The sequence below is a fragment of the Pseudoalteromonas spongiae UST010723-006 genome, from assembly GCF_000238255.3.
Lineage (GTDB): Bacteria > Pseudomonadota > Gammaproteobacteria > Enterobacterales > Alteromonadaceae > Pseudoalteromonas > Pseudoalteromonas spongiae.
The window spans coordinates 2080483-2138153 of the sequence record NZ_CP011039.1 but is presented as its reverse complement, the minus strand read 5'-3'; the positions used below and the strand labels follow the sequence as shown (position 1 = coordinate 2138153).

The 57671-nt window shown below is 41.3% G+C and carries 41 protein-coding genes, 6 tRNA genes and 1 other RNA gene; 31 read left to right on the top strand and 17 right to left on the bottom strand.

Annotated elements, in window-relative coordinates; genetic code table 11:
- Nucleotides 1–7 precede the first annotated feature (7 nt).
- The 4 genes from PSPO_RS09935 (at nt 8) to PSPO_RS09920 (ending at nt 4007) form a co-directional block, all read left to right on the top strand.
- A tRNA-Arg gene (locus tag PSPO_RS09935) sits at nt 8–84 on the top strand.
- A 731-nt stretch (nt 85–815) separates the two neighbouring features.
- Nucleotides 816–1052: an OadG family protein gene (locus PSPO_RS09930; RefSeq protein ID WP_010559602.1), complete on the top strand. Its 237-nt coding sequence runs from the start codon at nt 816–818 to the stop codon at nt 1050–1052.
- A 17-nt stretch (nt 1053–1069) separates the two neighbouring features.
- Nucleotides 1070–2860: a sodium-extruding oxaloacetate decarboxylase subunit alpha gene (gene oadA, locus PSPO_RS09925; RefSeq protein WP_010559603.1), complete on the top strand. Its 1791-nt coding sequence runs from the start codon at nt 1070–1072 to the stop codon at nt 2858–2860.
- A gap of 16 nt (nt 2861–2876) precedes the next feature.
- Nucleotides 2877–4007, top strand: coding sequence for a sodium ion-translocating decarboxylase subunit beta (locus tag PSPO_RS09920; RefSeq protein WP_010559604.1), 1131 nt, complete (start codon nt 2877–2879; stop codon nt 4005–4007).
- Nucleotides 4008–4243: 236 nt separating this feature from the next.
- Here the strand turns inward: PSPO_RS09920 and PSPO_RS09910 are convergent, their stop codons facing one another.
- Together PSPO_RS09910 and PSPO_RS09905 are read right to left on the bottom strand one after the other, a co-directional pair.
- The gene (locus tag PSPO_RS09910) at nt 4244–6439 is read right to left on the bottom strand and encodes a DUF6351 family protein (protein WP_010559606.1); all 2196 of its coding nucleotides are present in this window, start codon (nt 6437–6439) and stop codon (nt 4244–4246) included.
- A gap of 80 nt (nt 6440–6519) precedes the next feature.
- Nucleotides 6520–7836: a peptidoglycan DD-metalloendopeptidase family protein gene (locus PSPO_RS09905; RefSeq protein ID WP_010559607.1), complete on the bottom strand. Its 1317-nt coding sequence runs from the start codon at nt 7834–7836 to the stop codon at nt 6520–6522.
- A gap of 186 nt (nt 7837–8022) precedes the next feature.
- On the opposite strand from PSPO_RS09905, the gene tyrS reads away from it, so the two are divergent.
- Nucleotides 8023–9222, top strand: a complete 1200-nt coding sequence (gene tyrS / locus PSPO_RS09900; RefSeq protein WP_010559608.1) for a tyrosine--tRNA ligase — start codon at nt 8023–8025, stop codon at nt 9220–9222.
- Between the two features lie 29 nt (nt 9223–9251).
- Nucleotides 9252–9758 carry a methylated-DNA--[protein]-cysteine S-methyltransferase gene (locus tag PSPO_RS09895; RefSeq protein ID WP_040641666.1) on the top strand — a complete coding sequence of 169 codons (507 nt, stop codon included), beginning with the start codon at nt 9252–9254 and terminating at the stop codon, nt 9756–9758.
- Here the strand turns inward: PSPO_RS09895 and PSPO_RS09890 are convergent.
- From PSPO_RS09890 to PSPO_RS09875, 4 genes are all read right to left on the bottom strand, one after another.
- On the bottom strand, nt 9755–10585 hold the full coding sequence (locus PSPO_RS09890; RefSeq protein ID WP_010559610.1) for a cobalamin-binding protein: 831 nt from the start codon (nt 10583–10585) through the stop codon (nt 9755–9757). The genes PSPO_RS09895 and PSPO_RS09890 overlap by 4 nt on opposite strands.
- A complete protein-coding gene (locus PSPO_RS09885) occupies nt 10563–11516 on the bottom strand; it encodes a cobalamin biosynthesis protein (protein ID WP_010559611.1) in 954 nt (317 codons plus the stop codon). The genes PSPO_RS09890 and PSPO_RS09885 overlap by 23 nt, the downstream gene beginning before the upstream one ends.
- Nucleotides 11517–12227, bottom strand: coding sequence for a 5'-methylthioadenosine/S-adenosylhomocysteine nucleosidase (gene mtnN / locus PSPO_RS09880; protein WP_010559612.1), 711 nt, complete (start codon nt 12225–12227; stop codon nt 11517–11519).
- Nucleotides 12228–12361: 134 nt separating this feature from the next.
- Nucleotides 12362–12955 (bottom strand): DUF2726 domain-containing protein, encoded by a 594-nt coding sequence (locus tag PSPO_RS09875; RefSeq protein ID WP_010559613.1) that lies wholly within the window; start codon nt 12953–12955, stop codon nt 12362–12364.
- A 283-nt stretch (nt 12956–13238) separates the two neighbouring features.
- Here PSPO_RS09875 and PSPO_RS09870 point away from each other — a divergent pair, with 283 nt between their 5' ends.
- Both PSPO_RS09870 and PSPO_RS09865 read left to right on the top strand, forming a co-directional pair.
- Nucleotides 13239–15047 (top strand): type 1 glutamine amidotransferase family protein, encoded by a 1809-nt coding sequence (locus PSPO_RS09870; protein WP_148665239.1) that lies wholly within the window; start codon nt 13239–13241, stop codon nt 15045–15047.
- Between the two features lie 41 nt (nt 15048–15088).
- The gene (locus tag PSPO_RS09865) at nt 15089–17413 is read left to right on the top strand and encodes an ATP-binding protein (RefSeq protein WP_010559615.1); all 2325 of its coding nucleotides are present in this window, start codon (nt 15089–15091) and stop codon (nt 17411–17413) included.
- A gap of 4 nt (nt 17414–17417) precedes the next feature.
- Here the strand turns inward: PSPO_RS09865 and arcA are convergent, their stop codons facing one another.
- From arcA to PSPO_RS09850, 3 genes are all read right to left on the bottom strand, one after another.
- The gene (gene arcA / locus PSPO_RS09860) at nt 17418–18131 is read right to left on the bottom strand and encodes a two-component system response regulator ArcA (protein WP_010559616.1); all 714 of its coding nucleotides are present in this window, start codon (nt 18129–18131) and stop codon (nt 17418–17420) included.
- Between the two features lie 421 nt (nt 18132–18552).
- Nucleotides 18553–19062 (bottom strand): YfiR family protein, encoded by a 510-nt coding sequence (locus tag PSPO_RS09855; RefSeq protein WP_010559617.1) that lies wholly within the window; start codon nt 19060–19062, stop codon nt 18553–18555.
- Entirely contained in the window at nt 19062–20711 is a 1650-nt protein-coding gene (locus PSPO_RS09850; protein ID WP_010559618.1) for an ATP-binding protein, read from the bottom strand. The genes PSPO_RS09855 and PSPO_RS09850 overlap by 1 nt, the downstream gene beginning before the upstream one ends.
- A gap of 134 nt (nt 20712–20845) precedes the next feature.
- On the opposite strand from PSPO_RS09850, the gene PSPO_RS09845 reads away from it, so the two are divergent.
- Nucleotides 20846–21304: a hypothetical protein gene (locus tag PSPO_RS09845; protein WP_021033010.1), complete on the top strand. Its 459-nt coding sequence runs from the start codon at nt 20846–20848 to the stop codon at nt 21302–21304.
- Here PSPO_RS09845 and PSPO_RS09840 read toward each other — a convergent pair.
- Nucleotides 21286–22308, bottom strand: coding sequence for a methyltransferase (locus PSPO_RS09840; RefSeq protein WP_010559620.1), 1023 nt, complete (start codon nt 22306–22308; stop codon nt 21286–21288). The genes PSPO_RS09845 and PSPO_RS09840 overlap by 19 nt on opposite strands.
- Before the next feature lie 4 nt (nt 22309–22312).
- Nucleotides 22313–23038: a tRNA (guanosine(46)-N7)-methyltransferase TrmB gene (gene trmB, locus PSPO_RS09835; protein WP_010559621.1), complete on the bottom strand. Its 726-nt coding sequence runs from the start codon at nt 23036–23038 to the stop codon at nt 22313–22315.
- A gap of 163 nt (nt 23039–23201) precedes the next feature.
- Between trmB and mutY the strand changes: the two genes are divergently transcribed.
- Both mutY and PSPO_RS09825 read left to right on the top strand, forming a co-directional pair.
- On the top strand, nt 23202–24260 hold the full coding sequence (gene mutY / locus PSPO_RS09830; protein WP_010559622.1) for an A/G-specific adenine glycosylase: 1059 nt from the start codon (nt 23202–23204) through the stop codon (nt 24258–24260).
- Between the two features lie 31 nt (nt 24261–24291).
- On the top strand, nt 24292–24564 hold the full coding sequence (locus PSPO_RS09825) for an oxidative damage protection protein (RefSeq protein ID WP_010559623.1): 273 nt from the start codon (nt 24292–24294) through the stop codon (nt 24562–24564).
- 354 nt (nt 24565–24918) lie between these two features.
- Here PSPO_RS09825 and PSPO_RS09820 read toward each other — a convergent pair whose 3' ends face one another.
- Nucleotides 24919–27669, bottom strand: coding sequence for a hybrid sensor histidine kinase/response regulator (locus PSPO_RS09820; RefSeq protein ID WP_010559624.1), 2751 nt, complete (start codon nt 27667–27669; stop codon nt 24919–24921).
- 412 nt (nt 27670–28081) lie between these two features.
- On the opposite strand from PSPO_RS09820, the gene PSPO_RS09815 reads away from it, so the two are divergent.
- From PSPO_RS09815 to PSPO_RS09775, 9 genes are all read left to right on the top strand, one after another.
- Nucleotides 28082–28157, top strand: a tRNA-Phe gene (locus PSPO_RS09815).
- 27 nt (nt 28158–28184) lie between these two features.
- Nucleotides 28185–28260: transfer RNA gene (locus PSPO_RS09810), tRNA-Thr, on the top strand.
- A gap of 57 nt (nt 28261–28317) precedes the next feature.
- Nucleotides 28318–28393: transfer RNA gene (locus PSPO_RS09805), tRNA-Phe, on the top strand.
- Nucleotides 28394–28420: 27 nt separating this feature from the next.
- A tRNA-Thr gene (locus PSPO_RS09800) sits at nt 28421–28496 on the top strand.
- 46 nt (nt 28497–28542) lie between these two features.
- Nucleotides 28543–28618: transfer RNA gene (locus tag PSPO_RS09795), tRNA-Phe, on the top strand.
- Between the two features lie 612 nt (nt 28619–29230).
- On the top strand, nt 29231–30646 hold the full coding sequence (locus PSPO_RS09790; RefSeq protein WP_010559625.1) for an efflux transporter outer membrane subunit: 1416 nt from the start codon (nt 29231–29233) through the stop codon (nt 30644–30646).
- Nucleotides 30636–31940: an efflux RND transporter periplasmic adaptor subunit gene (locus PSPO_RS09785; protein ID WP_010559626.1), complete on the top strand. Its 1305-nt coding sequence runs from the start codon at nt 30636–30638 to the stop codon at nt 31938–31940. Before PSPO_RS09790 ends, PSPO_RS09785 begins: the two co-directional genes overlap by 11 nt.
- On the top strand, nt 31937–35128 hold the full coding sequence (locus PSPO_RS09780; protein ID WP_096035290.1) for an efflux RND transporter permease subunit: 3192 nt from the start codon (nt 31937–31939) through the stop codon (nt 35126–35128). The genes PSPO_RS09785 and PSPO_RS09780 overlap by 4 nt, the downstream gene beginning before the upstream one ends.
- 438 nt (nt 35129–35566) lie before the next feature.
- Nucleotides 35567–38302: a TonB-dependent receptor plug domain-containing protein gene (locus PSPO_RS09775; RefSeq protein WP_010559628.1), complete on the top strand. Its 2736-nt coding sequence runs from the start codon at nt 35567–35569 to the stop codon at nt 38300–38302.
- 107 nt (nt 38303–38409) lie between these two features.
- On the opposite strand, the gene PSPO_RS09770 is transcribed toward PSPO_RS09775, so the two are convergent.
- Both PSPO_RS09770 and ssrS read right to left on the bottom strand, forming a co-directional pair.
- The gene (locus PSPO_RS09770) at nt 38410–43611 is read right to left on the bottom strand and encodes an ImpA family metalloprotease (protein ID WP_158523442.1); all 5202 of its coding nucleotides are present in this window, start codon (nt 43609–43611) and stop codon (nt 38410–38412) included.
- 144 nt (nt 43612–43755) lie between these two features.
- Nucleotides 43756–43938: non-coding RNA, 6S RNA (gene ssrS, locus PSPO_RS09765), on the bottom strand.
- Nucleotides 43939–44114: 176 nt separating this feature from the next.
- Here ssrS and PSPO_RS09760 point away from each other — a divergent pair.
- From PSPO_RS09760 to PSPO_RS09730, 7 genes are all read left to right on the top strand, one after another.
- A complete protein-coding gene (locus tag PSPO_RS09760; protein WP_010559630.1) occupies nt 44115–44675 on the top strand; it encodes a UPF0149 family protein in 561 nt (186 codons plus the stop codon).
- Nucleotides 44676–44690: 15 nt separating this feature from the next.
- A complete protein-coding gene (gene pepP, locus PSPO_RS09755; protein ID WP_010559631.1) occupies nt 44691–46010 on the top strand; it encodes a Xaa-Pro aminopeptidase in 1320 nt (439 codons plus the stop codon).
- A 16-nt stretch (nt 46011–46026) separates the two neighbouring features.
- Entirely contained in the window at nt 46027–47199 is a 1173-nt protein-coding gene (ubiH, locus tag PSPO_RS09750; protein ID WP_010559632.1) for a 2-octaprenyl-6-methoxyphenyl hydroxylase, read from the top strand.
- Nucleotides 47199–48365 carry an FAD-dependent monooxygenase gene (locus PSPO_RS09745; protein WP_010559633.1) on the top strand — a complete coding sequence of 389 codons (1167 nt, stop codon included), beginning with the start codon at nt 47199–47201 and terminating at the stop codon, nt 48363–48365. The genes ubiH and PSPO_RS09745 overlap by 1 nt, the downstream gene beginning before the upstream one ends.
- A 21-nt stretch (nt 48366–48386) precedes the next feature.
- On the top strand, nt 48387–49538 hold the full coding sequence (gene zapE / locus PSPO_RS09740; protein WP_010559634.1) for a cell division protein ZapE: 1152 nt from the start codon (nt 48387–48389) through the stop codon (nt 49536–49538).
- Nucleotides 49539–49659: 121 nt separating this feature from the next.
- Entirely contained in the window at nt 49660–49890 is a 231-nt protein-coding gene (locus PSPO_RS09735; protein ID WP_010559635.1) for a TIGR02647 family protein, read from the top strand.
- A gap of 76 nt (nt 49891–49966) precedes the next feature.
- Nucleotides 49967–50773, top strand: coding sequence for a DUF4124 domain-containing protein (locus PSPO_RS09730; RefSeq protein ID WP_010559636.1), 807 nt, complete (start codon nt 49967–49969; stop codon nt 50771–50773).
- 31 nt (nt 50774–50804) lie between these two features.
- Here PSPO_RS09730 and PSPO_RS21580 read toward each other — a convergent pair whose 3' ends face one another.
- The 3 genes from PSPO_RS21580 to speA form a co-directional block, all read right to left on the bottom strand.
- Nucleotides 50805–50978 carry a DUF6435 family protein gene (locus PSPO_RS21580; RefSeq protein WP_010559637.1) on the bottom strand — a complete coding sequence of 58 codons (174 nt, stop codon included), beginning with the start codon at nt 50976–50978 and terminating at the stop codon, nt 50805–50807.
- Between the two features lie 130 nt (nt 50979–51108).
- Nucleotides 51109–52038: an agmatinase gene (speB, locus tag PSPO_RS09725; protein ID WP_010559638.1), complete on the bottom strand. Its 930-nt coding sequence runs from the start codon at nt 52036–52038 to the stop codon at nt 51109–51111.
- 3 nt (nt 52039–52041) lie between these two features.
- On the bottom strand, nt 52042–53955 hold the full coding sequence (gene speA / locus PSPO_RS09720; RefSeq protein ID WP_010559639.1) for a biosynthetic arginine decarboxylase: 1914 nt from the start codon (nt 53953–53955) through the stop codon (nt 52042–52044).
- 221 nt (nt 53956–54176) lie between these two features.
- Here speA and PSPO_RS09715 point away from each other — a divergent pair, with 221 nt between their 5' ends.
- From PSPO_RS09715 to PSPO_RS09700, 4 genes are all read left to right on the top strand, one after another.
- Nucleotides 54177–54965, top strand: a complete 789-nt coding sequence (locus PSPO_RS09715) for an RMD1 family protein (RefSeq protein WP_010559640.1) — start codon at nt 54177–54179, stop codon at nt 54963–54965.
- 163 nt (nt 54966–55128) lie between these two features.
- Entirely contained in the window at nt 55129–56139 is a 1011-nt protein-coding gene (locus tag PSPO_RS09710) for a GlxA family transcriptional regulator (protein ID WP_010559641.1), read from the top strand.
- Complete coding sequence (locus PSPO_RS09705) at nt 56136–57383, top strand: S41 family peptidase (protein WP_010559642.1); 1248 nt, start codon at nt 56136–56138, stop codon at nt 57381–57383. The genes PSPO_RS09710 and PSPO_RS09705 overlap by 4 nt, the downstream gene beginning before the upstream one ends.
- Nucleotides 57383–57505 (top strand): DUF1272 domain-containing protein, encoded by a 123-nt coding sequence (locus PSPO_RS09700; RefSeq protein WP_010559643.1) that lies wholly within the window; start codon nt 57383–57385, stop codon nt 57503–57505. Before PSPO_RS09705 ends, PSPO_RS09700 begins: the two co-directional genes overlap by 1 nt.
- Nucleotides 57506–57671: the final 166 nt, after the last annotated feature.

Below are 57671 nucleotides of genomic sequence, written 5' to 3'. Positions count from 1 at the left end.
ATACTGCGGACGCGTAGCTCAGCTGGATAGAGTACCTGGCTACGAACCAGGCGGTCGGAGGTTCGAATCCTCCCGCGTCCGCCACTTCTTCTGAAGTGACATCAACCGACGAGAGTCGGTTTTTTTGTGCCTAAAATTTGCTAGACGCAAAACATCAGAGTCCTATTTAAACGCAAATACATACTTCGACGGCTTAGTTAGGCTCAGCTGGATAGAATACCATGCTACGAACCAGGCGGTCGGAGGTTCACTCTTTTAGTTAAATAAGTCCCGCGTCGACCATTTGCTTTAGGAAACAATTATCAATCTGGAGCAGTTGCCGATATGTGAAATTTAGTTATTCTCTTTCTCAAATCTCAAATCTCAAATCTCAGTTCAGCCACAAACGTATCTGGCTAAATTGCCTATTTTCAAACGCTTTTCATTGTTACTTTACGTTAACGTAAAGTGTACTTTGAATTTGAATAACCATTCTTATCGAATAGTATAAGTTAGAACATAAAAATTGGTCTTACCAATTTCATGTGTTATTTCTAGAATAACTCATTCCGAATAGATTGATTTGATTATAACGCTAGGTGTTTAATTTTTATTGCCTAGCTAGTTAAGCATGACTAATCATGGGGCAAAATAAGTCATGAAATAAGCTCATGTTTGTCATCTTTTTAGCCTATTGTTAATGGAGTGTTTAATAATGTATAGTGTTGTGAATTGGTTTTACCAATTGACAACTAGGTTTAAGTGATCAATATTGATTACCAATTTTGAATAGTTATTAAAAATATTTAACTAAAAATTCTTGATTGAGGTGGGGAATGGACGTATCAGGATTGCTGTTAGAGGCGGCTATTTTAATGTTAACAGGTATGGTGGTGGTATTTGTCTTTTTGACGATACTGATCTTTACCATCAAAGCAATGTCTAAAGTACTTGCGAATTTTCAAACGCCTGAGGTAACGCCAAACCCAGTTAAATTATCTGGGAATCAAGTACCAACAAGCCACGTAGCTGCGATTGCCGCGGCAGTTAAGCAATACCGCGAAAAGCAATAATAAGAAGGGGCCAAATCATGTCACAACTAAAATTAACAGAATTAGTACTGCGCGATGCACACCAGTCATTACTCGCGACCCGTTTACGCTTAGAAGATATGTTACCAATTGCTGAAAAGCTAGATAAAGTAGGTTATTGGTCAATGGAATCGTGGGGCGGGGCGACGTTTGACGCATGTATTCGTTATTTAGGTGAAGATCCTTGGCACCGCATTCGTGCGTTAAAAGCGGCAATGCCGAATACCAAACAGCAAATGTTGCTTCGTGGTCAAAACTTATTAGGTTACCGTCATTATGCTGATGACGTGGTAGAACGTTTTGTTGAACGAGCACATAAAAACGGTGTCGACGTTTTTCGTATTTTTGATGCAATGAATGATGTGCGTAATTTAGAAACTGCTATTAAGTCGGCGGTAAAAGTAGGGGCACATGCACAAGGTACAATCTCATACACAGTTAGCCCTGTGCACAATCTGCAAATGTGGCTTGATCAAGCAAAACAATTGGAAGATTTAGGCGTTCACTCTATTTGTATTAAAGATATGGCGGGTCTGCTTAATCCGTACGATGCAGAAAAATTAATTACCGGTTTAAAAGAGACCGTTGCTGTACCAATCGCAATGCAATGTCACGCAACTACCGGACTAAGCACCGCAACGTATCAAAAGGCGATTGATGCTGGTATTGATATGCTTGATACAGCAATCTCAAGTATGAGTATGACCTATGGTCACAGCGCTACTGAAACGATTGTATCAATCGTAGAGAATACTGACCGTGCAACCGGCCTTGATATGAACTTACTGGAAGAAATTGCTGCGTACTTTAGAGACGTACGTAAGAAATACGCTAAGTTCGAAGGCAGTCTAAAAGGCGTTGATGGCCGTATTTTGTTAGCGCAAGTGCCAGGTGGCATGTTAACAAATATGGAAAATCAGCTTAAAGAACAAGGCGCTGACGATAAATTAGACGATGTATTGTTGGAAATTCCTAAAGTGCGTGAAGATCTAGGCTTTTTACCGCTTGTTACACCTACATCGCAAATTGTTGGTACCCAAGCAGTGTTAAATGTTTTAACCGGTGAACGTTACAAGTCAATCACCAAAGAGACCGCTGGTGTGCTTAAAGGCGAATACGGTTCTACCCCTGCGCCCGTAAATAAAGAATTGCAAGAGCGTGTACTTGATGGTGCAGAGCCAATCACGTGTCGTCCTGCAGATCAAATTGAACCAGAACTCAGTAAATTAGAGCAAGAGCTTGATGAAATTGCACAAAAAGATAAATTAGATTTAGCCGATGATGTGATTGATGATGTATTAACGTATGCATTATTCCCGCAAATAGGTTTGAAATATCTTAAAAACAGAAATAATCCTGAGGCGTTTGAGCCAGCACCAAGTAATGAGCCACTGCCTACTGAGCAGGTACCCGCGCCAAAACCAAGTGGCAAAACAGAGCATTACAGCATCAGTGTTGATGGCAAAGTGTATGCAGTAAGTGTTGCCCCAAGCGGCGAACTTACCAATATTCAGCCAGCACCAAGTGCATCGAGTCAACACACAGATGTATTACCGCAATCAACCTCTGTTGATGCTGCCGAAACGCTAAATTCTCCGCTGTCTGGCAATATTTTTAAAGTGAATGCCAAACCTGGTCAACAAGTGGCGAAAGGCGACGTTGTGATCATTATGGAAGCGATGAAAATGGAAACTGAAGTTCGTGCAGCTAAAGATGGCACTATCGCAGAAATATTTGTATCTGAAGGGGATTCAGTTGCAACTGGCGAACCTTTATTGTCGCTAGCGTAAAGGTTGGGGAGTTGTAATGGAAAACTTAATAACCTTATGGCAAGCCACAGGTATTGCCAACTTAGAACTTCCTCAGCTGATTATGATGCTGGTTGGCGCACTGTTACTGTACCTTGCAATTGTGCGCAACTTTGAGCCATTGTTATTAGTGCCTATTGGTTTTGGGGCAATCTTAACCAACATTCCACTAGCTGGGTTATCAGAAGCCGGTGGATTGCTGTACTACGTGTATAAAATTGGTATTGATTCAGGGGTGTTCCCGCTGCTTATTTTTATGGGAGTAGGCGCGCTTACTGACTTTAGTGCATTGATTGCTAACCCTAAAATGTTGCTGTTAGGTGCAGCGGCACAATTTGGAATTTTTGCCACCTTATTTGGCGCGATTTTCTTAAACTACATTCCAGGTTTTGAATTTACGCTACAAGATGCATCGGCAATTGCCATTATTGGTGGTGCAGATGGTCCAACGGCTATCTTCTTAGCGTCTAAACTTGCCCCTGATCTATTGGGTGCAATTGCTGTTGCTGCGTATTCTTATATGGCGTTAGTGCCGATTATTCAGCCGCCAATTATGAAGTTGTTTACCACAGAAGAAGAACGCAATATTGAAATGCCACAGTTACGCCACGTTAGCAAAGCGGAAAAAGTGATATTTCCATTATTAGTGCTAGTGCTTATTGCCATGTTCTTGCCAGCAGCTGCACCACTTGTGGGTATGTTCTGCTTAGGTAATTTAATGCGTGAGTCAGGTGTGGTGGATCGTTTGAGTAAAACCGCGCAAAACGAGCTGATTAATATTACAACCATATTCCTTGGCTTGGCTGTTGGTTCAAAACTTGCGGCTGATCAGTTTTTAACAGTTGAAACCTTAGGTATCTTAGCACTTGGCGCGGTGGCGTTTGGTATTGGTACGGGTTCAGGTGTTCTGATGGCAAAGGCAATGAATAAATTTAGTAAAACACCTATCAATCCATTAGTTGGTGCGGCGGGCGTATCTGCAGTACCAATGGCTGCACGTGTTGTTAACAAAGTTGGTTTAGAAGCAAACCCACATAACTTTTTACTAATGCATGCAATGGGTCCAAATGTGGCAGGCGTATTAGGCAGTGCAGTTGCTGCCGGTATATTACTTGCCATGGTGGGATAAGTTTCATCGTAGAGCTCAACCAGCTCATTTTGCGGCCGTTAATTCGGCCGCTTTTTTATCTTCACTTTTCTCGGTACAATCACTCATAAAGCTAGACCGTAAAGGTCAACACGCGCTAATACATTGGACTGTTTTAATGAATGTTTTTATTTTGTTGATTGCGCTTTTCGTGGCGTTAATCGTGATTATTCCCCTAATTGAGAAATCAGGTGTACGCTTCTCAGATCAGCAAACGGCTAAGATCGCCCGTTGGATTTGGCCACTTGTGATGATTTCAATGGTGGTAAGTCTGATTTATCATTTAGTACGTTAAACGGATTACCTAAATCAGGTTTATCGTAATCACACACACCATCGGGAAAAGTGCGCTTTAGTTCAGCAAGGTAGGGCGTCATATCGATGGGCGCATACACTCCGTTTGCTACCGCTTTTTCTACAGCAATACGCTGACATTTAAAAATACTGCCAGAAAATGGCCCGCCGGCTTGAATTCGTGAATTAGTATAAATGGGAAAATGTTTTGTACATGCACCTGCTGGCTGATTATTCCAGTTTCCGTGCCAGACATTTTCACCTTGCGCGATTATCCCACCCGACTTATTAAAACAGCGATCGCTTGCATCATCAGGTGCTTGCTGAGTACTCAACCATTTATCAATAACAGAAAAAGCTTCATTGAGTGGTGTGTAGTGCTTATCAGCAATCCAAATACGGTGGTTTTTGAGATGCCCTTGTTGTTTTAAGATTCTAAGTCGCGTGGCAAATGACGTAGAGATATGGTGCATATCAAGCTGATCTTCGAGGTAGTGATGAATATCGATTGTAGGTATGCTGTTAAATCCCAAATACACTTGACCATAGCGATAAGCTTGTCTTACAGCAGCTAGGTTCGCCACCGTACGCTTGGCTGGTTTTTTTCCTGCAACATAGATATTGTGCCGGCTCCACTGTGTAAGCCAAATAGGGGTTTTTACAAATGGAAAAAACAGTAGTTGTTCAGGGCGCTGCTCTGTTTGTGCTTTCCACCCACCAATATGATAATTTAAATGCAAAAACTCAGTCGCTGATAAACTGCCTTGTTTAAGGCCATTTAAGCCATATTGAACCCCTTGGTTATCCCAAAGAGCGGGTGCACTTGTTGCAGCATTAGGTGCTTGTGTTATTAAGGCCAAATCTTGCCAATAACTCCAGTTAGTTTGGTGATTAACCGTTTGGCTAAATAAAGGCTTTAGAAAGCCTTGTGCGGGATTATTAACAAGGCTGCTTAGCCCAAAGTAGCCATGTACACACTCGCTATATATTTTAGGGCGATAAAACGCCTTACCTGTGAGAAATTGATTTATTGGCGTATAAAACCAAGATTTATGTTCAATCTCGGCATTGTTTAAACCTTCAATTGCACGTTTTTTGTCACTGTTATCCCAGTTAGCTAAATCACTTTTAAAGTGGTAATAGGTATTGAATAAGTCGCAATCAAGGGCATAAATCGTTTGTGACACCATATCTGGGTAGGAATAGAGCGGTATGGCTGCATCAATTAAACCAGGGCTATTTTGTGCAATTAAGTACTGTGCCAAACCGCCACCCGAGCCACCAATGCCAACGGTGTAAATGGGTTTGCCATAAAGTGCTTCAAATTGTTTTTTTACCCGCCATGCAGTGTCTTCGGCAAGCAGCATATTATAAGTGTAGCTGGTTTTGTTGGCGCTTGAGGTGATCACTGCATAGCCGTTATGTAGTTGGCTAAAGCGCCGCTGTAATAGTTTTTTGGGATTTACTTTGCCTTGGCGAAAGCCAATACCAACACCGCCAGCAAATTGATAAATAAGTTTTTTGTTCCAAAGAGAGCTTGTTCGCCAAGTGTTAAATTCCGTTTTTTTGATTGGCATTGCAATGGTATAAATATGCCGATTTATCGTGCCTTGCTCTAACCTGATGAGTTGCTGATTGCTATCGAATTGGTGTTTATCAAGGGATGAAGAATCGGTAATTTCTTCACTTTCGCCGTTTAAATTCACTACAAAGTAGCGCAATGTTGAGGGCACTAAACAGTCTTTGCTGTAGCCAATTACGGTGTTGCTTAAGCTGCCGTCTGAATTTTCTCTGAAAACCGCAGTGCCGAGCGCTTGTTGATTATCGACTAAGGGCTGTCCAAGCCCTGAGCGAACAGTATCACATGAGAATGGATAACGATTGTTACCGGCGTAAAGAGGCTTTATCGGACCAACATCACCGAGCGCAATGGGGTATTGAGTATTATCAGCCGGGCGCGGGGTTGTGCGAAGGTGATTAGTGACATTTATGCGATTAGATTGCTGTTCGGGAGCGGTATTTAGTACGCGAAACTGTGAATGGGGCACAGGCGTACACGTTAACAATAAAGAGCAAAAGGTGATCAGCATTAAGCGTTTAATAAGCACAAATAACAACATAACTACCTCCTGCATTAAGTATAGGCAGAAGATTTTTGCTCTGTTAGAACGAATAAGGCACCGTTAGGTGCCTTATTATTCTATTTTGCTAATGCGAGTTGTAACTCTCTGTTTTTCTGTAAACTTACAAGCATCTCTTGCGCGTATGGCCTGAAATTAGCAAGTTCAGATTTAGGCAGTGATTGTGCCTTTGGTAACTTAACTGTTCGTGGATTACGGTGTACACCGTTAACTAAAAACTCATAATGTAAGTGAGCGCCAGTAACGCGACCGGTTGCCCCAACAGTACCAATTAGTTCACCTTGTTTAACTTTTTCGCCGCGTTTTACCTTGCGTTTATGCAGGTGTAAGTACTTAGTCACATATTGTTGACCATGACGAATAAATACATAGTTACCATTATATTTATTGTAACCCGCTTTAATCACAGTACCGTTACCCGCAGCAACCACTGGTGTGCCAGTTTTCGCTGCGTAATCGATACCGCGATGCGCTTTAACACGGCCTGTAACAGGGTGCTTGCGACGTGGGTTGAAGTTCGAGCTTATATATCTAAAGTTAACAGGAGCTCGTAAAAATGCTTTACGTAAGCTACGGCCTTCAGGGGTATAGAAATTATCATCGGTATGACGCACCGCGGCATAGCTTTCGCCTTGGTTAACGAATTCAGCAGCAAGAATTTTACCGGTACCAATAAACTCACCATCAACGTAGTGGTTTTCATAGATCAGAGTGAAAGCATCGCCTTTACGAAGATCGTTGGCAAAGTCGATATCCCAACCAAAAATATTGGCAAAGCTAATAATTTGTTTTTCATTTAGACCAGCGCTAAGACCTGCGTTCCAAAAACTCGAATCAATCGTGCCCGACGCGTAATCAGTACGTTTTTCAATTGCTTTTTTGTCTAGGCTAGAGCTAATGGTTTGATCGTCATTAAGTTTAACGACCAAAGTTTCTGTACGGCTAATTTGATAGTTTAACTGAATTAATTCGTTGTTTTCGTTAGCTGCGAAAAATAGTGAGTCACCAGGGTGAATTTTAGTTAACTGTTTATTGAGTTTGTTGGCATTAACTATTTTATGAAGTGTGGAAGCCGAAAAACCTGCGCGTTTAAATATTTTAGCTAGGTTATCGCCTTTTTTAACTTTGAATTCTTTAAAATTAAGTGTTACTTCTGGCAACACCTCTTCTGCTTTGGCGGAAACAGCTTCTTGTTCTAACTTTTCTACTTCAATTGCTAATTCATAACGCTTGCCGATTTCTAGCGCATCATGATTTGTATGCCTTGATGCGCTCGCCTTCTCAGAGGGTAGCAGCACCAATGCGGAAATAAATGTAACTACCCCAGCGAGCAACAATTTATGTTTTTTCGGTAGTTTTTGTACTTGCAAAACCATAATGTGCCTTTTGCTACATTAATTAAATAAAAGTGAATAAAATCAGAATAACCTTATATCACCTGTAGCGCCAGTGTTTTGTGCATTTAAAGTGACCAAAATATAGGGTAGAATCAAGAAATTGTTATCTTAAAAATGAATTTTTTGCAAAAGTGCGGCAACGTGCTTTTTCGAATGGAGAAATACATGGCTGATATCCAAGCAGCGTTAGCAGAAATAAAGCGTGGCGCTGAAGAGATCCTGATTGAAGATGAGTTAGTTGAAAAATTAAAGTCAGGTAAAAAATTAAAAATTAAAGCAGGCTTCGATCCAACGGCACCGGATCTTCACTTAGGTCATACTGTGTTAATCAATAAAATGAAAACTTTCCAAGACTTAGGTCACGAAGTTATCTTTTTGATTGGTGATTTCACAGGCATGATTGGTGACCCTACAGGTAAAAATGTAACGCGTAAGCCACTTACTCGTGACGATGTACTTGCTAATGCTGAAACATACAAAGAGCAAGTATTTAAAATTTTAGACCCTGCGAAAACTACGGTTGCATTCAACTCACAGTGGATGGAGAACCTAGGTGCAGCAGGTATGATCAAACTAGCTGCGCGTCAAACGGTTGCGCGTATGTTAGAGCGTGACGATTTCAAAAAGCGTTATGCAGGCGGTCAGTCAATTGCTATTCACGAGTTCCTGTACCCATTGGTACAAGGTTGGGATTCAGTTGCATTAGAAGCAGATGTTGAACTCGGTGGCACCGATCAGCGTTTTAACTTGCTAATGGGTCGTGAGCTACAAAAAGACGAAGGTCAAAAACCACAAACCGTATTAATGATGCCTTTACTTGAAGGTACTGACGGCGTTCAAAAGATGTCTAAGTCATTAGGTAACTATATTGGTATTACTGATGAGCCAAATGATATGTTTGGTAAAGTAATGTCGATTTCAGATGATCTAATGTGGCGTTACTACGAGCTACTTAGCGCATTAAGCATTGAAGAAATTGATGCACTGAAAGAAAAGGTAGCAAATGGCACAAATCCACGTGATATCAAAATTGAATTCGCGAAAGAGATGATTGCACGCTTCCATTCAGAAGAAGCTGCTGAAGGTGCGCACCAAGATTTCATTAAACGTTTCCAAAAGAATGCGCTGCCGGATGATATTCCAGAAGTAACGATCACTGCAGATGGCGAATTAACCATTGCAAGCTTACTAAAAGAAGTAGGTCTAGTGGCAAGTACATCTGAAGCAATTCGCATGATCAAGCAAGGTGCGGTAAAGATTAACGCGAAAGAAAAAGTTTCAGACAGCAAAATGTTGATTGAAGCTGGCACAACGGAAGTTTACCAAGTTGGTAAACGTAAGTTCGCAAAAGTAACTGTTAATTAATGAGAGCCCACGAAAGTGGGCTTTTTTATATGTCTAAAATATTAACGACCGAATATTTAAGCCCTGTAGGCAAATTACTAATAGGCTCGATTGATGAGCAATTATGTTTGTGTGACTGGCAAGAGCGAAAAGCCCGCAGCACTGTTGATAGTCGTTTAGCGAAAGGATTAAGCGCAGAGTTTGTTTGTGCAAACAGTGATTTTAACCAGCAGGCTATAAATCAACTAGAAGCTTACTTTGCAGGTGATTTAAATCAGTTTTCAATTCCTTTAAAGCTGGTGGGTACTCACTTTCAAAAGTTAGTTTGGCAGGGGTTACAAGCAATTGGATATGGTCAAACGCAAAGCTACGGTGAATTGGCAACAAAGCTTAATATGCCAAGTGCCGTGCGAGCAGTTGCGAATGCCAATGGTGCTAACGCAATTTCGATTATTGTGCCATGCCACCGTATTATTGGCAGCAATGGCAAGCTAACGGGTTACGCCGGTGGTTTAGCCGCGAAAAAGCGATTACTCGAAATTGAGGGGGTTAGTTAGTTTTGAAAGGCGCTGACCTTTTCGCATAACTCATTTGCGGCAATAAGCACTCGATTGGTGTAGCGGTGTAAGTGATCTGGGTTGAGTTTTATTATTTGACCTTTTTTAACCGCTGGAATCGAATTCATATCACGCCAAATCTTTGCTTGTGTGTTGTCTTCATCCATCTCTGAAATCACAATAAATTCTGGCTGTTTTAACATGACCTGCTCTTTATTAACGGTTGGGTAATTAACCGAGCTGTCGGCAAATACATTGCTAAGGCCGCAGATGTCAAAAATTTGATTAACTAAAGTATGTTTATTGGCTGTCATAATCGGTGTATGCCAAAGTTGAAAAAATGCAGTGGCAGGCTTTTCTTTTTGATAGCGCGTTTTTAACTCGCTAATCTCACGTTTAAATTGTGATGTGTAGTCAATAGCTTTATTTTTGGCGTTTAATGTTTCGCCGAGCGCAAGCACTTCGTTTTCTATATCTTCTAAAGTATGTGGGTTGGAAATAAACACATTTAAACCCAGCTTTTTCATTTTCTCAATTTGGCCAAGTTTAGCGTTAGAGCGCCAAACCAGCACAAGTTCAGGGTTTAACTCAACTAACTTGGCTAGGTTAATACCATTAGCATCGGCAATTTCTGGGTGCTTTTTGGCATCTTCAGGAAAATCACTGTAACTGCTTACGGCGACAATATTTTCACCTAATCCTAGCGAGTATGTCCATTCAGTTAAATGGGGGGCAAGTGATGCAATGCGTTTAGGCGTCGCTGAAAGCGGTAAGCTTAACAATAAAGTTAAAACAAATATAAGCTTAGAGATGGTTAGTCGCGGCATAAATAATTTCCAAGAAAAGAATAAGGCAAAGCCAAAATGCACTGGCAAACATCAGTGCGTTTTTCGCTTGTTTAATTGCTTTTTGCTGTGGCAGTGTTTTAGGTCCGATGCGTGTTTTGCTGTAGCGCTTACCAGAGTAAAAAGCAGGGCCACCAAGTTGTACGTCAAGATATCCACTAAGACAAGCAAGCAAAAAACACGAGTTTTTCTGATAACCATTATCTACAAATAGCGCTAAGTAACGAAAACCTCGGGTTTTAGGTTTAAGCAGTAAAGGCAAGCAAAAAAGCCTAAGCGGTAAAAATTCTAAGTAATAAATAACGGCGTTGGTTGCGTTACTGAACTGGCTATCTGGTGGCGCAGTTTTAGAAAAAACATTGGCACAATGTAAAAATAGGCAATAAATAAGTGCCGCGTTAAAACCCAAGCAGTAATAAAGAACAAGCGGCAAAAAAAAGTGGCGAAAATAGCTTAAACTTTGGTGTTCAATGATTGCTTTTATTAATCCAGACTCTGATAAGTTGTTACTATCACGACGTAAAAACTGGCTTAAAATATCGCGTACCACGGGCTTTTGTTGTTGTGTTAATAGCCATGCTGCGCGTTTTAATTTAGCGTTAGTGTAAGGATTGTTAATCAGTAATAATAAGATTAACAACTCAAACGCAACGGGATATTGCGCAAAGCTTGTGATGCCAATCGCCAAGATTGCGATGCAGCCTACAATTAAACAGCTTAATAATAATGAAGAAAAGGATGCGTACACATTCGATGCGTTTGCATCATAAATACGCCCAGCCATTTTGCTTATCAGTAGGCGAAAAAACGGTGTAGGGTGATATTGCGAGGGGATAACTAACACTGAGCTAACCAGCGCAAGCAATATTGTTTGCCATGCGCTGGTTGAAAAAAAGGGCAGCTCAAATGCCACTTACAGAGAGACCTGCTTTAGATTTTTTAACAGTGCAATCACCATCTCTGATGAGTTTTCTGATGCTTTCACTAAATAAGACTCGAATGATTCTGGTGATTCTTTACCAGCAATATCTGACAGCGAGCGAATCACTACAAATGGTGTATTTAGCTGATGACATACTTGTGCAATTGCTGCACCTTCCATTTCAACCGCTAACATATTTGGAAATTGTTCGCGTGTTTTGTCAATGCGCACAGGATCACACATAAATGAATCACCGGTACAAATTTGGCCAACCATTGTTTTAATGCCTTTCGACATTTCAGCAATCGCTTTTTCAGCACTTTCTACAAGTGTTTTATGCGCAATAAACGCTGGTGGCATTTGTGGTACTTGACCCATTTCATAACCAAAAGCAGTAACATCAACATCGTGATGACGCACTTCACTTGAAATAACCACATCGCCAACGTTCAGGCTTTGCTCAAAACCACCTGCAGAACCAGTGTTGATAATGCAATCTGGTGCGAACAACTCAATCATTAGCGTAGTAGCGAGTGCCGAAGCCACTTTACCAATACCAGATTGAACTAAAATGACGTTTTGCTCAGCAAGTTGACCTTGGTAAAACGTGAAGCTACCGCGCTCCGTAATTTTAGTGTTTTCAATCGCAGCTTTTAAAATAGCTACTTCTGGCTCCATTGCGCCAATAATACCGATTTTCATAATGGTTACGCCTATTAATAGGGAATAAATAAAATATGGCGGAATTATAGCTAGGTTACTAATAAATTCACAGACAAAATAAAACCCGCAATGTGCGGGTTGTTAGCGGGTAAAGAACAACCCGCTCTAAAAAATTAAACTTGTGCCAGAGCCGTTGACTGCGACTTAACCTGTGACGGAGACAACACTGCCGTAGGTTTACTGGTTGCTTTTCGAATAGGTGGTTTAGAATTGGTTACTTGTTTACCCAATTTAAATAATATGGCCTGTCTTACTTCTTGTGGCTTGTAACCCGTTTTTACTTTTATGCGAATAAGCGGTACACCGGCAGATTCTAACGCGCCATTTACAAACCAGTCTTTTTTCGCCTTGTGACCATTTTTACTAGCATTATTGACTAAGTCGATTGCTGCAACAATCTTCAAGCTTTCTTTATCCAATAATACGTAATCAAGCTGTTTATTTTGCGCTTTAGCAAGTGCACTGCGACGTGATTTGTCATCGGTGCCCGGTTGAAAATCTAAAATATCAACCAACCTAACGCGACTTACAATTTTGTAGTCAGAGCCAATCGCTTTTTCCAGCAAATTTAAAAACGCCGTTTCTACCTGAGTAAATAACGATTTTTTTTGTGTAAACGGGTAAGGATTTCCCGAGTGGGTAAATTTTGACGCAACAAACGCCGCCATAACCACTAACACTAGAATTAATAACGAAACAAGTTCCATAGATACTCCAAATCAAAACTTTGACGCAAACTTTTTCATAATGAATTAAGCAATAAAAGTGCCAAAACTTTATTACTACATCGATTGGGTTTTATGGGAATTTTGTTGGCTTAACAGCGCAACTACTTGTTACTCGCGCAGATACTGGGTAAAATTCGAAATTCCGTTGTGCTCATTCGAATTTGGGGTTTGCCGACTCGCTCTGTTCGGTATCTAGATTGACGCAATAAAATAACAATAAATGGTGTTACTTATGCGCTTCGCTCGACTTTGCTTGTTTAAAATGACAAATAAAAACACGTTTAGTAAGAACGTACAAACTTTTGTTAGTTCAATAATCGCAACTTCTTTTGTTGCGTTCACTCCTGTGGCGGCTGTTTCGGCTAACACATTACTTATGCTCTCAGACGACCTTAAGGTTTGTTCCAGTGAAAATCAACGTTTCTGTACTAAAGAGGGAAAAGAATCGTTTTCCGATGATGTAAAACAAAAAGCCATTTTTGATATTACCGATGAAGCACTGTTACGGGTTTCTGAGTATGCGTGGACTGAACAAGAAGAATTAAAGAAACAAGTTGCTGATATTCTAAAAGCGGTAAAACCTAAATTTGAAAGCAAAACATTAACGGAGCGCCAGTTTGTAAGAGCGCTGCGTGGTGTGTCAATTGAAGTTGGCACAGAAACGGTTTCAGGTCGTGATATTTGGCAAAGTCTATACGAATTTGAAAAGCGTAATCTGTTCGATTTGTTAGAGCAAAAGCAAGCTGAAAGTCGCTCAAAACGCAAAAAAACCGAAGTTAACTGGGCGCAAAGCACAAATTTAGAGGCAACACTTGCTTACCAAAAGTTATTTGATTTAAGTGTTGAAATTTCAGGTCCTAAGCGCAAACCGCGTATTGCTGTAGTAACAGGCACAGATCGCGACCCATATGCACGCGTTGACTATTACCTAGGATTGTTTGAGCAAATTGGTTTTGAAGCAACTTGGTTGCCAATTGATGCAGCAATGCAAACGGCTATTACGGCAAAAGAATATGAAAAGTCGTCTTGCGATAGTCTAGAAGAATTCCAAATAAAGCGTTTAGCGAGCTTTCGCCGTGAAGTACTTTACCCAGATTTATATCGTCAGCAAGTTAGTGAATGTAAAAAGTCGTCGCCATTAATTGACACCATCAAGCGAATGGATGCGATTTATATTGCTGATGGTAGCCCATTATTAAGTTACCACGCGTTTTACACGCCAACCGGTGCTCCAAGTGAATCGCTTACAAAAATCATTGATATGTTTAATAAAAATGAAGTGTTAGTTGCGGTTGAAGGCGGCAGTGTAAATGCGATCACTAATGCTAGAAAACCACTTAGCATTTTGGCGGGCGCTGTTAATGAAATTAATACGATTGTGCCTATGTCTTTCGCATCTGGCCATGACGCTTGTAGCTTAGGTGCTGATTGTATTGCACTTGAAAGCGAACGTGACTTTACAGTTGTTGAATCACCAATTCTACCATTACTACCGTTTGGTATTGTTGATACTCAAGTATCGAAACGTGGTAAACAATTACGCGGCCTACATGCGGCGCTATTCAGTGATAATCAGCGTATATTTGGTTTAGATGATAAAACAGCTGTCGTTGTTACCAATCAAGACAATAACCTTGAGCTAGAAGTGATTGGCTCTGGCGGTATGTGGTTGTTTGAAGTAAACAGAGAAAATAATGAAGGTGGTGTACGCGAGTTTACAAGTCACTACTTCACACATGGTGATCATATTGCAATGCGCAGCGGTGGGGTTTCAGTGGAGTTCCCGAGTTGGAAGTATGCAACTCAGTTAAATGGGTCTCAGCCACAAGTAACTTCAGCACAAGCGCTATCACGTAACAACTTCTTTAAGTTGAACGAAATGATGTGTCAAACAGGTGCTAAGCAGGCACTTGGCAACGACCGAATTAATGAACAAGACGTTAGTTTATCAATTGCACAAAGCAGTTCAGCATTGGCACGCTTAGGCGTAGCTAAAGTACGTGGCGGCGAGTTTAGAGTATGTTCGCTTTCGCAAGTTGCAAATAAGCTGACGGTTTCACCAAACCTATAACTTTACGTGGTGAGCTATAACTTGAACTATAGTTACATATTATGAATAGCTCACTTTCAAGCTTTTGGGTAATCGCCCTTAACCGATTAATTGACCGCCTTGGCACAGGTAAAGCTGGGGCGGTCATTTTTGTTTTAATTCAACTGATTGCGTTAGCGGTAGCCTGCACTTATTACTATATCTCGTTAGGCGAAGTGCCTTGGTTAGAAGTTGTGGGCATGTTGGTATTTGCCGCAATTCTAGCGCCATTATTTATCATTTCTATTTTTGATATTAACCATCAATTGAGCGCCTCCAATCACTATATTGAAAGTGCTACCAAACAAGAAAAATTACTTAACCAAAGCCTAAAAGAAAACATTCGTCGTTTAAATAATGAAATTGACGACAGAAAATTGGCATTCCAAGCAAAGCGCCGAGCGATTGAAGAGTTGCGCCGGGAAATTGCTGAACGTAAACGTACACAACAAGAGCTTGATGAGCAAGAAGTACTGTTACGCTCAATTGTGGATTCATCTCCCGACTTATTTTATTACCGCGATAATTCAGGCCGCTTTGCTGGTTGCAATAGAATGTTTGAAGAGGTGATGGGGTTGTCGTCAGAACAACTTATTGGACGTCGCGCGGATGATATTTTTGGCAAAGGGTTAACACCATCGGTACTTAATACCGATAACGAAGTTCAGCAAAACCATGTTTCTGTCACGCTAGATGTAAGTTGCCAAGTTAATAAAGAACTACGCTGGTTTGAAATGCGTAAAGTACCGTTCTTTAATCCAAATAATGAATACATTGGCCTACTGGGTTTTGGTCGAGATATCACATCGCGTAAGCGCGCAGAGCAAGATCTCGAAACTGCATATAAAGACAAGGGTAAATTTATTGCAACCCTGAGCCACGAGTTACGTACACCGCTTAACGGTATTGTCGGTTTAACTCGTATGTTACTTGATACCGAGTTAAACGATGATCAGCGCAGCTGGTGTAACACAGTGTTTTCGAGTGCGGAAACCCTTGGCAATATATTCAACGACATAATCGACCTCGATAAGGTGGACCGAGAGCAATTAGACATTGCATGTGAGAGCGTCAATCTTGCTGATTTTCTCAATGACATCTTTAATTTTGGCGGCTTAATCGCGCAACAGAAAGATCTTGAATTTAAAGTACACCAAGACGGCGTGTTTGATGTACATGTGGAAATTGACCCGACCCGTTTACGCCAGGTATTGTGGAATCTTATTAATAATGCGGTGAAGTTTACGCAGCAAGGAACCGTCACTCTCGATTGTAAACGCGTCTATCGCGGTCAGACGTCTTATCTCGAAATTAGTGTGAGCGACACAGGTATTGGTATCGCCAAGGACGAATTAAGCCGAATCTTCGATTTATACTATAAAGTACCTGATTTATCAGGGGGCAATGCACTTGGCTCTGGAATTGGCTTAGCCGTGTCACGTGCACTTATTTTGGCTATGGAAGGCGATATTCACGTTGCTAGTAATGTGGGAAAGGGCAGTACCTTTAATATTGAAATTCCATTGGTATTAACCGAGCAGCCAGTGCAACAAGTTTATGATGGGCGTCCACTAAATATATTATTAGTAGAAGATGTGCCGCTTAACGCAGATATCGCAATTAACTTGCTAGAGCAGCGTGGTCACGATGTGATTTGGGCGGAAACAGGTGAAGATGCGCTTTCGTTTATTGAAACCGAAGATGATTTAGATTTAGTGCTGCTCGATATGCAGTTGCCCGACATTAATGGCGACCAAGTGGCGCGAATTGTACGTTCACGTGAAGAGTTTGACCATTTACCATTAGTTGCATTAACTGCAAACGTGCGCCGCGCTGAGGAAGATTTAGCAGGTGTTACTATGCAAGGGTCATTGGCTAAGCCGATTAATACGCGAAAGCTTGATGGAGTACTTGCAGAGTTATTCCCTCATTCAACCAAAGAGGTTGAAGTAGAAGATAAGAGTCACGATAAAAAGTCTACGCTGATTGCAACACAGGATAGTGAATTACTGGATATTGAAACATTAGAAGATTTTGTTGAGTCTATGGGCGCTCAGTCTTTCTTACGTGGTGTGCAGTTGTTTGAAAAGCTATGGCCAAATTACTTAAAAGAGCTGGAACAAGCCCTTGAGCATAAGCAGTACAGTGAATACAAGTCAGTTGCCCATAAACTAAAAGGTGCGGCAGGCTCAGTGGCTTTAAAAGTAGTGCAACAGCTCGCAAAGCGAATGGAAGATAATGCTGAAACTGCTGAGGATAGCCAATTAGCACAGTGGTTGATTGAGTTAGTTTCAGATATAGAAAAAGGGCTTAAAGCCCTTCATCAAGTATTGGATTTAGCTGATTAACTAATTAATCAATCTTACCAATAAAGCGGTAGCCTTCACCGTGAATTGTGCTGATAAGCTCTGGTGTGTTTGCTTCGCTTTCGAAATGCTTACGAATACGACGAATCGTTACATCTACTGTTCTGTCATTAGCGCGTAATTCACGACCTGTCATGTGCTTAATTAGCTGCTCACGGCTAAAGATACGACCAGGAGCGTCAAGCATTAAACGTAATGCGCGATATTCACCTTTAGGTAAGCGCTTAACATCACCTGTTGGTGAAGTTAAACAACGGCTATTTTCATCTAGTTCCCAGCCATTAAAGGTAAGAAGGCCAGAACTATTGCTTTCGATTTCGTCGCCATTTGAGTTAGTGCGCGTTAAAAGGTTACGTGCACGAATTGTCAACTCGCGTGGATTGAATGGTTTAGTTATGTAATCGTCTGCACCAATTTCTAGACCAAGAATACGATCTACGTCGTTGTCACGACCAGTTAAAAAGATAAGACCAATATTACGTTGCTGACGAATTTCGCGTGCTAAGATTAAGCCGTTTTTCCCTGGCAGATTGATGTCCATGATCACCAAGTTAATATCATCATTTTGTGAAATACGCTCGTGCATTTCTTCACCGTCAATGGCTTCTAGCACTTTGTAGCCTTCAGCTTCAAACAAGCTGACAAGATTTAACCTAGTTACGTCTTCATCTTCGACGATTAAAATCACAGGCGTTTGCATTCTTATTTAACCCTTATAGGTAAATTAAAATTATTTTCAGTAACTACTTACATTTTAGGATTATAGGGGCTAACACATTAGTAAACAAGTTTTCACGACTAGTGAAAGGGTACATTTATGACCTTAGGGAGGATTTTACAATAATTTGTCGAAGTTAAGGTTTATGATGCGGATTATTAGCGTATCGCTTGATAAATTATGCACGCTTTTGGGCATGACATAATCAAGCATTGCATCGCACTCAAATATAGACATTAGTATAGTGTTTGCTTTAACAAGCGCGTTGAACAGAATTCAAATACTGCGTTTTTGTGTTGATTTATCGCTTATAGTTTGACGTTAACACGTGCTTGACGAGCTTAACGCGCCGTTGAACGCGCCAATAGCTACAACATGCCTTGTTATCATAGACTCAGGTAATTTAGTAGGAGGCTACTTTTGCTAATGCTAATAAGCGCGCATTGAAACTAATAATGTTTTCGTCCAATTTAGTTTGGTTGATGTGTATCCGTATTTTATTCTGTTCCTGTACTAATGCCATAAGGGCGCCTGCGCTTAACGCTGACTTTTGTTCACCTATTGTAATTGTGTGGCTAGTGACTTTATCCAAATAGCTTCCGGTATTTTTGACGTCTTTTGATAAGTACAAATACGAGCACTGTTTTAGTTTATCTGAATTTAATGTATCAACAACCTGCAAGGAAAAGTTAAGTCTTTGACGTAGTACTTTTTGTTGCGCATTGATCAATTCACCAATTGGGCCCAACTGTTCGGCAAAACAAAAAGTTATTTCATAAGGTTTATGATTTGGCTCTGTGTAGCGAACAAAAGAAGGGAACTGCATTAAATAGGCAGCTCGCAATTGCTCCGCGGTTTTTGCCGATACAAATGAGCTGAATAATCCAATAACAACAAGCAGTAGCAAACGCATTACTGAGCTCCTTGTTTGATTGGTAATTCAATTATGAAATGCGCACCTGTTTGTGCTTCGGTATCGAGTTTAATGCTGCCATCAAGGGCTTGGGTTACCAAGTTATATACTAAATGCAAACCAAGGCCACTGCCACCTTCGCCACGGCGTGTTGTAACAAACGGGTCGAAAATACGGTTGCGAATACTAATTGGCACACCATTTCCATCGTCTTGGTAGTCAATTATCGTAGCATGTTCGTTTGCCGATACAGTGATGACAATATTACCTTGCTGCTCGGGGCCAAATGCATGGATTAAACTATTGCTAATCAGATTTTCAATAATTTGCTGAATAATTGGCGGTTTTGTCCAAATTTCAAGGTCTGTATCACCTTCAATACTCACTTGGTGTGGGAATTTGGTTAATTCACCGCTAAGTGTAGTAATGACCTGATTAATAAAATCGTGAAGGTGGATCAATTTATCTTCTTGCGTTTCATGGGTAACAGCAAGTTGCTTAAAGCTTGAAACCAGTTCAGCAGCGCGATTTAAATTACGATAAATCAAATCTAAGTTTTCAACACCATCTTCAATAAAGCGACTCATATGAGATGAGGTAAGGGTTTTATTTTCGAAATTAACTCTAAGCTCTTCAAGCTTGTCTTTTAGCAAAGTAGAGCCAGTAATACCCAATCCAAGCGGGGTATTTACCTCGTGTGCAACGCCCGCAACCATTTGCCCAAGCGATGCCATTTTTTCGTTTTCGACAATTTTTGTTTGGTACTGATGCATTCGCTCAAGCGTGCTGAGCAGTTCTTGATTGGCCTCTTTTAAGGCCTCTGTACGCTGGTTAACTTTCTGTTCAAGGTTTTGGTTGAGCTGTCTTATTTCTTGCTCATCTTTTTTCTGACGCTCTAATTGCGCTAACGTTCTGGCAAATAAGGTATTGATACTCTTAGCCAGCATATCAAGCTCAGTAATTTTGGCAGTAGGTACAATGACATCGTAATTTTTGTTTTTTGAGACATCTTTAACCACTGTACTGAGTGCTTCAATCGGACGTGAAAAACGGCGCTGAAAGGTGAGCGTTATCAGCAATACAGAAAGTAAAATAACAACGCCGACAACTACATCCACTGAAATTCTATTTTTTAGTGCTTGTTGAATCGGCGCATCGGTTCCCAGTATATACACATAACCGTCAATTTTAGGGTTAGCACTAATTACATTATCGTTGTCATCGGTTCTAATTGGATAAATTACTTCAATATTATCGCCATCGATATTTGAGCTTACTCGGTTAGTGAGCTTTTTGACTTTCGAGGCTATAGGAGGGTTTTCACCAGTGTTGTAGGTTGCAAAAAGTGAGATTGCACCACTAAACTCATCCACTTGATAAATGTGAATGTTTTTAATGTAATCAATCTTTTCATAGGCTTTTAACTGCTTTTGCATTTCGTCTTGATCGAGAAATACTACGGGCACATAAGCATTAAAAGAGATAATGCCGGCAATCGTATTTAGCTCTTCAATCAGATTCTTTTTCTGATTAGAGACGTCTAATACTGTACTTACGATAACCGAAAGCAATATGCTTAAAGAGGTGATGACAATCACCGCACGGCTTAACGCCTTTCTAATTGTTATTGTTTTATGATTATTTTGCATATGGCATTAAGTTTTCAGGGTTAATTTCATATTACTGAGCGCCATCACGTTAAGCAAATTTATTAAATACGTAAGAATATAAATTAGCGCTATTGCAAGTTTAGACGTTAATTTGGTGGATAATCAATAAGGTTATGGAAAATAACAGTTTGGCATTGTGGCAAATATATCAAACAGCAAGATTTAGTCAGTTTTCGCACGACTCGCGGACTAACCGTGTTTTAGTCGTTTTGAGTGTTTGGAATGCGCACGGAAAAACCTGCTCTGCCATGCAAAATCGCAAACTGGCGGCCTTTGTTGCTGCGCTACTTAGAAAGCGAGGAATTCAGTTTCAAACTCTTTGGGGCGGCTCAGAGAATATGTGCTATCGCGAATTAACTTTTGCTTTTTATGTAAGTAATACAAACGATGCGTATGCCTTTGCAAGACTCGCTAAGCAAAACGCGTTTTATATTGTGAAAAGTCGCAAACTTACCTTATGTGCGACAAATAAAGGCTTGTTGCCAAAAACGCTTGGCAACGTAAAAGAGTATTTGATTTCGGTGCCGAAAAGGCAGTTAATCTATGCTAATAATCAGGCAATTGCTGAATAAATCGTGAATTTTTTGTTGTCTTTTAGTTTGCTGAAGTCACCAAACTCATCACGCAATGCATCGGCATAGGGTAAAAAGCTGTTAGCAACAATGAGCAATTCACCGCGTTTATTTAAGCGCTTTTTTGCATCCGCGATAAACAGTTGGGTGATGTCGTAGTTAGTTGAAAGGCCAGTATGAAATGGCGGATTAGAGACAATATAGTCAAATTTTGAATTTATTGATGAAATACCATCTGCCAGCTTTAATTCGGCACTTACCCCATTTTTGGCAAAGGTCAGCTCTGCAGCTGCCAATGCAAGCGCACTTACGTCTGATGCAACAATCTTACACTCAGCATAGTGCTTGGCTAAAAACGTAGAGATAACACCACAGCCGGTTGCAAAGTCCAGCAGCGTTTTAGGATTGTTTAGCTTAACTGTTTCAAGCAGCAACTCAGTCCCTTTATCAAGTTCGCCGTGGCTAAATACGCCTGGTAAAGTTACTAAGCTAAGCGGTGTTCCCGCAACATTGATTTCAAACTGTTTCGCGTAGCTGGCTAGTTGGAAATCAGGATTAACGGTTAAACCAGTGAACTGAAACAAACTGCAATGACGAGCCGAGTCGACTTTACGGAAAAATTGCGCATCTGCTTTAAGTTGTTTTACAACAGACTTAACGCCACCTTTGTTTTCACCAACTACCAATAAGCGTGTTGACTCTGTACTGATAGCACGAATGTTATCAAGCAACATTTGCGCTTCAGCTTTTGCTTTCGGATAGTAAAAAACCACCAAGTCGAATAGCTTTTTAGGCAAGCTAGCTGCAATTACTTGTTCAAAATTATCGTTTTGAAATTGGGTTCTGTTGGTTAATATGCTGGTAAACCCGGTGACAGATGCGTTCGGGTACAGGTCGCACAGCTGCTCAGCAAAGCCATCGTTTAAATGGTTTACTAATAAAATAGATTCGGCTTCTAAGTATTCTTGATTGCGAATTAATACTTGGCTGGCAGCTGATAGCATAGTGTTATACCTTTCTTTCGAACATTAAGTCCCAAACACCATGACCTAAACGGTGGCCGCGCTGTTCGAATTTAGTCAATGGACGGTCGTCCGGACGCGGTACGTAATCGTTAGTTTCTGATTGGTTTTGGAACTTTTCAGCCGCAGTCATCACTTCTAACATGTGCTCAGCGTAGTTTTCCCAGTCAGTTGCCATGTGGAAAACACCACCGATTTTAAGTTTGCTACGCAGGTTTTCAACGAATTCAGGTTGTACAATACGACGCTTGTGGTGGCGCTTTTTATGCCATGGATCAGGGAAAAATAACTGTAACTTAGCGAGTGAACCATCGGCAATGCAGTCGGAAAGTACTTCAACTGCATCGTGCTCATAAACACGTAGGTTTGTTACGCCGGCTTCGCTTGCATCCATTAAACATGCACCTACACCTGGGCGGTGAACTTCAATACCGATAAAGTTTGTATCTGGCGCATTCTTTGCCATTTCAACTAAAGACTTACCCATACCAAAGCCAATCTCAAGTACAACTGGGTTGTCGTTGCCAAACACTTTGGTGAAATCAAGCAGGCCGTCTTGGTGGTTTAATCCCATAGTCGCCCAGTTATCTTCAAGTGCTTTTGCTTGCCCTTTGGTTAAACGACCTTCGCGTTTTACAAAGCTGCGAACTTTACGAATGTATTTACCTTCTTGTTCTGCTTGCTCTAAAGCAGTTTTAGATGTATCGCTCATATCTCACCGACGTTGAAAATTTGGTGGCGTATTATCCCCGCAACTTGCTTTTAGCTCAAGTAACCGAACGCCTTTTTTATAAGAAATAGCAACAATTCCTTGAATTTTCAGTTTGCCTTTATAGACTGGCGACGATTTTGATGAAATCTATTTAGGGTCGTGCGTGAAAATAGAAAAGAAAGAAAGAGAGTGGTTTTCTAACCAAGTGGTTGAATGGTATCACTTATATGGTCGAAAGACGCTGCCATGGCAACTCGGCAAAACACCATATAAAGTGTGGGTGTCGGAAATTATGTTGCAACAAACCCAAGTGATTACGGTTATTCCATATTTCGAACGCTTTATGGCAAGTTTTCCTACTGTGCAAGATTTAGCGCAAGCAGACGAAGATCAAGTGCTACATCATTGGACTGGTTTAGGGTATTACGCACGTGCTCGTAACTTGCATAAAGCTGCAAAGATTATTGTTGAGAAGTACAACGGGCACTTTCCAGAAGACATTGATGAAGTGATTGCATTGCCAGGCATTGGGCGTTCTACCGCGGGCGCTATTTTGTCACTATCTCTTGGCCAACATCATCCGATTTTAGATGGTAATGTTAAGCGTGTATTGGCGCGCTTTTTTATGGTGTCAGGTTGGTATGGTGAAAAGAAAGTAGAAACTTTATTGTGGCAGCTTTCAGATCAAGTGACGCCAAAAGGAAATGTGGTAGAATTTAATCAAGCCATGATGGACTTGGGAGCGAGCCTTTGCTCTCGTACCAAGTTTGATTGCGATCCTTGTCCATTAGTTGATAAATGTGGCGCACATAATGCCGAACGCGTAAAAGAATTCCCAAATCCTAAACCGAAAAAAAACAATCCAACAAAGTCATGCTTGATGGCAATTGTTAGAGTAAATAATCAAGTGCTAATGGAAAAGCGTCCATCATCGGGTATTTGGGGTGGGTTATTTGGCTTTTTTGAATTTGCTAACGAAAATGAATTAGAAAATTGGCTGTTAAGCAATGGGTTGGCAGGTGAAAAAACATATCTAGATGAGTTTAAACATGTGTTTAGTCATTTTAATTTAATGATTACACCTGTTGTGATTGACGTTACTAAGCTGCCATTGAATGTCGCTGAAAAAGAGGTTTTGGCGTATAACTTAACGCAGCCACAAGAAGTGGGGCTTGCTACGCCTACAAAGAAAATAATTAAAACTTTAACCAGAAAAGGGTAAACTGAAAACAAAGTTTACAGTGAGATTGATTATGGCACGTACCGTTTTTTGTCAAAAGCTACAAAAAGAAGCAGATGGTTTAGATTTTCAACTTTACCCAGGTGATGTGGGTGAACGCATCTTTAATAACATTAGCAAAGAAGCATGGGCTCAGTGGCAACACAAGCAAACTATGCTAATTAATGAAAAACATCTAAATATGATGGACCCAGAACATCGCGGGTTTTTAGAGGAGCAAATGGTTGGCTTCTTGTTTGAAAATAAAGATGTTGAAATTGAAGGTTACAAACCGGTAGAAGAATAAAAAGGCGCCAATTGGCGCCTTTTTGATTTTTGTTCGCTGCTATTAGGGTCTGTTGACCTTTCAAGTTCGTTTTTGCAGCAGTTTGATTGGGTTTTCTACAAGGCAGAGGCTGCGTTGCATAGTTATTCTATGTGAGCCAGCCGATAACACAGTAGAAAAGCCAATCAAGCGCTGCCGAACGGTTCTTTTGAGCGCACTTTTCTCATTGTTGCCTACATGGATGTAGGTAAGGGGCGTGAGCAGGACGCGGAAGCTTTGCTCGATATTCGCTTAGATTACTAGGCCACACATCGAGCGCCGCGATAAAAGTACGCTCAGAGAGAACAAAAATAGAACAGCAAAGATCAACAGACCCTAGTTATTCAGGCTATTTTTCAAATAGTCATGTATAAACTCATTGGCTTCAAAGAAGCTGCGCTCAAGCTCATCAGCGTAATGCGTTAAGGTTACGCTAGCAATGTCTCTTTCTTGATTAACAAGAGTTTCAATCGCTTGTGCTGCATTGGCAACGCTCACGGCACCAATGGTTTGTGCTGTTGATTTTAATTGATGTGCGAGCTTGCCTGCTTGCTCTACATCTTCTTGTTTTAACGCACGTGAAATATCAAACGCGAGATCTTGCCCGTGTTTAGCAAACATATCTAAATAATGTTGATGCTGCTGTACATCATTTCCAACATAACTGATTAACTTTTCGATTAAAATAGGTGTAGCGGTGGTTTGTGCTTGTCCCTGCGGAAGCCATTTATCCATTAGCTCTTCAAGTACATTTAGCTCAACTGGTTTAGTGATGTAGTCGTTCATGCCGCCTTCAATGCACTTTTCTCGCTCACCTTTTAGGGCATTAGCAGTAACTGCAACTATGGTAGTCGCAGTTTTTAGGTCTTTACGATACGGAGACTCTTGTCTAATTTTACGCGCTAAATCATAACCAGACATTTTAGGCATATGTAAATCGGTTAATACAAACTCGTACTGGCCGTTTTTCCACATGTCAAAACCTTCTTCACCATTCGAAGCAATATCTACACTGTAACCAAGTAAGTTAAGCTGGTCGCAAATTACTTGTTGGTTCATTAAATTATCTTCAACTAATAATACTTGGCAATGCCCTTTGCTTTGGTGATTTGTTAACGGGCTAATTTGTTTTTTAGTATTAATAACTTTAGGAGACTGCAATCCAGCAGCAATTAACAATGAATTAAAAAAGGCTGTTTTACACAGTGGCATGGCCGAAAGGTAGAATAGATTGTTTAAATTTAGCTTGGCTTCGGTTAAGCGACCTAAAACAATTGCTTGCTGTTTATGCTCTTCTAAGTTGTAGGCAATTTTACGTAGCAGCTTATTTGCTTCATCCATGTCATGTGTGCCATCAAGCACCCAGATCAGACCCTGTTTAGTTTGCCATTCGGCAAGCTCATCAGATATTTGATTGAACGGTGTTACCTGTGCCCCTAAATAGCTTAGGTAAGATTGTAAGCGCTGCTTATTAATGTCTGTTGGACTAAAGAGTGCAATTTGACGCTTTTGTAAACGTCCGCGGTTACCTTTTTTCGCTTCTGAATCTTTGGTGAAAGGAATACTCACAATAAATTCACTGCCAAGACCAAGCTCAGAACTAACGCGAATGGTGCCGTACATTAATTCCGTTAAGCTTTTACAAATTGAAAGGCCCAAGCCTGTACCGCCATATTCACGAGTAATGCTTTCTTCAGCTTGGCTAAAGGGTTGGAAAATACGCGCAAGTTGCGTTTTATCCATGCCTTTACCGTTATCGCTAATAATAAAATCGATAGTATCGAAATCATGGCTATTTGAGGCAAGTTTGGCTTCAATAGACACTTGCCCTTGCATATCACTATTGGTTTGGGTGAATTTAATTGCGTTAGAACACAGGTTATATATTACTTGGCGCACGCGCACGGCATCACCAAGCACAGATTCTGGGATTTCAGGGTCGATAAATAACGAAAGTTCTAAATCACTCTTGTGTGCGATTGAACTCATTACTTTTGCAACTTCTTCAACAACATTAACAACGCTAAATGGTTTGTTTTCAACCGTTAGTTTGCCTGCTTCAATTTTTGAAAAGTCTAAAATGTCGTCCAAAATTCCTAACAGCGAAAAAGCAGATTCACGAATAATGCTACTTAGCCTATGCTGAGAGCCTGTTAAGGTTGTATTGCGTAATAAATCAATGGTGCCAATGACACCATTCATTGGTGTACGTATTTCGTGGCTCATGGTTGCAAGGAACGTTGTTTTAGCTTCGCTTGCACGCTCAGCAACTTTAATTGCTTTTTCTAGTTCTTGGGTGCGCGCAACCACCTGATGCTCAAGGCTAGATTGTAAGTCTTGTAAATCGTTTTCAGCCTTAATATGTAATTGCTCGCTCTTGTTTACCGCATCAAGTAGCAAATTAACGCGCTCAGCTGTGGGGGCAAGACCTAACCCGATATTTGTATCGACGCGAAGTTGATAATCACCTTTTTCAGTAATGACGCTAATTTCTTTATCTAGCTTTTCTGTATTCGAAATGATTTTTCGCGAAAGTGCGGTTGGTAAAAAGGTAAAACAAAAAATGCCGCTTAAAATAGCTAATGCTGTCCAAAGGTATGCTGCGGTTGGCGAAGTAACGGTATTTATGATTTGTGATGGTTTTTTGTATTCGATAACAAGTAAGCCATGGTTCTTTCCTGCAAGGGTTAATTGTTGGCTTACGGTAATGGCGCTATCTGTTTCGATTGCGGCGGTTTTGTTTTCAGGGTTTGAAAAGTTACCACCAGTTTTACTGATTAGCTGTAACTCGTCACGTTTTAAGTTGTAAAGGTAGTAATCAATTCCTTTATCTACGGATTTTAAAGAATGAAGAATTTGAATCGCATTATTAAAACCAAATCGGGTGATGGCATCAACCAATGGTCTATCAACTTTATCTGCAATGGTTTGAATATCGAGTTTGGTGTAGCTGGGGAGTTGTGGTTCGTTAGTTTGTATTTTGGAAAAGCTGTTTATTGCCATATATAACGATGCGGCGAAAATTATAAAAACAATGGCATTAATTGTATGAATAGCTTTTAGCGATAAAAACTTGTTAGTAAGCATTTTAAAACCTTACTCCAGTTATAGGGGCTTCTTTGGATATTATTGTTGCTTTATTTGTACAAGGCCAAAAAATTATGTTTTTGACCCAATTACTAGTACAAAATACCGATAAATCTTACTATTACATACGAATTTAGCAAAGTGAAATCATTTGTAGTGCTTTGTTTGTGTTCAATTTGGCGGATAAGTGTGCAAACGAAAGTGAATGTTGAAAAAAGTGTTGACTTGAAGCGGTAAAACCCGTTTAATACGCCGCACGCCCAGACAGGCAGAACGCAAAAGCAAGATGCGAGTAGCGCTCAAATGTTTAGTAAAATTAGTTTTACGTAATGCCCAAGTAGCTCAGTCGGTAGAGCAATTTGGAATAGCATTGAGAATCCTTTTTAGGTTTTCTAGTTTACCGAGTTAAAACGCCCAGATAGCTCAGTCGGTAGAGCAGAGGATTGAAAATCCTCGTGTCGGTGGTTCGATTCCGCCTCTGGGCACCATCTTTTAAAGATGACCAGTTTTAGTGTGCCTGCTTAGCTCAGTTGGTAGAGCAACTGACTTGTAATCAGTAGGTCGCCAGTTCGACTCCGGCAGCAGGCACCATTTATTTACTCGCAAGAGTGTACTTTAGCAGTACTAAAATAGCTAATGCATTAAAGCGCCCAGATAGCTCAGTCGGTAGAGCAGAGGATTGAAAATCCTCGTGTCGGTGGTTCGATTCCGCCTCTGGGCACCATCTTTTAAAGATGACCAGTTTTAGTGTGCCTGCTTAGCTCAGTTGGTAGAGCAACTGACTTGTAATCAGTAGGTCGCCAGTTCGACTCCGGCAGCAGGCACCATTTCTTTACTCGCAAGAGTGTACTTTAGCAGTACTAAAATAGCTAAGCCCAGATAGCTCAGTCGGTAGAGCAGAGGATTGAAAATCCTCGTGTCGGTGGTTCGATTCCGCCTCTGGGCACCACTTATTTTGAAACCCTGACCTTTAGGTCGGGGTTTTTTTATGTCTGAAATTTAGTGTTTTGCTAAATCTTATTATACCAATTGCATTAATTGATAGGTCACTTATTGCGACAGAGAAACGGTTCATAAACAAGGCGAAAAATTTAACATGTAGTTGTTCTACATAAGAATTTTTTAACGCAGTTAATGAGGCGTTTAACTCGCTAGAATGACAAAGTAGTTAATAAAATTGGTATGAGTTCGATGAGAAAATACCTCCCTGTATTTTCCAAGCCATGCTGCGCATTTTCAAAATTGTTCCTGACAATTTTGTCCGCCTCAATTGCTGGGCACCACTTATTCTAAGTTCCTTTATTTATTTTTTTAACTTATACCTTTATAAGTAACTGTTTCAAAATAACTTTAAGCTCTTTTATCTATTGGCGACTAATTCAATCGTCCATTTACTTGTCACGTACTCGATTAAGTTTTGACGGCAAGCCATAATGATCTTATTGGCAGGTGTTTCTGTATTAGCAATGAATGTAAGTCTATGTAAAGTTTATTGAGACACTTCTTAGACAATTATTAAACTATGATATTGAAGATATTTATTCTCTAGTGAGAAGACACCATGGGCAACAGGTTGAAGCCGCTTTTCAAAGTAAATCTCGTTGTAGGTTTACTGATAGCATTAGCTGGCTGTAATACAACAAATAAAATAACGTCAGATTATCGAGCTGACATAAATACCCCCGAAGCATGGCAGGCGCAAAGCCAATACTTGGCTGTGAAAGATAATTGGTTGAACGAATTGCAAAATACGCAAGCGTTCGAGTTGGTTGAAAAAGCACTTGCGAATAACCGCAGTTTGCAGCAAAAGGCGTTAGATATTGCCGTTTCGAAACAACAACTCATCGTGACTGGTAGTGATTTATGGCCAACATTTGATTTATCGCTTGTAAGTAATCGCCGCTATAATCCAACCACAGACAGCTACTCCAATGGTAATGGGTTAGACCTAAATTTATCTTATGAATTAGATGTTTGGGGAAAACTATCGGTAAAAGAGCGAAATGCTAATTTAAATGTGATGGCATTAGAGGCCGAATACTTATCGCAAAAACAAGCATTAGTTGCCGCTGTCGTTAAAGCTTGGTTTGGCGTAATTGAGGCGAATAATCAAGTTGCACTTCTAAACGAACGACTTGTGCTTGCACAACAAAATTTAGAGATAATAGAGTCGGGATACCGCCAAGGACTCAATGACGCACTGGATGTGTACTTAACACGTAACGAACTTAACAATGAAAAATCTCGTTTAGTTGCGCAGCAAAATACGCAAGTGGAGCGCATTAGGGATTTAGAGTTGCTGCTAGGTGACTACCCATCGGGTTTACTTTCGGTGACTGCTGAGCTGCCGTTATTAACATCAGATATTCCACTTGGTATGCCGTCAGAGTTAATCACACGAAAACCGTCACTTATTGCAAGTTGGTACAGTTTGCTGGCAAAAGATGCGGCGCTTGCCTATGCCCATAAACAGCGTTTTCCTAGTTTAAAGCTCACCGGCAGTGTTGGGCCAGATAGCAGTGATATCAGTGATTTGCTGGCTGGTGGTAATGTTGCGTGGTCGTTGGCGGGGTCACTTACAGCACCATTATTTAATGCGGGCCGCTTAAAAGCTAACGAAGAAAAAGCATTGCTTGAATTAAATAAACAAGAACTTAGCTATTTAGATAGTCTCTATTCAGCATTCCAAAGTGTTGAAAATGGCATTTCAGCTGAGCGCAATTTGCAGCAAAGATACGAATCAACCTTACTCGCTGCTAATAACGCTAAGCTTGCTGAAACCTTATCATTTGAACAGTACTTAAAAGGTTTGGTGAGTTATACCACGGTACTTGATGCGCAGAAGCGTTCTTTTGACGCACAAAGTAGCTTAATAACGATAAAAAATTTACTGATAGCAAACCGTGTTGACTTACATGTTGCACTCGGTGGCGATTTTAACGTCGCAGAATTAAAGGAAAACGCTAATGCCAATTAATAAAACACGATTCCCACGTTTTGTAATACCAGTTTTAATTTTGATTGTGGCGGGCATTATCGTCAGTGTTATTTTTAAAAATCCACCCACAGCAAAACGTTTTGGTGGCGCTAAACAAGCGCAACTTATTGTAGATGCAAAGACTATTGAACCGCGTTCTTACCGAGTACAGGTAGCAAGCTATGGAATTGTAAAACCGCGCACGCAAAGCATTTTAGTGGCACAAGTGTCAGGCGAAATCAGCTTTATCAGTGATAGCTTGCGCGATGGTGGTTTTTTCGAAAAGGGTCAAATGTTACTCAGCATTGATGAGCGCGACTATCTTGCTGAAGTAAAAATTGCAGAGGCCAGTTTATTATCGGCAAAGCAAGCGTTAGTTGAAGAGCAGGCGAGAGGAAAACAAGCACTGGCTGATTGGCAGCGTTTAGGAAGTGGCGATGCTCCCAGTGATTTAGTGTTACGTAAACCGCAATTAGCCGCTCAGCAGGCTAACGTATTGTCGGCGCAAGCAAAACTTGAAAAAGCACAGCTTGCACTTGAGCGCACAAAAATTGTCGCGCCATTTTCTGGGCGTGTACTTAAAAAGCATGTTGATATTGGTCAGGTGGTGTCAAACAATGCCCAACTTGCCGAGATTTTTGCCACCGATAAAGTTGAAATTCGATTACCGATTAATAATAAAGATTTAGCCTTTATAAATTTGCCAGAAGTGTATCAAAGTGGTGAAAAAACAAATCAAAATAGTCTTGTTACGTTTAATTCAGATTTAATTGGCGAGCAAACATGGCAAGGCACCTTAGTGAGAACGGAAGGGGCAATTAATGATGCGTCACAACAGCTTTATGTAGTTGCTCAAATTGAAGACCCTTACTCAACGCCGGTATCGGGACAAAATCCAGTGAAAATTGGCCAATATGTTAGTGCTACTATTAAAGGTCGTGAAATTCCAAACGCCTTGGTCATTCCAAATAACGCGATTTATCAAGGTAGCTACGTTTATGTGTTGGATAAAGAAAATCAATTACTAAGAAAAGATATCTCTCTTGCTTGGCAGGGCGAAAGTGAGAGTTTGGTCGCGACCGGTTTAATGGCGAATGAGCGCTTGGTAGTAACACCGCTTGGTCAAGTAAGTAGTGGTACACGTGTTGCTGTTATTGGTGAAACGCCAGCAAAAAAACGCGACTCAGAGCAACGCGTAACTAAGTTAAAAGAAATTGCAAAACAGCGCGGAATTACCGTAGAGCAATTAAAAGCTGAACGTAAAGCCATGCGTGAACAGGAGAAAGCACTATGATCGCCTGGTTTACACGCAATCATGTTGCCGCAAACTTGTTGATGATCAGCATTTTAATCGGTGGCCTGTTTTCGCTAACAACACAATTACCGCTTGAAGTGTTCCCGTCGTTTGAAACCGACCGCATTAGCGTCAGCATGTCATTGCGCGGGGCAACACCGGAAGATGTAGAGCAAGGTATCACTATTCGCATAGAAGAAGCAGTGCAGGATTTGGAAGGCATTAAAGAAATCCGCAGTCGCTCCTCTGAAGGTTCGGCGTCAGTCACAATCGAAGTCGACACTGGTTACGACCCTCGCGATATGCTGGCCGACATAAAAAGTCGCGTAGATGCAATAAATACCTTTCCAAGTGATGCCGAAAAACCCGTAGTATCACTTGCCCAGCGCAAACGCGATGTGATTAACGTGACTGTTTCAGGCAATTATTCAGAGAAAGAAACCCGTGAATTTGCAGAGCAGGTTCGCGATGATTTATTGCGTATTCCGGGCGTAACTCAGCTTGAGCTTGACGGTGTTCGTAACTATGAAATTGCGGTCGAAATAAGCCAAGATAAACTGCGTCAATATCAATTAAGCATTGCAGATATTAGCAATGCGATTGACCGTTCAAGTGCCGATATTTCGGCGGGGAATTTACGCTCAAGTGGGGGGAGCATTGCAGATATTAGCAATGCGATTGACCGTTCAAGTGCCGATATTTCGGCGGGTAATTTACGCTCAAGTGGTGGTGATATTTTACTGCGCTCAAAAGGCCAAGCGTATTACAAAGATGAATTTGCAAGTATTATTGTAAAGAGCTTGCCAGATGGCTCACTGATCCGTTTATCTGATGTGGCTAATATTCAAGATGGCTTTGAAGAATCACCTGTTCGCACGCGTTTTAATGGTAAACAAGCTGCGTTTATTGAGGTGTACCGCATTGGCGACCAAAGTGCGATTGATGTGGCTGATAAAGTAAAAGAGTATATTCAAAGTCAGCAAGGCAAATTACCCGCAGGGTACGAGCTAAGTTACTGGGATGATGACTCTGTTATCGTCAAAAATCGTATTTCAACATTAACCTCAAATGCATTACAAGGCGGCATTTTAGTGCTTGCTTTATTGACTTTATTTTTACGTCCCGCGATTGCGTTTTGGGTATTTATCGGTATTCCTGTGTCATTTATGGGCGCGTTTTTAGCCATGCCACTTTTTGGTATCACACTCAATATTATGAGTCTGTTTGGCTTTATCTTAGTGTTAGGTATTGTTGTTGATGATGCCATTGTTACCGGAGAAAACGTTTATACCCACTTAAATGGCTCTGAGTCAGGAGAGGAAGCGGCCATAAAAGGCACGCAAGAAGTTGCAACGCCAGTAACGTTTGGCATCTTAACCACAGTAGCGGCGTTTTTACCACTCGCATTTATTGATGGGGCTCGTGGCGCTTTATTTGCACAAATTCCGGTTGTTGTGATCCCAGTTCTGCTCATGTCGTTGGTGGAATCTAAATTTGTATTACCGGCTCACCTTAAGTACTTAAAGTTGCGTAAGGAAAAAGGGCAGGTAAGCAAATTTAGTCAGTTTCAACAGAACTTTGCTGATGGCTTTGAACGCAAAATTTTCAAATACTACCGTCCTCTTCTAAATAAAGCAGTGAGTAATAAAGGCATCACATTATCTTTATTTGTGGCGATATTTTTTATTATCTTGTCATTGATTATGAGCGGTTGGACTAAGTTTATTTTCTTTCCACGAATTCCGAGTGAAACCGTACGTGCAAACCTCACTTTACCAACAGGTACGCCTTTTAACGTGACGGCAAAATACATTGACTTAATGGCTGATAAAGCAGAGGTATTGCGAGAAAAGTATCGCGATCCCGATACCGGAGAGAGTGTTATTATAAATGTACTAGCTACCACGGGCGGGCGTGGTGGTGCAACAAACACCGGTGGCGTGCGTTTTGAAATAACGCCACCAGAATCTCGCGCCCTTGATATTGGCTCGCGCGAATTGGTATCCGAGTGGCGCGGTTTAATAGGGCAAATTCCAGGTGCTGAAACGCTAACATTTAGAGCTGAAATTGGTCGTTCAAGCGATCCAATTGATGTGCAACTAACGGGCATGTCTCTGACTACTTTGCAGGAAGTGGCCGACCAAGTTAAAAAGCATTTGGCAACGTACCCTACCGTTTTTGACATCGCAGATAGCTTAAGTGATGGTAAGCAAGAGTTACAATTGGAGCTTACTGCACAGGGTAAGGCGCTGGGTTTAACCCGTACGGATCTAACACGTCATGTACGAAATGCATTTTTCGGTGTTCAGGTGCAGCGTATTCAACGTGGTAGAGACGATGTGCGCGTCATGGTGCGTTTACCACTGAGTGAGCGCAGTTCACTTACTACATTAAATGCATTGCTGATTGATACGCCAAGTGGTGGTCAAGTACCGTTAAATCATGTGGCAACATTAACTCCGGGTAAAAGCCCATCGAGTATTTATCGTATTGACCGTTTCCGTACGGTAAATATCACCGCGGATATTGAAAAAGCCAATACGAATATGACCGTGTTGCAGGCAGAGCTAAAAGACTTTTTAGATGGCTTAGTTGCAAAGTATCCTGGTGTGCGTCATTCACTGGAAGGTGAAGCAAAAGAGCAGCGCGAGTCGTTTAGCTCCCTCGGATGGGCGCTGATTTTCGTATTTTTTGTCATTTACGCGCTGTTAGCGATACCTTTTAAATCGTATATTCAACCGCTTATTGTTATGAGTGTAATTCCTTTTGGCATGATTGGCGCGGTGCTAGGTCATTGGATAATGGCAATGGAACTAACCATTATGAGTTTACTCGGTATGCTTGCGTTAATTGGCGTAGTGGTTAACGACTCCTTGGTATTGGTTGATTATATTAATAAACGACGAAATGATGGCCATGATCTTATGGAAGCCGTGTTAACTGCAGGAGTATCCCGCTTTAGACCAGTAATGCTTACAAGTATTACCACGTTCTGTGGCTTAATGCCGTTATTGTTTGAACAGCAAACTCAAGCGCAGTTTTTAATTCCAATGGCCGTATCACTTGGCTTCGGTATAATTTTTGCCACGTTAATTACGCTAATTCTGGTGCCAGTAAATTACTTAATTGTTGAGAAGTTAAAGACGGGATATGCAAAACTAACCGAGACAAATCAGCAAACAGCTTAAGTCGCGAGTTACTCTAGTGACCTAAATATAGCGTACTGAGTGTACTTAAATTTATCGCATTCGAATGGCTATATTTGAGAACTTTGCGCATATTTGGTTGGCACTAAATCTGTTGATGTTCCTAAGGCAATAGGTTCGCTAATCAAAAACGTCATTTATAAAAAGGAGCTTCGGCTCCTTTTTTATTCTTTTTATCAAAACTTTTTCGTGATTACATTTAGTCACATGCATTTTTCTATCTTACTGATAAATAAGTATTAAAAATACTATTGCAGTCAAATCAATAAACCTCTTATTAATATTTTGTATACAAAAGTGTAAAAAAGTATTAATTTATGTAGAAAGTATACAATATATTTTATATAAATTAACGCGTGTTACGAACTCTCACATCAGTAACACGTACGTAAATTATTTTTATAAATGGCGAGTAAAATAATGAAAACAAATAAATGGGGTTCTCAAACGGGCTTTAAAAAGGCATTACTACCTTTCACGATTTCTTCACTTCTGCTTGGTGCACCAGCACTTATGGCTGCTGAAGAAGATGCAGCAGCAGAACAAGTAGAACGTATTGCAATTACTGGTTCGCGTATTAAACGCGTTGATATGGAAGGGGCGTCACCGGTTATTTCAATTACTGCGGCCGATATGGAATTATCGGGCTTTTCAACAGTAAGTGATGTTTTACGTAACTCAACACTAAACAGTTTTGGCTCATTTGGTGGCGCATCAAACAATGGGTGGAGCTCGCAAGCGCAAGTTGCACTGCGTGGTGCCGATCCCCGTCAAACTTTGGTTTTAATCGATGGCGTTAGACTGACTAAATCACCAGTTACGGGCGGCTCTGCAAACTTAAATATGATCCCAACTGCGGCAATTCAGCGCATTGATATTCTAACTGATGGTGCGTCGGCGGTGTACGGTTCAGATGCCGTAGCGGGTGTAATCAACGTAATTTTAAAACGCGATTATGAAGGCGCTGAGTTTTCAGCAAAACTTGAAACGCCAGATACAATCGATAGCGGCGATTCGCAGCGTTATACGTTTACAGCTGGTGGTTCGTCAGATAAAACATCGTTTGTATTTGCTTGGGAGCACTATAAAGAAGAACAAGTTCTATACGCTGACTTACCTTATGCGAAAGCGCAACTTAAAGAAGAAGGGTTAGACCCACGTTATCTTGATAACTGGCATGGTATTAGTCCAACAGGTCGCGCATTAGAGCAATGGAGCAATGGTTGGGTAACGCAATCACTAAACCAAGAAAATAACTGTGATGTATATAACGGTCAAGGCTCTGGCACATTTATTGGTCCATTAACGCGTTTATCTGATGAAAGCTACTCAATTTGTGGTTACGACTGGACGCAAGCGGCGCAAGTTTTACCAGAAACGCGTCGTGACTCTGTAATGGCTAACTTCACTTATTCATTAACTGAAGATACAAGCATGTTTGTTCGCGGTATGTGGATGAACCAAAATACAGTCGATGTTTCGGCTGGCGACCCTGCATGGTTCCCAGTAGATGACGCATTGCCAGCACGCACAATTACCACATCAGATGGTACAACACTTAACTTAACGCCGGTGGAAGCGGGCGGTTGGTTCGGCTACCGTATGAATTCAGCTGGCGACCGTACTGCAGATCACAATGACAACTCGCTTGATTTAGCAGTTGGTTTTGACGGTAACTTTGGTGATGTTTACTGGGACCTAAGTGCGAACTATGCACGTTACGATGCATTTACTTGGGGCACAAATTACACAAGTACGCCACAGCTTTCAGGTTCAGTAGGTGGTTTTGATGACGACGGTGTATGGCAAGGTTGGGATCCGCGTGACCCTGAATCTCGTCCACCAGCATCAGTATCAGCAAACTTTGATAAGTTCCGCCGTGCAACACAAACAGCCGTTCGCGGTGGTTTACAATTTGATATCGTAGAATTACCGGCAGGTGCATTGTCAACTTATGTTGGTGCATCACATACTCGTGAAACTTACTACAGCAAAATCGATGGTCAGGCTGAAGCGGGCAACGTAAGTGGCGGTAACGGCGGTAGTGGTGGTGTTGGTTCACGTACTGTTTCTGCAGCATTTACTGAGGTGGCTATTCCTGTTATTGAAGGCATGGAAGTGAAACTAGCCGCTCGTTATGACGATTACAGCGACTTTGGTGGCACATTTAATCCACAAGCTAATATTAGCTACCGTCCAATCGATAGTCTATTACTTCGCGCTTCAATAGGTAGTGGTTTCCAAGCACCATTATTAACCGATTTATACAGCGATGTAGTGCGCGGTTATGCTGAAAACGAAGTTGATTTTATTGGCTGTTATCAAGATGGCATTAGTATTGGTGATTGTGAATATCGTACATCTTACTGGGCAAGTTCAGGTGGTAACCCAGACTTAGAGCCAGAAGAATCAGATAACACGAACTTGGGTGTAGTTTGGCAGTTCTCAGACGGTTGGTCACTTTCAGCCGATTACTGGACGCTTGATGTAGAAGGCCGTGTAGATACGATTGACCACGAATTACTGCAAATTATGCAAATTCAAATTTGGGAAACTGAAGGTCAAAACGTACCAATTTCAGCGCGTTTACCGGGTGTTGATATTCTTTACCGTGGTGACAATGTTTCTGAAATTATCAGCCCATTAGCAAACGCTGGTTTACGCGAAAGTGCTGGCCTTGATATGACACTGACAGGTAAGTTTGACTTTGAAGCTGCAGGTGAACTTGATTTTGACCTAAATTGGTCGCACATGGTGGCGTATAAAACCAGCTTTATTAATGAAGAAGGTGGTGTAGAGCTTGGTGAAGACGAACTTGGTGATGTTTACCGTCCACAAGATCGAATCAACGCTAACATCACTTGGTCACTTGGCGATCACGCTGTAAACCTATACTCATACTACATTTCTGCACAAGAAAATGCGTATGTTGATGATAACGGTGAAAAGCAAGTTACCAATGAGCTGGATTCGTTTACTGGTCACAACTTAACGTATACCTACAACGCGCCGTGGGATGCAACTGTGTCAATTGCTGCGTTAAATGTACTTGATGAAGATACGCCACGCGAAACCAGTTCACCGCGTGAACCTGTGTTATCGCTTTATGATGTGCGTGGTCGTGTATTTACGTTGAACTACACACAGCGTTTCTAACATCAACCTAATTATTAACTCTCTTAATTTCCCTGGAGTTAGTTAGCGAAAGCCCAGTTTAATAACTGGGCTTTTTTTGTTGTTGCTGCTGTAAAAGGGTGGAGTGGTTAGTTATGAGGCCATGTTTGTGTGCCATCAACCGGTAATTCAGGTTGATTTAAATTCGAGCAATAACCTGTGCCGTCACTTGTGTAAAATACTTCAGCTAGTTCGTTAAAACCGTTCGATTTTACCTGTGTTTGCGCTTTATCTGATACGGTGAATCCGTACATGGTAAACCACTTGGTTAAATCAAGCTGCGTAATGTGGCTCAATGAAATATACAGCCAATCGTTGCGCGCAATACTGGCAACTTCCGCTCGGGTGTAATTGGCAAAGCCCAAGCCTACTTTTTTACTTTCCCACGCGCTATCTGAATCATCAGCTCGATAAAATTCTCGTTCCCAAATATGCAGACGTGGGTAAACAAACCAGCCGTTATTTAGCGTGTTTTGTGCTTGTGCGGCCATCATAAGCTGCATGTAAATAGCATGATGTTCAGACCAGCTTTTCGTTAAGTTAGCTTGCATATAAGCGACAGGGTCGGCATCAAGTTTACTTTGCTGCAGCGTATTAAATAGCTCTTTAAACGGTAGGCTTTGGCAGCTTGCAGACTCACCTGTTTCATCTTCGTAAACTGATTTACTAAAGTACGAATAAAAGTTTGTATTGGAGTGACCGCCATAGCCTTCAAAACGCATGCTACCACGTTCGATACCATGGCCAAGTTCGTGTAAGTCACCATGACCCGTTGGGCTAAAGTTCCAGCCTGCATCATATGGGTTGCCACTACAACCCCAGCCACAAGTGGGTTGGTCGGCATTCATATGCTTAACAATATCAATGGTATCAACATCTAAACCACGAGCGGTTACAAAGTCGTGTATTTCTGGTTCAACATCAATGCCAGGTCCTTTAAAGCCTGCAAGCACATGCACTAAGTTATGAGTATAGCGAGATGTTGCATTGGCAAAGTCAGATGCCACAGGCCAAATGCTACCAGCTAGCGATGCTTCTAATTTAGTCAGTTTTGAATGCACTTCAAAGCCGGGGGTTGCAATTTCTGCCCAGTCATAATCGCCGCTTGCCATACGCTCTGCAAAAATGGCGTCGTCAGCTTTATTGCGCCAGTGCGGGTGACGACCAATGTGGGTAAAGCTAAAGCTCACATCCATATCTTTTTTATTAAATGCGATTTGAATTGGCCCACCATAACTTGAAGTAAGGGTAACTGATTCGTTGGGTTTTACTTCAATTTTTTGTGTTTGCAGTAGATAAGGTCGGTTGTATTTATTTTCATTAAATATATGCGTTGCGCCGGTACGCAGCGTATTAATAAATACATGGGTTGATACATCTTGGTTGTCGGTACGTGTCACGGTAAAGCTTTGCCCAGGAATAGCGTACACCCCAGCAGAGCGAAAGTACGGTTTTGCCGTTAGCGTAACTGAAGCATGCTCTGGGGTAATGTGACTGAAATCAGAGCGACTAAAGTTACCCATATCTGGCTGAATAGGGTTGATATCTCGTACATTGTAAACCGCGTAATCGGCATACAAAGATTTAAAAAATGAGGTAGTGTCCGTCGCGATTTTATCCATCGGGAAACTAACCGTTTGACGATAATGATCAGCCAGCAAAATCAGCAGTTTATTTAAACGATAGTCAGCACTTGTAAAAATATTACGTTTTTCACTATCAAACCTGTTAAACATTGCTTTGACGGCATCGGCACCGGCAAAAAATTCGCTCTGAGTATTTGATTCTGTAGGGCAGCTGCGCGTTTCACAATTTGATAAATCGACATTAAAGTTACCCGCTTTAAAATTATTTAGCAGGGTATTTATTGCTACCATATCGCTTGGCAAGGTATTAAATACTGTACTTGGATTAAAGTCGTCCAAGTAAAGCTTCCACCAATAGTTATCATTTTGATGGCTAATATTTAGCAGTTGTAATAACTTACGGCCATGATCGCCTATACCACCATCATACTGGATGTATATTACAGGGATATCTTGTTCAAGTGCCGAGCTAACCGCATCTAAAACGGCTTGTTTGTCATCACCATCACGCACCATACGAGAAATAATAACTACATCGGGCTTAGCGGCAATACACTGAGCCAGTTTAGTGCCATCGCAATCACCTGCTAGGTTGTAAGAAACATTACTGTAGTTATTATCAAGCCACGCGCGCGTTAAACTGCGGTCTCTAAACCAGTAGCTTTCATCAAGCTGAGTTAGCACCACATTAAATTGGTTTTTAGTGGTTGTGGATGTTTGTGTAAGCCAATCAAATGCATTGGTCATAAAGGTTAGCATTTGATCGTTTACCGTGTTTCTAAATGGGTTGCCACCATATGCGAGGTATCTGCCTGTGTTTTCAGTTTTACTGCCGGCAATGGCGATAGGCAATATTCTATCTGGCCCGCCAGATTGATTTGAGTTGGTGGTGTAAAGCACAGTATCGTTAAACGGGTATTGGCCTTGTAAAATCGCAGCGTCATGCGTTGGGTCCCAATCAATCGCGGTTAGCACGCCACCTTGCGCATTTTGTTTAAACAATTGTGATTTAATCGAGTTAAAACGCGCCTTATGTGACGATAACTCGTTAATCGCAGCATTTAAGATGGTATCACTTTCCTTAACAACTAAGGCATTACCGGTTTCAATGGCAATTGTCAGCCAGCTCTTTTCAACTTCTAAAGTGAGTGATTGAGTATTACTTTCTTTACCGTCAGATAAGCTAAACGTTAACTGCTGTGAGCCAACACTGTCACCATTCGCACTGCCCGTAAGCGTCTTAGTATTTTGATTAAACGAAAGCCAAGTTGGTAAATTAACCGGGGTAATAGTGATTGTATCGTTATCATCGTCTTTAACGTTTAGCGCTAGGCTAAATGGCTCAGCCGCTCGTGTTTTAGCTGTTGTAGTGAGCAGTACAGGCAGATTGTTAATTGCTTCAACGGTTATCTCAATAGTGAGTGTAGCTTCGGCCTTACCGTCAGATACGCTAATTGCAATATTAGAATACGTTGCCACGTTATCCTTAGTTGGCGTACCAAATAGGCGACCCGTTTTATTATCAAAACTTAGCCAATTTGGTAAGTTTTTCACACTAAAGTTAAGACTATCCCCATCGCTATCTTTCACCGTTGGAATAAATTCGTAAGCAGTGTTTACTACCGCATTCGAAGGCGAGCCTGAAATTTCAGGTGGGTTATTGGTAATTGGTGCAGCATCCACGGTAATGCTCACCGCCAAACTTGCAGTATCTTTGCCGTCATTAACGGTAATTGCAATATCGTTATAGGTACCAACGCTTTGTTCATGCGGCGTTCCGTATATCTCACCCGTAATAGTATTAAACGCAGCCCAACTTGGCAGATTACTTACACTAAAGCGTAAAGTGTCACCATCGGCATCACTTGCGGTTGGAATAAATGAGTAAGGATAGTTAGCTTGTGCAGTAGTTGGTGTGCCCGAAATTTCCGGTGGGTTATTGGTAATTGGCGCAGCATCCACGGTAATGCTCACGGTCAAACTTGCAGTATCTTTGCCGTCATTAACTGTAATTACAATATCGTTATAGGTACCAACATTTTGTTCATGCGGCGTTCCGTAGATTTCACCCGTTAATGTATTAAACGCAGCCCAACTTGGCAGATTACTTACACTAAAGCGTAAAGTGTCACCATCAGCATCACTTGCGGTTGGAATAAACGAGTAAGCAGAGTTAGCTTGTGCATTCGTAGGTGTACCTGAAATTTCAGGTGGGTTATTGGTAATTGGTGCAGCATCCACGGTAATGCTCACCGTCAAACTTGCAGTATCTTTGCCGTCATTAACGGTAATTGCAATATCGTTATAGGTACCAACGCTTTGTTCATGCGGCGTTCCGTAGATTTCACCTGTTATAGTATTAAACGCAGCCCAACTTGGTAGATTACTTACACTAAAGCGTAAAGTGTCACCATCAGCATCACTTGCGGTTGGAATAAACGAGTAAGGATAATTAGCTTGTGCAGTAGTCGGTGTGCCCGAAATCACCGGTGCAGTATTAGTAGGTTCGGTCGCTAATACAGTAATCGAAAAGGTTAGTTTGCTTTGTAGCTTGCCGTCACTTACAGTTAGGTTGATGTTATTGTGTTGTCCAACATTGTCGCCTGATGGGGTGCCACTAAAAGTGGTGTTTGACTCATCAAACGAAAGCCATGTTGGAAGGTTATTAACCTTAAATGAGAGTGTATCATTTTCTTTATCGGTAACAGAAAGTACAAATGTATATGCTTTGTTTTCATATGCGTTTGGCGGCGTGCCTGAAATTTCAGGCGCTGTATTAGGCTCGCTATTATCTGATACTGTGATATCAAACATACCACTCACGCTGTATTCACCGTCAGAAATTGTGATTTTTATATCTTTATAGACACCTAAGTCACTTATTTCGGGTGTACCTGTTATTTCGCCGGTAACATTGTCAAAGCTGAGCCAACTCGGTGCATTGTTGATTGCCATAGCGAGCGTATCATTTTGCGCATCGCTGATAATAGGCGTATAAGAAAACGCGCTATCAACAATGGCTGTTTGGTCACTGACTTTGATACTTGGTGGCGTATTCAAGCCTGTGTTGCTTTGTACTTTAATATCAAAACTAAAAGCGACTTGGTTAACACCATCATGCACATTGAGTACTACATTTCGATGAGTGCCAACATCCTGCAAATTAGGCGTGCCGCTTAACCTAGCTGTTTGCAGGTCAAACTCAGCCCAAGTTGGTGCATTTTCAATTGTAAAGGTAAGAACGTCGTTTTCTTTATCGTAAATGGTAGGAGTAAAACTAAATGCTTTACCAGCATAAGCACTTGGGATCTGACCTGACACAACAGGCGCTGTATTGGTTTCTTGCGAGTCAATGACTTGAAGGCTGTATGTATAAGTTGATGAGCCTTTGCCATCCGATGCAATCAATTCGAATGTAGTACTTCCTAAATCCGTCACGGTTGGTGTGCCTGTGAGTATGTTATTAGAAAGCGTCAACCAACTGGGCAAATTGTTCGCACTTATTGAAACAAGGTCGTTGTCTTTATCTGTAACAGTTGGTTTAAACTCGAACATTTTGCCAACAAAGGCATTGTCTGGCTCGCCAGTTAATGTAGGAGGAGTGTTGAGTACTATTTGCGTATTCTCTTCGCTGCTATCGCCACCACCACAGCCCGATAATGTAAGAGATGCAACAGCAAGAAAGATTGCACTGATGTTTTTCATTGTTATTGTTGTTAATTTTGCATTTAAGTTGAGTTTTAACTCTAACATTTGTGCAATAACAGAGGTATAACCAAAAAGTTGGTTTTTTAAGCTATGAATCAAAAAGTTAGCTTAAGGTAGAAAGGGAAATCATAAAGCAAGGAAGGTGTTCCCAAAAGTGCGGTATCAGGTGTCAGCCCTTGAACCCTAAGGCTCAAGGCGGAGCGCAGTTAGTTACCGTAGGCTTCTCGGTACATGCCGAGCTTGCGCAATAGCAATCTGAACTGGGTTCCTAAGAAAAGTTTATCGGCTCAGGGACGTAACCTTTCTCCAACACTCGAGGGAACACCTTTATTATAAGAAATATTGCCGAGATAACTAGTGCTAATCTAAGATTGTTTGATCAAGTGCAGCAAAAGTATTCAAATTGTGTGTGTTTTCAACACTGTTGTCTAAAACAATGGCGTGAATAGGGCGTCAGTGTTAGCATTATCATTGAACTACAGCAACTCAAATAGCGCGTTATGTCACAAGATTATCAAGCAACTCAAGTTACTCTCGAACAAAATGAACTGTTTATTATGCCAAGCGAAGTACACGGCGTTATTACCGGCTTACTTGCTTGCGGCATTGATATTGAAGATAAAGAATACCTAACAATTTTAAGCGATGTGTTTAATGACGGCATTGCATTTTCTGGCGATCTGAAAAAGTTATTAGTGGGCTTTTATAGCCAAATTCGCAGCACGCTAGACAATCGAGAACTGCAATTTGAGTTGTACCTGCCAGACGAAGATGAATCGCTACATGACAGAGCAAACGCTTTAGTATCATGGGTGTCAGGTTTTCTACTGGGTTTTGGCTTAAAACAAAAAGACTACGGCAAGTTATCCGCAGAGGTAAAAGAAGTTATTCACGACTTTACCGAGATTAACCAAATGGATACAACCTTTGATGAAAGCGAAGAAGATAAACAAGCGTTTCACGAAGTAGTTGAATATGTGCGTATTTCGGTGCATTTATGTTTTGCTGAACTCGGTAAAATTGAACAGCAAAACGCCGCGGTTAACACCACCATTCACTAAGCCGTAGGAAGTAATATGACACACCCACTTTCAATTTCAGTTGAAGAAGTAAATGCGCGTCGCAGTAAATTACTTGATGCAATGGCAGATAACTCAGTTGCGATTATTCCTGCCGCTGTTGAAATAACCCGTAGTCGTGATACTGAATTTGCGTTTCGCCAAGACAGTGATTTTTTCTATTTAACGCAATTTCCAGAGCCTGACGCAGTGCTCGTACTGGTAAAAGGCGAAACGGCAGAGTCGCACTTATTTTGTCGCGAGAAAGATAAATTAGCAGAGATTTGGTGTGGCCGTCGTATCGGTGCTGAAAAAGCAAAACAAGACTACGGTTTTGATAATGCATTCACATTAGCAGAACTTGACGACAGCTTGATTGATTTAGTGTCTGGTAAACAAACACTTTATTACGCACAAGGCACTTACAAAGAATTCGATGACAAAGTATGGTCGCTGTTAAGCACATTACGCGGTGCGCCAAAGCGTGGCTGGAAAGCACCAACGGTGATTAGTGATATTCGCAGCACTTTGCATGAAATGCGTCTGTTTAAATCAGATGCTGAGCTTGCAATTATGGCTAAAGCAGGGGAAATCAGTGCACAAGGCCATATTCGTGCAATGCAATTTGCTAAAGCCGGAGCGACCGAATATCAATTAGAAGCTGAACTTCATCACCATTATGCAATGAATGGTGCGCGCCACCCAGCGTATGGCACTATTGTTGGCGGCGGCGATAACGCTAATATTTTACACTACACCGAAAACAGCGATGTACTCAATGATGGCGATTTAGTGCTGATTGATTCTGGTTGTGAGCTAAATGGCTATGCAGCAGATATTACCCGTACCTTCCCAGTAAATGGCAAGTATAGTGACGCGCAGCGTGAAGTATATGACTTAGTCTTAAAAGCGCAGCTAGCGGCACTTGAAATGGTAAAACCAGGCAATACCCTAAAACAAACTGCTGATGTTGTGGTGCGTATTTTAACGCAAGGATTAGTTGATTTAGGTATTTTAAACGGCGATATCGACAGCCTGATTGCAAACGAAAAATACAAAGATTACTACATGCATGGCTTAGGCCATTGGTTAGGGTTAGATGTACACGATGTTGGTGAATATAAATTAGACGATCAAGACCGTCCATTTGCGCCAGGCATGGTACTGACGATTGAACCGGGGTTATATATTGCTAACGATAGCGACGCACCAGAGAAGTACCGCGGTATTGGTATTCGCATTGAAGATGATGTGGTCGTTACAGAACAAGGTCATCAAAATCTTACTGCAAGTGTGCCAAAAGAAATTGACGAAATTGAAGCAATAATGGCTCAGTAATCTCAGGTATAAAGCTATGTTCGATATTGTAATTGTAGGCGGTGGTTTAACTGGTGCGTGCGCAGCCCTTAGCTTAAAGTTGCGCAACCCAAAGTTAACTATCGCCGTGATAGAAGCGTTTGTTGCAACTGATGAAAGTCAACCAAGCTTTGACGACCGCAGTATTGCATTGGCAAGTGAGTCATTTAAATATTTATCGGCACTTAATTTGTTAGATGCCAATAATGACTTTACTGCGGCAATAAACGATGTATTAGTATCTGATCGCGGCCATTTTGGTAAAACCCAAATATCGAGCGCAGAATATCAAGTACCAGCGCTTGGTTATGTGGTTGAGGTAAGACCATGGGGCCAACAATTACATAAAAAGATGGCATCACAAGGTATAGAATTGTACTGCCCAGATAAGGTGAGTACTTACCAACAGCACGTGAGCAGAGTTGACCTCACGCTTGAATCAGGCGCTGAGATTACCGCCAAATTGATGCTGGTGGCAGATGGCGCGCATTCTAAAACATTGGCGCCATTGCACATTCAAACCGAAACCCTTGATTATGATCAAGTGGCACTGATCGCCAATATTGAGGTGGCAGACGGTCACCACAATAAAGCATTTGAACGTTTTACAGAAACAGGCCCAATGGCACTATTACCAATGACGAAAAATCGTTTTTCATTGGTGTGGTGTGTTAAACCTGAACAGCAAGAGACTTTATTAGCACTGCCAGACGACGAATTTATAGCACAATTACAGACATCATTTGGCTATCGAGCGGGACTTTTCACCAAAGTGGGTATGCGTGCAGCGTATCCTCTTAAAGTGGGTAAGCCGGAGCGTTTAATGCATCATCGTGTTGCGATTTTAGGCAATGCTGCTCATCTTGTTCACCCTATTGCCGGTCAAGGCTTTAACCTTGGTTTGCGCGATGTGATATTACTTGAAAAGCTCGTGACTGACGCACTTGCAGCAAAACAAGATATTGGCGATGTAAGTTTGCTTAATCGATACCAAGTTGAGCGAAATCAAGATGTTGACACTGTGTTGTGGTTAACTGATGCTCTCGTTAGAGGATTTTCTAATGATAACCGTGCGTTTGCATTAACGCGCAGTCTTGTTTTAACCGCTATGGCCAAGTGTAAACGTGTAAAAGCGCCACTAGCAAAACAACTGATGGGGAATGTAGGTTAGTGAAACAGGTTCAAGCAATTGTTGTTGGTGGTGGCTGCATTGGGTTAAGCGTAGCGCTAGGCTTAGCTAATCTTGGTAAAAAGGTGTTATTGATTGATGCAGGCAAGCCAGCTCAGGTAGATAGCGAGGAGTTTGCTTTACGAGTCAGCGCGATTAGTAAAGCAAGCCAAGCACTTTTTGAAAAACTAGGGATCTGGCAGGGCATTCAAGCCCAGCGCTTAGCTGCTTACACCAATATGGATGTACGTGATAAAGATTCAATTGGTCGCATTCACTTTGCCAGTAACGAACTCGATTTATCTGAGCTTGGTCATATTGTCGAAAACGAAGTGATCCGTCAGGCGCTGATTGCTCAATGTGAAAAAAACGACAATTTAGAAATTTTGTTCGAAACACCGTATAGCAGCATTCATCAAACCGATGAACAAGTATTGGTTACCCTTGCTTCTGGTGAGCCGGTTATGGCAGAGCTATTAATTGCGTGCGATGGCGCAAATTCAGCAATTCGCAGCCAATTTAAAATGCCAATTACGTTTTGGGATTATGACCATCACGCAATAGTGGCAACCGTTAAAAGCCAAGTTCCACACGTAAATACAGCGCGCCAAGTGTTTTTACCTACAGGCCCGCTCGCATTCTTGCCATTACCTGAGCAAAATACCCACTCAATTGTGTGGTCTACTTCGCCGGAACATGCCAAACAACTATTGGCAATGGAAGAGGGCGAATTTAATAAAGCACTTACTGCTGCATTTGATAGTGAACTAGGTTTATGTCGTGTAAATAGCCAACGACTGAGTTTCCCACTTAAAATGCGCTATGCAAGAAAGTGGGTCGAAAATCGCGTGATTTTAATGGGGGATGCGGCGCATACCATTCACCCGCTAGCTGGCCTTGGCATGAATTTGGGCTTAAAAGATGTAGCAAAATTACTACAGTTAGTTGCAGATGAACAAAGTAGTGTATTTGCCAGTGGCAAACTATTGCGTCAATACGAAATGGCACGAAAAGCCGATGCACAAACGCATATTGCAATGATGCAAGGTTTAAAAGAGCTGTTTGAAGGCAGCAACCCAGTTAAAAAGCTGATCCGTGGCATTGGTTTAAATGTGGTTGATGCCGCTAAACCAATAAAGCACTTGTTTGCTGAAAAAGCACTGCAATAACGTCTCCTAGTTTGGCGCATAATGCGCCAAATCTTTGCACTTATGTCTATCTCTCAAACAGCCATCGGACCTCTCGATACATACAATAACGCGTTAGCTAATGGTTTTAAACATGATGCGGCGCAAGCGGTTGCTGTCGCTGCGCTGCAAGATTGTTATTTAGCTTTGGAAAATAAGCGAAAAGCCGTAACAGGCGTTTATTTATACGGCCCTGTAGGCCGTGGTAAAACCTGGTTGATGGACAGCTTTTTCAACGCGTTAACCGTGCCTGCAAAGCGTCAGCATTTTCATCACTTTATGCGCTGGGTACATCAACGCTTATTTCAATTAACCGGTCGTGAAAACCCGCTTAATGTGCTTGCAAGTGAACTGGCAAGTGAAGTTGATGTACTGTGTTTTGATGAGTTTTTTGTTAGCGATATTGGCGATGCAATTTTATTAAGTGGTTTGGTACAGGCGTTTTTTGACCAAGGTTTAGTGCTGGTTGTCACCTCTAATCAGCACCCTAATGCGCTTTACGAAAATGGTTTTAATCGTGAAAGGCTGCTTCCTGCCATTAATGCGTTAAAACAACATATGCAAGTGTTAAGTGTTGATGGTGGACAAGATCATCGCTTACACCCAGGTGAACAATTTTGTCGCTATTGGGTCAATCAAGCAAGCGCATTAGAAACGAGTTTTACCAATACGTTTTTAGCACTGGACCAGCAGCAAATGATAACCACACCGTTTGAGTTAGGTCACCTGCAAATTCCAATACATAAGCGCAGCGAGCAATTGCTTTTGTGTGATTACAGTGCGTTATGCGAGCAACCATTAGCGGCAGTAGATTTTATTGCTTTATGTGATTCGTTTAAGGTCATATTTTTAGACAAGGTACCGCAACTTTCATGTCAGTCGGTTACTAAGCAAATAGCGCGGGGCACGGAAGATGGTGCGGTGCGCGTTGCTGCTGGCGATCGTGAATTGCCAATGCTGTCGCGAAAAGACGATGGCGTGCGCCGCTTTATCGCGTTAGTTGATGAGTGCTATGACCGTTCAATTCCACTTTACATTAATGCCGATGTGCCTTTAGATGAACTATATACGCAAGGCATTTTGGCGTTTGCATTTAGGCGTACACTAAGTCGTTTGAATGAAATGCAGCTTGCGCGTTTTCAGTACAAAGCTTAAGCAAAATACTGTGTAAACAAAGTATTATTGAAAATTCAGTGTTTTACATGAGCAAGATCAAGCAATTTTAAAAAGCTTATCTATACTGTGTAACGGAACCAATAATAAAAAAGGAAACACAATGAGCCTAGCGACAGAACAAATCACCGATTTAGAATTACTTTTGAAATTTCCTACAGCGAGTGCGATGCAAGGTCTTAAAATTCATCATGATGCGCCAGAAAGTATGCAGGCCTCGGCAAAACGTTTATTTGACCGTGGCATTATTGATCAAGTAGATGGTGGCTATCTAACCGAGTTAGGCCATGAACTACAACAACACGCGTTACATATAACCAACGCACTAAAATAATACCGCGCAAAATAAACAGTCCAAAACCTGTCTAGATTGGTGTAATCTAGACAGGCTACGTTAAATAAGGACTGTTATGTTTAATCTTAAATTTCCCCTTTTATCTGTTTGTTTGTTGAGTAGTTTTGCGTCTTATAGTGCAATTTATAAGTGCGAAATTGATGGTGTACTGACGTTTAGCGATACCCCATGCAGTGATAAATACGAGAAAATCGAAGTCAGTCCACAAGTAATCAAAAAGCGCCCGCAATCGGGTGTGAAGCAAAGTACCGATTCAACCGATAACTACGTTAAATCACGCCAGTTAAAGCGCGAGATAGATAAAGTGAAAGCGCGTATTAAAAAGCTACAAAAAGACATGGATGCCGAGATAAACGAGGTTAAAAACATGACAGTGCGTACCGCAAATAACCTTTACGGTGCCACTCGTTCAGAAGCGTTAGCACTTGAAATGAATGCCATTACAGAACGTTACAAATCGTCTATTGAGTTAGAGCAAGGTAATTTGGAACGTTTGCAAAAAGAGCTAAATAAGCTTAATAACAGTAGTCAAAGTAGCGGTTTTAGCGGTAACTCACACGAGCAAGAATTAAATCGCATTGGCAGTTATGTTGAACAGCGCGCGGTAGAGCGAAAAATAGCGAATAATAATGCGCAAATAAAGCGTTTACAGCGTGAAATGAGTGACGAATTAGCAGCGTTAAAAAATCAATCTGGGCAAGCCAAAAGCAATATTGCGGGCGCCAAACTGCAGCAATCGCTGGCACAAGAAATGGCCGCAATTAACAAACAATATCAAGTAAAAATCGATGCACTGGTAAGCGATAATACGTTTTTACGAAGCAAACAAAAAAGTACATTTAATGAAGGCGAAGTGGATTAGCGACGCTTTAACCTTTTTGACTATGTATAAACTAGTTTTTATTTTCTAGCGCTTCGATTTTTAGCCAAAGAGCCTCAGCGTTGGCCGTTAACATAGAGTATGTTTTTATATCACCGCTTCGCTGAGCGTGCATCGCTTTTTCTAGTAAACTAAAATAATCTTTCTTCATTTTTTTTATTGGGTTAGGTTTTAAGAAACTAAACATGATAGAACCTAGTCATTACTCTTTAACATGTGAATAAAACGTTTTTACTATGAATGTGGATCATTCGTATTAACAAAAAAAAGCCTGTGAAAACACAGGCTTTTTGTTGGGTGCCAAAATATAAACGAGGTTAATTGCCAAGCTTATGTTTATACGTCCACAAATGCAGCATTTCGAGCGCAATGGTGGCGCCTGCAAGTGCGGTAATTTCGCTGTTATCGTAAGCGGGAGCCACTTCTACCACATCCATTCCTACAATATTCAGCCCTTTTAATTCGCGAAGAATATTGAGCGCTTTGTCGGTGGTTAAGCCACCACATACTGGTGTGCCCGTACCTGGTGCAAATGCTGGGTCAAGTGCGTCAATATCAAAGGTTAAATACACAGGTAACTCATCCACTGAATGTTTAATCATCTCGGCAATCGTGTGTGCCGATAGTGCATTACTTTCAGCGCCATCAATCACTTTAAAGCCATGCTCAGCTTGGGTGTAATTAGTGCGAATACCCACTTGCACCGAACTGTTTTTGTCGATGAGTCCCTCGTTTGGCGCATGGTAAAACATAGTGCCATGATCATACTGACTGCCATTAGCATAGGTATCTGTGTGCGCATCAAAGTGAACTAACGCCATTTTGCCAAAACGTTTTGCATGGGCGCGCAACAGCGGCAAAGTAACAAAGTGATCGCCACCAAAACTTAAAAGGCTTTTACCTTGTTCTAAAAGTTGTGTGGCTGCATCTTCTACTTGTTGTGTAAAACCTTCGCTATCGCCAGGCGCAAACACCAAGTCGCCCGCATCAATCACAGTACAATGGTCGTTTAGTGTAAATGGCCAAGGGTAACGGGTTTCTTCCCATGCAAGGTTAACTGATGCGCGGCGCATCGCATCTGGGCCCATGCGGGCACCAGAGCGACCAGAAGTTGCCATATCAAATGGCAAGCCAAGTACAACCACATCAGCATCACTTGATGTTGGGTCGTTAACTAATGGCTGGCGCATAAAAGTTGCGCCGTTGCCAAAAAGCATGCCGTTGTGTTTTTCAAAAACCTTAACCATAGGTTAAATATCTTCCAAGTAGGTGTAGCCTTTTAAACCCGCATCTAGCTCAGCAAGAACTGCGCTGCGCTCGTGCTCAGCTAATTTACTATTCGCTAATTGAGCAAATGCGTGTCTGAATTCTTCTGCATCTAAGTGCACATAACGCAGCATATCTTCAACGCTGTCGCCTTCGTTAATTTCAATAATTTCGCTGTTGCCTTGTTCATTCACATTGACAACCACACTATGAGTGTCACCAAATAGGTTGTGCATATCACCTAAAATTTCTTGATAAGCACCTACTAAAAAGAAGCCTAACAAGTAAGGTGAATCGGCCTGCCAATTTGGCACTGGCAAGGTGGTTTCAATACCTTGTCCATCTACGTACTGGTCGATTGTGCCATCTGAGTCACAAGTAATATCGAGTAGCACTGCACGGCGGTCTGGCATGGTTTCTAAACCAGAAAGCGGTAACACTGGAAACACTTGATCAATGCCCCATGCATCAGGTAGCGATTGAAACAGCGAAAAATTCACAAAAAATTTATCCGCTAATCGCTCGTTTAACTCGTCCATAATTGGCCGATGAAAACGGTTTTTGCCATCCATCAACTGCTGTAGCTCGTAGTTAATACGCAGTGTAATTTGCTCTGCCCATGCGCGTTGCTCTAGACTTAAAAGCCCCATTGCAAACTGACTATGTACTTCCGCTAAATCACTTATACAATCGTGATAAATCTCAATTAACGCTCTGTCATCAACACGGTTATTAAGTTGTAACCACGAACGCCACATGTTTTGTAAAAGTAGTGGTGCATCGCTCTCAAGCGCTGGCAATTCTTCAACCTGATACGATTCAGTGCCAATCACATTGGTAATAAGTACCGCGTGATGCGCTGTTAAGGCGCGGCCTGACTCTGAAATAATCATCGGCATCGGCTGCTCATATTGTTTACACATGTCACCAATGGTGTAGACGATGTTATTTGCATATTCAGCAAGCGAGTAATTCATAGAATTGCTCGATTGACTGCGCGTGCCGTCGTAATCAATAGCTAAACCACCACCTACATCCATACAGGCTAAATTTGCACCTAAACGGCGCAATTCACAGTAAAAACGTGCTGCTTCACTGACACCTGTGCGCACATCGCGAATGTTCGCCATTTGTGAACCTAAGTGAAAGTGAACGAGTTGTAGTGCGCTTTCCATTTTGTGCGATTTAAGTTCAGCTAATACGCTTAATACTTGTGATGCAGATAAACCAAACTTTGATTTTTCACCACCGCTTGCTTGCCACTTGCCTTTACCTTGCGATGCTAAACGTACGCGCACACCTAAGCGTGGGCTTACGCCAAGTTTGTGTGCTTCTTCAAGCACCATTTCAAGTTCAGAACGTTTCTCAAGCACAATATTAACTTTGTGACCAAGCTTTTCGCCGATAAGTGCTAAGCGAATGTATTCACGGTCTTTATAACCGTTACATACAATCACAGAGCTGACTTTTTGTGCCATCGCAAGCACTGCAAGTAGCTCTGCTTTACTGCCAGCTTCTAAACCTAATTGCTTTACCGATTGGCTCGCTTGGCTTGCTAAAATTTCTTCCACCACTTCGCGTTGTTGGTTTACTTTAATTGGATAAACTAGTAAGTAGTTGTTGTTGTAATCATAGCTTTCAATAGCCGCGTTAAACGCATTGCATAAGCTATGTACGCGGTGGTGTAAAATTTGCGGAAATCGCACAAGCGCTGGTAACGATAACCCTTGCTGTTGAATTTGTTCGGCAATTTTAGACAAACTTACTGCATGCGTTGGCTTCGCCATATTTGGTGACACAGTAATTTCGCCTTGATCATTAATGCCATAATAACCTTGGCTCCAATGCGGTACATTGTAGCTTGCACGAACATGTTCAATTGCAGTGGTTTCTTTCATTTCTACCCTTAAAAAATAAATCGGTCATAAGACCAAAAAGTGCGCGCATTTAAAGGTAATAGGGGGGTGAAGTCCAACACAAAATTTTTGTCGTATCGACAATTATTATGTTGTGAAAAAGCGCATTAAAATAATTTATTTTTAACGAGTTACAGGCTATAAACCAAAAGCAAATTGGTGACCAAGAATTGCGGTTAACTGGTTTTACTCGGAGCGACTACATGCGTGAACTAGCGCACAACGAACATCGGCTAACGATAAGCTTTTTAGGACATTCGCTTGATACACTCAAAGTGGATGAAAATTTTTTAGCACAGTCAAATGTAATCAAAATTCGCGATGCCTATGGTATTAGGCTTGAAACAAAACAAGCTTGGTTATTTGATTATGCGGTTTTGGTGTGTTGGGATTTTACACCTTTAGAGCTTGAGCAATTAATACAACAGTTAGATGATGTAATTATTGCACCTCTTAAACGCCCAAGTATTGATCATTACATATACTGTGAAGGCGAAAGCAGTGAGTTTTATATTAAAAATGACTGCCTATTTTTAGAAAACTCAGATGATATGACTAAGTTGGCGCTTAGTCATGCGCTAGCGCAGTCGGCGAAGCTTGAGTTTTTTGAAGAGCAAGCTCAAGCGGTAATTAGCGAAAATGCATATTTATCTCAGCAGCTTGCGCAAACTGGCAAGGTGCCTTTAACCCGAAAAGAATTAGCAAAGTTACGTGGTACCTTGTTTAAAACCAGCACCGATATTAATTTGCACTTTAATTTGCTCGATACGCCCGAGTTCTTTTGGGATAACCCAAATTTAGAAGGGGTTTATCAGCAGCTCAGCAAATATTTAGATTTATTGCCACGTATACATATTTTGCAAAAGAAGCTCGACACCATTCACAACTTAGTTGATATGTTGAGTACCGAGCAAAACCACAAGCATTCTGCGTTTTTAGAGTGGGTGATTATTATTTTAATTGCTGTCGATATCGCGATTTATTTCTTTTAAGCCTGTGCTTAAATTTTAAAAGCAACAAAAAGCCTGTGTATCGCACAGGCTTTTTTTTACATGTTTTAGCCTCTAAATTAAATACTCAAATGTCTGATTATGTCGTTTTAATGTATTAAATGACATTTTAAGCAGGGTATGATGAGCGCGTGGAGGAACACACATGACGATTAAACAAGTTTACTTTATTGCAAATGGATTTCAGGCGCTCGACTTATTTGGCCCGCTTGAAGCGTTTATGGAAACCAATAGTTTTAAACGCGGCGCTTACGGTTGTAAGTTATTGGGCATAAATGGTGAGGACGTACAAACGGCATATCATCAAAAAGTGAGCGTTGATTTTACGCTAGAAGATGACTTTGAACTGGATGATTTGATTATTTGTGGTGGTACAGGCATGCGTACACTTGCGCTTAGTCACATTGAACTTGTAGCGCTTAAAAAAATAGCGTTAAAAGCAAAGCGCGTATTTAGCATTTGCACGGGCGCTTTTATTTTGGCCCAACTCTTTCAAGAAAAAGCGTTAACGCTGACAACCCATTGGCGTCATGCAGCTAGTTTAGCCAAACATCATCCCAATAAAATTGTAACACCAGAGCCACTCTTTATTCGCGACCACACTATTTGGTCATCAGCTGGCGTGTTATCGGGTGTGGATCTTGCCCTTGCGATTATTCGTGAAGATTACGGCAACAGTATGGCGGCAAAAGTCGCGAAAGATTTGGTTGTATATTTACAGCGTGCAGGATCACAGCAGCAATATTCCGATGTGCTTGCGCTGCAATCGGGTGACAGTTTAAAACTTTCGCCACTTATCGACTGGCTAGCAACACAGCTTAATAATGCAATTTCAGTTTCGCGCATGGCAGAGTATTGCAGTTTAAGTGAAAGACAGCTTACGCGGTTGTTTAAATTGCACCTTAACTGCACGCCGAGCCACTACTTTCGTACTCTAAAACTCAACCATGCACGGGATTTGTTATCTAAAGAAAACAGCAATTTACAACTAATCTCAAGCAAGCTGGGTTTTAATAATTACGATAGTTTTCGCCGCGCCTTTACCAAACAGTTTGGTGTTTCTCCTTCCCATTATTTAAATGGTACACGTCATTCTTCATCAATTACCAAAAGCATGTTCATTCAAGATGAAGTGCTGCTAGGAGAAGGGCAATGAGAGCACGATTGATTATAGCGATGCTGGTTGTTGTATCGTTTAATTTAAACGCAGCCAATTTAACAACAAAGCAGCAAAAACTGTGGTTAGAAGATATCGACTTTTATCAAAATGAAGTTAAAACAAAGCATATCAATCCATTTCATACCTTGCCAGAAACTGAATTTAATAAGCGACTTAGAGACTTAAAAAATGATTTAGCGAACCTCAGTGAAGTAGAATTAGAAGCACGCCTTATGGCAATAACCGGTGCTTTGGGGGATGGTCATAGTAACTACTTTATGATGTCTGGGCCGCATCAGCATTTTCCGCTTCGCTATAAATTTTTTGAAGGCACATTGCGCGTAGTAGATACAACAAACGCTTATCGATCGCTACGAGGCACAGAGTTAAAAGCAATAAATGGTAAAAGCGTGAGCGAACTATTTAACATTGTTTCACCGTTATTACCTGGTGTGGATAACCAATTTAGTGCAAAAACGAGTTTTGAATATTACCTAACGCTGCATAAGTTGTTGCTGGGATTAAATATTGTAAAAGAGGGAGAGCCTACAAAGTTTGAGTTCTGGCACGATGGCCAAGTGATTGAAAAAGAGATACTGCCTGTTTCAATGGGGGAGTTTGGCCAATTAAGTTCAGCTTTTTCGCAAACAACGCCACAGTTGCAAAATACAGATATTGCGATGCCGGGCATTAGATTAAGTTATTTTAACAAAAAGAACATCGCCTATTTTGCGTTTAAATCATACCCCAAATTTGAACAGGTTGTTGATAATTGCACGGCGTTACAAACAGAGCTCAAAAGTGCGCAATCGCGGTATTTAGTGATTGATTTTAGAGGAAACGGTGGAGGTAATTTTTATACGGGACTTGCATTTTCATCTTGCTTATTACCCCTTGACCAATTTGATTGGCAACACGGAGTTTATGTACTCACCGATGGCCAAACATTTTCAGCGGCCATGAGTAATACGGTGCAATATCAGCAGATTTTAAACGCAAAAATTGTTGGCACGCCAACTGGGGGCGACCCAAATCATTATGCAGAAAGTTATCGTTTTACTTTACCTAACTCAAAACGAAAGCTGGGTTTATCAAAGCGCTATTACGCCTTTGCAAAAGAGCCAACAGATGCCATCTATCCCGATAATCAAATAACACCAACTTGGCAAGACTATCAAAACGGTAAAGATACCGTATTGCTCGAAGTGCTTAAGTTAATTAACCAACATAAGGAGCAATAATGTTAAAACTTAAACCAAACTGCGAGTGTTGTAACAAAACGCTTTTGCCAACATCAACCGATGCAATGATATGCCGTTATGAGTGCACGTTTTGTAAAACATGTGTAGAAAAGGTACTTTAAAACGTATGCCCGAATTGCGGTGGGAGTTTTAAGCCAAGATTAGCGGATGAAAAAAAGAAAAACCCGAATCTGGTTAGTTGAGACTAAACGCGCTAACGTGTTAACTAGGTGGTATTGAAAGGGGGAGGAGCGGTTTATCTATTGTACGTACCAGATAAACCACAAC

What these genes read in the sequence shown, in the direction of transcription:
- PSPO_RS09730 (WP_010559636.1), top strand. Translation starts at nt 49,967, where the DNA reads ATGTTTAATCTTAAATTTCCCCTTTTATCTGTTTGTTTGTTGAGTAGT.
- ubiH (WP_010559632.1), top strand. Translation starts at nt 46,027, where the DNA reads ATGTTCGATATTGTAATTGTAGGCGGTGGTTTAACTGGTGCGTGCGCA.
- PSPO_RS09770 (WP_158523442.1), bottom strand. Translation starts at nt 43,611, where the DNA reads ATGAAAAACATCAGTGCAATCTTTCTTGCTGTTGCATCTCTTACATTA.
- mtnN (WP_010559612.1), bottom strand. Translation starts at nt 12,227, where the DNA reads ATGAAAATCGGTATTATTGGCGCAATGGAGCCAGAAGTAGCTATTTTA.
- zapE (WP_010559634.1), top strand. Translation starts at nt 48,387, where the DNA reads ATGCGCCAAATCTTTGCACTTATGTCTATCTCTCAAACAGCCATCGGA.
- PSPO_RS09760 (WP_010559630.1), top strand. Translation starts at nt 44,115, where the DNA reads ATGTCACAAGATTATCAAGCAACTCAAGTTACTCTCGAACAAAATGAA.
- oadA (WP_010559603.1), top strand. Translation starts at nt 1,070, where the DNA reads ATGTCACAACTAAAATTAACAGAATTAGTACTGCGCGATGCACACCAG.
- PSPO_RS09840 (WP_010559620.1), bottom strand. Translation starts at nt 22,308, where the DNA reads ATGCTATCAGCTGCCAGCCAAGTATTAATTCGCAATCAAGAATACTTA.
- PSPO_RS09905 (WP_010559607.1), bottom strand. Translation starts at nt 7,836, where the DNA reads ATGGTTTTGCAAGTACAAAAACTACCGAAAAAACATAAATTGTTGCTC.
- PSPO_RS09790 (WP_010559625.1), top strand. Translation starts at nt 29,231, where the DNA reads ATGGGCAACAGGTTGAAGCCGCTTTTCAAAGTAAATCTCGTTGTAGGT.
- PSPO_RS09865 (WP_010559615.1), top strand. Translation starts at nt 15,089, where the DNA reads ATGAATAGCTCACTTTCAAGCTTTTGGGTAATCGCCCTTAACCGATTA.
- PSPO_RS09715 (WP_010559640.1), top strand. Translation starts at nt 54,177, where the DNA reads ATGCGTGAACTAGCGCACAACGAACATCGGCTAACGATAAGCTTTTTA.
- PSPO_RS09825 (WP_010559623.1), top strand. Translation starts at nt 24,292, where the DNA reads ATGGCACGTACCGTTTTTTGTCAAAAGCTACAAAAAGAAGCAGATGGT.
- PSPO_RS09735 (WP_010559635.1), top strand. Translation starts at nt 49,660, where the DNA reads ATGAGCCTAGCGACAGAACAAATCACCGATTTAGAATTACTTTTGAAA.
- PSPO_RS09920 (WP_010559604.1), top strand. Translation starts at nt 2,877, where the DNA reads ATGGAAAACTTAATAACCTTATGGCAAGCCACAGGTATTGCCAACTTA.
- PSPO_RS09850 (WP_010559618.1), bottom strand. Translation starts at nt 20,711, where the DNA reads ATGCAAAATAATCATAAAACAATAACAATTAGAAAGGCGTTAAGCCGT.
- PSPO_RS09890 (WP_010559610.1), bottom strand. Translation starts at nt 10,585, where the DNA reads ATGCCGCGACTAACCATCTCTAAGCTTATATTTGTTTTAACTTTATTG.
- speB (WP_010559638.1), bottom strand. Translation starts at nt 52,038, where the DNA reads ATGGTTAAGGTTTTTGAAAAACACAACGGCATGCTTTTTGGCAACGGC.
- speA (WP_010559639.1), bottom strand. Translation starts at nt 53,955, where the DNA reads ATGAAAGAAACCACTGCAATTGAACATGTTCGTGCAAGCTACAATGTA.
- PSPO_RS09930 (WP_010559602.1), top strand. Translation starts at nt 816, where the DNA reads ATGGACGTATCAGGATTGCTGTTAGAGGCGGCTATTTTAATGTTAACA.
- PSPO_RS09910 (WP_010559606.1), bottom strand. Translation starts at nt 6,439, where the DNA reads ATGTTGTTATTTGTGCTTATTAAACGCTTAATGCTGATCACCTTTTGC.
- arcA (WP_010559616.1), bottom strand. Translation starts at nt 18,131, where the DNA reads ATGCAAACGCCTGTGATTTTAATCGTCGAAGATGAAGACGTAACTAGG.
- tyrS (WP_010559608.1), top strand. Translation starts at nt 8,023, where the DNA reads ATGGCTGATATCCAAGCAGCGTTAGCAGAAATAAAGCGTGGCGCTGAA.
- PSPO_RS09895 (WP_040641666.1), top strand. Translation starts at nt 9,252, where the DNA reads ATGTCTAAAATATTAACGACCGAATATTTAAGCCCTGTAGGCAAATTA.
- PSPO_RS09705 (WP_010559642.1), top strand. Translation starts at nt 56,136, where the DNA reads ATGAGAGCACGATTGATTATAGCGATGCTGGTTGTTGTATCGTTTAAT.
- pepP (WP_010559631.1), top strand. Translation starts at nt 44,691, where the DNA reads ATGACACACCCACTTTCAATTTCAGTTGAAGAAGTAAATGCGCGTCGC.
- PSPO_RS09820 (WP_010559624.1), bottom strand. Translation starts at nt 27,669, where the DNA reads ATGCTTACTAACAAGTTTTTATCGCTAAAAGCTATTCATACAATTAAT.
- PSPO_RS09870 (WP_148665239.1), top strand. Translation starts at nt 13,239, where the DNA reads ATGACAAATAAAAACACGTTTAGTAAGAACGTACAAACTTTTGTTAGT.
- PSPO_RS09875 (WP_010559613.1), bottom strand. Translation starts at nt 12,955, where the DNA reads ATGGAACTTGTTTCGTTATTAATTCTAGTGTTAGTGGTTATGGCGGCG.
- PSPO_RS21580 (WP_010559637.1), bottom strand. Translation starts at nt 50,978, where the DNA reads ATGTTTAGTTTCTTAAAACCTAACCCAATAAAAAAAATGAAGAAAGAT.
- PSPO_RS09845 (WP_021033010.1), top strand. Translation starts at nt 20,846, where the DNA reads ATGGAAAATAACAGTTTGGCATTGTGGCAAATATATCAAACAGCAAGA.
- PSPO_RS09700 (WP_010559643.1), top strand. Translation starts at nt 57,383, where the DNA reads ATGTTAAAACTTAAACCAAACTGCGAGTGTTGTAACAAAACGCTTTTG.
- trmB (WP_010559621.1), bottom strand. Translation starts at nt 23,038, where the DNA reads ATGAGCGATACATCTAAAACTGCTTTAGAGCAAGCAGAACAAGAAGGT.
- PSPO_RS09785 (WP_010559626.1), top strand. Translation starts at nt 30,636, where the DNA reads ATGCCAATTAATAAAACACGATTCCCACGTTTTGTAATACCAGTTTTA.
- PSPO_RS09855 (WP_010559617.1), bottom strand. Translation starts at nt 19,062, where the DNA reads ATGCGTTTGCTACTGCTTGTTGTTATTGGATTATTCAGCTCATTTGTA.
- PSPO_RS09780 (WP_096035290.1), top strand. Translation starts at nt 31,937, where the DNA reads ATGATCGCCTGGTTTACACGCAATCATGTTGCCGCAAACTTGTTGATG.
- PSPO_RS09710 (WP_010559641.1), top strand. Translation starts at nt 55,129, where the DNA reads ATGACGATTAAACAAGTTTACTTTATTGCAAATGGATTTCAGGCGCTC.
- PSPO_RS09775 (WP_010559628.1), top strand. Translation starts at nt 35,567, where the DNA reads ATGAAAACAAATAAATGGGGTTCTCAAACGGGCTTTAAAAAGGCATTA.